Here is a 56,777-nt window from a genome sequence, read left to right as displayed (position 1 = left end):
CGAGCATTAAACCGAGACCTGTGCCGTTCTTTCCTTTTGTTGAATAATAGGGCATTCCTAAACGAATAATTTGGTCTTGTACCATCCCTACACCTGTATCGCTTATTTTTACCTCGACCAATGAGTCATTTACCTGATTTGCTTGAAAAGTTAGCTTTCCGCCATCGGGCATCGCTTCTACAGCATTCTTGGTTAAATTGACAATACATTGTTGAAATTTTTCTTGATTGGCATTTAATTGAAATGGAATCAAGTCTGTTTCTATTTCAATACAATTCATGTTTGAACGGCTGAATGACATTAATAGCTCTTTCAATTTCTAAATGGCCATCAAAGATTTGTGCTGCCTGGACTGTAGGCTTGGCATAGGTCAAATAATCCGAAATGATCTTTTCAGCACGATTAAGTTCATCTAATGAGATTGTTATGAATTGATTTTTTTTATCAGCAGATAAATCAGGAGTTTCCTTTAACATTTGCAGCATCCCTTTTATGGTTGTCATTGGGTTCCTTACTTCATGACTTATAGAGGCGGCCAATTGAGAAACAACCTCCATTTTTTCTGAGCGGATAAACTGCTCACGCAAAAAAGAAAATTCCTGGAGGCTCTCAATTAAGTAAACTAAAATAAATAATGATAGTATCATAGTAAACCCAAACCCTATCCAATAGTCCGGCTGGAGTGTAAAACCAAATAGGATATTTGGCGTTTGAAATACGACAATAGTTGAGAGGACGCCTAGGCCCACAACTAGTTTTAACTTTTCTTTTGCTGCCAATAAGTTAAATCTTTTATATATAGCTAGAATTAATATGAAATGTAAAAGAGTTATAATGATCGTGGTAATACTCCCGTCGCCCCCGAATAAAAGTCGGAATCCAACGGCAATAAGACTATAAATCAACAATGGAACTGGCCCACCATATAACCCCCCAATGAAAATCGGAACACCTCGTAAATCAAAAACAAAATTATCATTTAAATGAATAGGGAAGGAAATACATAAAATTATAGCAATACAAAAGAATAAGATGGTAAGCCACTTCTTGACAGTAATCCCTTTCTGTTCTAAAAACATCGGTAAAAAAGAACAAAAACCAATAATGAATAGTAGATTTAATAGTAAGTCCTTAACCACCTGGATCAATTATGATTCCTCCCACATAAGATAGTACTATCATACTGTATTTAACTTTAATTTTATAGGTTTAATTTAGTAGGTAAGCCAGTTATTAACAGGTAAATAGAGGAAAAGTAATCCGACAAATAGAAGTAGTTATGATAAAAAGAGGGTGGGATTTCTTTGGAGGATTTTCAAATGGTAAAGCCTGATATAAAGTTCCTTCAAGGAAAGGGTAGTTAATGACTCAGGAGTAGGAAAAAGTGCTTGGATACATAAACAAAAATAAGTGGCTAAATAAAAAAAACAAAGAAGAAGTTGAAGCACATATGAACCTTTTCATCTTGTCGGTTGTATAAGCTAGTAGATGGATGAAAAGGAGTGGAGGATATATGGAATTAGGTTGGTTAGTTAGCACGATTGCGGGAGTAATTATAGGTACGACATTTGCCGTGCTAATTTCTACAATGAACAAAAAAGTTGTCAGGGATAAAATGGGGAATATTGACTTCAGCAAGTCTGATATTTATTTCCAGTGGACACGGTGGGATTATACCATCATAGCAGCAGCTGTTTACACATTTCTATGTATTATTGGTCTTTTTGTATTCCTTCTTCGAGGAGATAACATTGAAAGCCCATTGATACAGTTTTTTTTCCATCAGACTTTTTTGTTTTCATTGCTGACTTTTATTTGGTTTATTACCAGGATTGCATATGTATTTAAAGGCATCAAAGAGCGGTGGCCCAATGAGTTTAAATAATAAAGAAATAACCTCTTCTGCTGGTGAAAATCAGGAGCAGTTGTCAATTGAAGATCTATTTGTTACTTATAAAACGCCTATTTATCAGTTCGTGTATCGGTACTGTCAGGATGTACAGCTGAGCATGGATATCGTTCAGGATACATTTGTTCGTTTTCATAAGTATCAAGTTCAGTTTGATGAGAATAAATCCAGTCTGAAAACCTATTTATTCCGAATGGCTTACCAGATAATGGCCAATCGGTTAAAAAGGCGCAATTCCATGAAAAAGCTGTTTCCTTTCTTATATCAACAAAATCATCAGCTGGAATTATCGCTTGAAGATAAACTCAGCATTCAAGCAGCCATCCAACAACTGCCTGATGAGCAGCGTGCCGTTATTCTGTTAACTTATTATCATGATCTCCCGCAAAAAGAAATATCTAAAATACTGGAGATCCCGATAGGTACAGTCAAATCCCGGCTTCATGCTTCCTTAAAAAAATTAAAGGTTTTATTGGAGGTGCCTGAATGAGTAAAAAAGAGATCCAAAATGAGCTTAAGAGTAGACTAGATGAATTTCATGTAGAGATACCAGAAATTCCAGCTAAAAGTAGTAAGCTAGACCGAATTGCAAACTGGATTCATACCCCAGCGAAGAATCCACTTGAGGTACTTTCCATCCGTGAGAATTCCATCACGCAACTTGTATTTTACCCACTCATTTTTTTACTATTTTTATTCTTTACTCCAATTTTTCTTATTTGAATTCTGGAAGCGCGGGGATGTTACGTACCCTGTGCTTCTTTTTATATAAACAAAGGGAAAAGTTCTAATTGCATTCAAGCTACTTTGTCAATTTATCTAGTTATGCCAAGACCCATATCCCCAAATTGGTAATAAATATAGAATACGAACAAAATCAGATTAACTATGAAAAACAAACGGAACCAAGACTTATGAATTATTATTTTCCACATTAAAAATAAAACAAAGAAATTCATCATCATAGGAACAAATGTGTATGTCATTCTTTCATCAATAAGAGAAAGAGCATTTGGACTCAGCCAATTAATGAATTTGTCTGATACCTGCGCTATTACGGAGAAAATGATCATACCCCAAAATAACATCACCAAAATAACTTTTTTCATATGGCCTCCGGCGAACTAATCTATTTTTCTCCTATTTTACAATATGGATGGAACTTACGGCATACTTTAAAGGAAAATCTTCCCGTAGCAACTCATTGTGTTACTATAAGAATATACGTTCGGTTAATGGGGGGTTGTATGTTTGAAAAGCAAAAATGATGTAATACACTTAATTCAAAGTGACGATATAATGATGGAGATTATCCAAGCTGCCAGCACACTGAGTTTGCCTGACTGGTGGATTTGTGCAGGGTTTGTCCGATCGAAAATCTGGGATGAACTTCACGAATTTAAAGAGCGAACGCTGACCCAGGATGTGGATGTTATTTATTTTGATCCAACTAACATTGATGAGAATGTAGAAAAGCTCTTAGAAAAAAAGTTGAGAAGGATCTTGCCTGATGTACCCTGGTCTGTTAAAAATCAAGCAAGGATGCATGTTGTCAATCAGATTCCGCCCTACACTTCCTGTGAAGATGCAATCTCAAAGTTTCCGGAAAGAGCTACGGCTCTCGGTGTAAAATTGGACAGTGATAATAACTTGGTCCTGACCGCTCCTTGTGGGATCGAAGATGTCCTTAATCTTGAAGTGAAACCGACTCCTTTTTTTACAGAAACAAAAGAACGTGCTGCGATTTACGAGGAGCGGATTGTTAAAAAGAACTGGAAAGCGATTTGGCATAAGATCAATGTCCATCATGTTAAAGTGTTAAAACCCCATTTCAAATAGCTCCACAAAGTATAGTTCCTGGAATTTCTTGTTCAGGATGCCGGTATAGTAGGCAAGCGGATTTTTAACTGTCACCTTGGTCTTCATTTTTCTAATTAGCTGCTTAAAAGAATCCAGGGAGATGGACAGAATGGTTTCTGTCTCGGTTTCCTGGGTATTTTTATAAGCAGCGATCGTTGTCATTTTCCAGAATTCCTCGATGTCCTTTGCGCTTGGAAAGAAGTATTTTGCCAGATCGACAAATGGTTTTTGAATTCTGTCACTGACAAATAGATGATCTTCTGGTGCCTGCTGAAATGCTGTTTCTTCACGTTTATTATTCTTTATAGTTTTAGTTTCAGAAAGATTAATAGTTTTATTTTGGTGGTTCATTTTTTCCTTTTTCGGTGGTTCATTGTTAGGAAAACGATTGAATACATATAGATTGCTGGATTGTGAACCGTTTTTCCGTTCTGTTTCGTGTACGGTGAAGATACCAAGAGTGCTTGCCTTGATGATCATCCTTTTAAAAGTGGAACGGGAAATGCCGAGTTCGTTGTATTCCTCATGGATAGCTTTCAACACCGTTCCGATTTTAGCGTTGCTGACACCTGGAATTTTAGCAGCAAAACGGGCCAGCCTCTTCAAACCAACCAATTCTCCCTTCGAAAAATCATGCTTATGTACAGCCAGCCACATTTCCAAATGACGATTGAACTCCTCCAGCGAAACGAACTGTGAATACCCTTCAAATCCTTCAATGACCCCTGATTTAATTGTCATTATTTTGCACCGCCCTTTCACTGTCTATATACAGCGAGGCAATAAAAAGGGACAGGTAGGGAAGATGATTTTTGTGACGGATTTGTGACAGTTAAAAAGACTGCGGGAAGCCGCATACTTAAATTTGAAAGAACAAATAAAATCTGATACGATTAAATCGTACACGATATAAATATTCTCTGAGGAGGAACAATAGATGAAAACTGTTTATGATTTTACAGTGAAGAAGACAAATGGCCAGGAACAATCCTTGAGGGATTATGAGGGAAAACCTCTGTTGATTGTCAATACTGCTAGTAAGTGCGGCTTGACACCGCAATTTAAAGGCCTTCAGGAATTGTATGATCAATATCAGGAAAAGGGCTTGGAGATTCTGGGATTTCCTTGCGGCCAGTTCAATGATCAGGAGTTCAATGATATTGACGAAACGAGGCAGTTTTGTCAGATGAACTATGGGGTTTCCTTCCCGATGTTTGCGAAGATTGATGTGAATGGTGCACAAGCAGATCCTCTGTTTGCATTTTTAAAGGAACAAAAAGGCGGAGTCCTAACAAAGGATATAAAGTGGAATTTCACTAAATTCCTTGTGGATGGGAACGGGCAAGTGATCAAGCGCTATGCGCCGACAACAGAACCTAGTAAAATTGAGAAGGATCTTGAGAATCTATTATAAAGTTTGTGAAGGATGATACACTTGGATGATTTTTTAACGCTGGAAAATCAGCTGTGTTTTGCAGTCTATGAAGCCGGCAGCCAGTTCAATAAGCTATACTCCAAAGCACTTGAATCATTCGGGATTACCTACCCGCAGTATCTAGTTTTGCTGGCATTGTGGGAACAGGATGGGTTAAGCGCCAAAGAGCTCGGAGAAAAATTGAACCTCGGCACAGGGACATTAACCCCGATGATCAAAAGGATGGAAACGAGCGGCTGGGTGAATAGGGAGCGGTCGACGGCAGACGAAAGGAAAGTCTGCATCTCACTTCAACCAAAGGCTCTGGAAGAAAAAGATGCTATCGTCCAAAAAATCGCCACCGAACTGAAGCTGTGCAATATCAAGTACGAAGAGTACGAGCAGCTGATGAAGCAGTTGAGAGTGCTGCGAGGGAAGTTGAAAGAGTATAACCGGCTATAAGCGAAGCGCAGGGGCTTGGAACCCTGTGCTTTTTCCAGATCGTTTAGTCTCTTTCATTCATCTGAACAACTCGAAAGATATTTATAATCATACCCCTCGTTCTTCGAATGCATGAATTTGTTTGTTATGACCCAACACGATGAGTATATCATTTGGGCAGATGACTTCTTCAACTGAAGGGGAAATAATGAATTTTTCTCCTCGCTGAATTCCGATGATATTACAGCCGTAATTGGCCGAGACATTCAGTTCATTTAATGTTTTGTCTGTTACCTTTTTAGTGGAAATTATTTCTGCGATGCTGTGGTCCTTGGAAAGCTCAATAAAATCAATAATCTTATCGGAAGTAACATGGTGGGCGATTCTCTTGGCCATTTCCCTTTCAGGGTGAATGACACGATCGGCTCCGATTTTCTCTAATACTTTTTGGTGATTTTCACTTAATGCTTTCACCCAAACTTGTTTGACTCCCAAATCCTTCAGCAGCAATGTTGTGAGAATACTCGCCTCAATATTGCCTCCGAAGGATACAATGGCAATGTCTACATTTTTCAGGCCCAATCCTTTTAGATTATTTTCGTTCATGGCATTGGCCACCACTGCATGTGTTGCAAACTGGCTATACCGGTTCACTCTTTCCTCATCCTTATCCACAGCCAGAACCTCGAAACCAAGATGATGAAATTCTTCAACAAGACTTCCGCCAAAACGGCCAAGTCCAATCACGGCAAATAACTTTTTCATTATGTCATTCCTCCTGATTTTAAAAGAAGCTTCTATTAAACGCGGGCATAATTAGTATGCCAATTCCTGATATTTATTTTTAATAAAATGAAAGAAAATGATTAACAGGATGGCTGCTGCTGGGTAAACGGGGATGGAATATAAGAGCTTCCATCCAGTATAAATCAGCGCGTTATTTTTCACACAGATCCATTCATAGAATACTGAAAAGGCTGTCCATCCTAAAATATAAAAAGCTGTTTTTTTACCATATATTTCGAACTTGTCGTAAAAATAAAGAAATACTAAAGAAGCACAAGGATACATGAATAAATGAAATAGTGCACCAGAAAGTTCGTATGTAGGATTATCACCAAAATAGTAGGCCTCAAAAGGGGTTGCGATTAAAAAGTAGTCAATGGTTGAAACGAGAAAAATATTATACATCCAGATCAGAAGGACGATTACTGGCCGGAAGTATTTTCGGATGGGCCAAAATGATAGTAATGCTGCAACGGAAGAAATCAGGAAGAACCATTCATTCCAATCGTATTTTACATTCATTTGTATGATCCTCCTTTAAAAAGTAAAATGCGGTATCCCTTCATAAAGCCAATCAGCAATATGAGAGCCCCAAACCAAACGGAAGGTGACCACCAAAACTGCCAATTCACATGAACCAATACACCTAAAAAGTGGCTCAGCCATTCTACGATTGTTAATATAGCTACAAATAAAATCAATAAAAAGCCCTTATTATACCATTTATCTGTGACCAGATAATAATCCAAAAATAGAACCATGATCACTGGATAGAGGTTGATTCGACTAATAAAATGAGACATTTCAAGCGGTAAATGTTCAGGGATATGCAGAGTTTTAAAATTCATGTAACTAAGAGCAGAGAAATTCTGAGCACTATAGGAAGCAAGGAACCAATAAGCCGTTAGCTCAAGGATGTGGAGATTTTTCTTTTTTTTAAGAAAAAAAAGTAAAGCGATTCCGTTCAATAAGAAATAAATGAATAAGATCATATAATAATCTCCTTATTAGCCTTTTCCCTGATCAATGGGCTAAAAGCCCTTCTGGTGAGGGAATTTCCGGTAGAAAAACGATAAATGCCATAATGCCTTATTATCACCAAAAATAAACGAAATATGTTTCCCTCTAACAATGACCAATGTTGAGAATGAGACGAAATTTACCTATTGATAAATTTCAGCTGTTCGATTTGGCAATTCACTTATGCCAATGACTGTTAATCGTATAGGAGGAGCAAATAATCCGGTTTGGAAAATGGAGTTTTTTATAAACTGAAACCAAAGATCATCCTAACCGTAAAATAAGTTAAGAAACTAACTCGGGGGTTGTTATCTAATGGGTTATTTTGAGAGAGTCAAAGAAATACAGCAGCTTCAATGGGAGTTATTTATAGACTATTGGTATATACATAGTGCACTTGTTTTAGCTGGCTTAGCTCTGGCCGTATTTTGGGTGATAAGGAAGTAGAATGAGATTTAGAAAGTAATTGTTTGATTCGAAACTTTTTTATAGTCTGTTCAGGCGTGAGGATTCCCCTGGTATTTGTAAACTCCTGCACAGCAGTCTTTGCTTATCACCAAAAGAATGACACTTTTTTACTCTAAAATTACAGTTGTTTAACAATTCTCTAGAAAAGTCAGGATTTCTAAGTCGTTGTCGAATTTTATAGGTATAGAGAAAAATAGGGGGCAATTCTGAAGTTAATTAGGGGGACTGTAAATGCTAGAATTTGAAAACAACATCGATCAATTTGCCACTATAAAAGTTATTGGGGTTGGCGGCGGCGGAAATAATGCTGTGAACCGGATGATTGAGGACGGCGTGCAGGGAGTGGAATTCATTGCCGTGAATACAGATGCACAGGCTCTTAACATGTCTAAAGCGGAGGTCACGATGCAAATCGGCGGTTCGCTGACGAGGGGACTTGGAGCCGGTGCCAAACCTGAAATCGGCAGAAAGGCTGTCGAGGAAAGCAGGCAGCAGATCAAGGGTGCCCTGCAAGGTGCGGACATGGTGTTCGTAACGGCCGGAATGGGCGGCGGAACCGGGACCGGAGCTGCGCCAGAAATTGCCCATATCGCACGCGAACTTGGTGCACTTACGATTGGAGTGGTGACTCGTCCGTTCACTTTTGAAGGCCGCAAGCGGGCACAAAATGCGGCAGCCGGAATTGAAGAGATGAAGAAAGCCGTTAATACATTAATCATCATTCCAAACGAGCGATTGCTGGAAATCGTCGACAGGAAAACACCAATGATTGAAGCCTTCCGGGAGGCGGACAATGTTCTCAGGCAGGGTGTCCAGGGCATTTCCGACTTGATCGCCGTGCCAGGCATGATTAACCTCGACTTTGCTGACGTGAAAACGATCATGTCCAACAAAGGAACGGCGCTTATGGGAATCGGTGTAGCTTCAGGCGATGACCGTGCCGTCGAAGCTGCCAAAAAGGCGATCTCCTCGCCATTGCTTGAAACAAGCATCAATGGCGCGAAAGGTGTCCTGATGAACATCACAGGCGGCATGAACCTCAGTTTATATGAAGTCCAGGAAGCGGCAGACATTGTGGCGGCTGCAACAGATGACCAGCTTAACATGATTTTTGGATCGGTCATCAATGAAAATCTGGATAAAGAAATCATGGTGACCGTGATTGCGACCGGCTTCGATTCAGATGATGAGGACGCTCCACTGTCAAACACATCTCGCCGACCTGGAGACATGATTGCCAATTCCCGTGAGCAATACCAATCTCAATCGAGACAGCGAGAGCCTGTTGCCCATGCAGAATCGGGGGATTACGGCCGAGGGCAGTCCGGGAGCTATGGCCAATACGGAGATTACAGCCAGTCTGGCGGATCTGGTCAATACGGAGAATATAACCAGTCTGGCAGCAATGGCCAATACGATAACTATAAGCAATACGGCAATTACAGCCAGCCGCCTGCCTATGAAGAGTCTAAGAAATATGACAGGGGTACCCAGCCTCAAGACGACTCGCTTGAAATCCCAGCGTTCTTACGGAAGCGAAGCAGAAGGCGGTAATACAAGATCCGAAAGGCCAAATCACTTGCGATTTGGCCTTTTTGGATAGGGTAGAATGGAAGCGCAGGGACGTGCTTTGTGCTTCGAAGTAGCCCTGGGCCTGGGCAGGAATTTTGGTTCTGCAGCTAATTTGTAAGAAGAAGCTTTGAGTTCGGACAGGATTTCGATGTTTGGAGCCAAAGCTGTCCGAAGTAGCTTCAAGTTCGGACAGGTATAGAGGTAAAGCAGAAAAGGCTGTCCGAAGTAGCTCCAAGTTCGGACAGGTTTAGAGGTAAAGCAGGAAAAGCTGTCCGAAGTAGCTTCAAGTTCAGACAGGTTTAGGGGTAAAGCAGGAAAAGCTGTCCGAAGTAGCTTCAAGTTCAGACAGGTTTAGGGGTAAAGCAGGAAAAGCTGTCTGAAGTGGCTTCAAGTTCAGACAGGTTTAGGGGTAAAGCAGGAAAAGCTGTCTGAAGTAGCTCCAAGTTCGGACAGGTTTAGAGGTAAAGCAGGAAAAGCTGTCTGAAGTAGCTCCAAGTTCGGACAGGTTTAGAGGTAAAGGAGCAAAAGCTGTCAGAAGTAGCTCCAAGTTCGGACAGGTTTAGGGGTAAAGCAGGAAAAGCTGTCTGAAGTAGCTCCAAGTTCGGACAGGTTTAGAGGGAAAGCAGGAAAAGCTGTCTGAAGTAGCCTGAAGTTCGGACAGGTTTAGCGGTAAAACAGAAAAAGCTGTCAGAAGTAGCTCCAAGTTCAGACAGGTTTAGAGGGAAAGCAGGAAAAGCTGTCTGAAGTAGTTACAAGTTCGGACAGGTTTAGGGGTAAAGCAGGAAAAGCTGTCTGAAGTGGCTTCAAGTTCAGACAGGTTTAGAGGGAAAGCAGGAAAAGCTGTCTGAAGTAGCTACAAGTTCGGACAGGTTTAGAGGGAAAGCAGGAAAAGCTGTCTGAAGTAGCTACAAGTTCGGACAGGTTTAGAGGTAAAGCAGGAAAAGCTGTCTGAAGTAGGTCAAAGTTCGGACAGGTTTCGAGGGAAAGCAGGAAAAGCTGTCTGAAGTAGTCTGAAGTTCGGACAGGTTTAGCGGTAAAACAGAAAAAGCTGTCTGAAGTAGCTCCAAGTTCAGACAGGTTTAGAGGGAAAGCAGGAAAAGCTGTCTGAAGTAGCTACAAGTTCGGACAGGTTTAGATTGGGAGGATATTTTCCGCTATTTCCAGACCATCAGGACCAGTACCGCTGATTACATAGCGTACATAAACAGTGAGCAGACTGATCAGCGGATGCAGACGGAGGCGTTCCTTGTCTATAAAAATCAATTCACTACCTACTTGCGTGACTTTATTGTTTCTTTACAAAATACTGCGTTACAGATTAGAGAACGGCTTGATGAACTTTCACCTGATAGGATGGCATTATTTTTCGAAAAGCTTGTTGAACATCGGCAGTCGATCCCGAGACTTGAAGATGTCAGTTCGTCTGTCGAGGAGTGGCGGACTGAATACCTTGAGTATTGGGGTTCATTGAGGCAGTGGTTCTTGGGCTCTAATCTACAGCAGAGTGAGCTAGATATACTGCAGTGGCAAACAAATGAAATGATCAGGCGGATGACTCGATATGTTCAGCGTATAGGGGAAAGACAGCAGCATTTCCGCAGCCGTAAAAATGATTATTTGCACCTGGCAAAATGGTTTGTCGATACAGATACACTTGAGGAGGCCCACAAACTTTCTTCTGTAGTGTTTGGGACGATGACAATCAAACATCTTCAGCTTGATGAGGTGAGCACAGATAATTTGCATACCGAAACCTGGGAAGAGAATCCGGTTATGATTCCGCTCAAGCCGCGGACGAACCGATATCGTGAAAAGACGAAGCCAGGTTCAATGGTCTCGAATGAGGAGAAAAAACGTCTTCAACGTGAGCAATATCTGGCTGAACGAAAACAGGAACAAGTATTGATTGAAAAATATATAGACGAAGGTGTCATTAAGCTATCTGCTGTTTCAAAAGTTGAACCATTTGTCAGAAAGGTTTTGCTTGGGTGGATTGGAAAATCGATGGCCAGCAAGAATGGCAAAGTCAAGACAGATTACGGGATGGTTGTGAAGGTGTCAATTGACCGTGAGAAAACGGTTCTTCTTGATGCGGAGGATGGGACTTTGAAAATGCCAGATGCGCTGTTCACCTTTGAAGGAGAGGGGGAATCCAAATGATCAAGCTGGAACAAATAGTAGAATTCGATGAAAAGGCGATTCTTGGAATGGACCTATTATTTAATCACTACTGGATTCTCCGCAGTGAGCAGCCAGAGTGGTATCAGCTAATCCGTGAACGGGAGAAGGTACTGAGGCGCTATATTAACGAAAAGTTTGGATTGCGCCTGATTGTCCATCAGCATTTTATCAAGCTTGAGAAAATTCCGGTTGTTCCGGAGCGATGGATGGGTATCCAGGAATTCCAGGATTCCATGGATTATGCCGTTTTTTGCTGTGCGCTTTCCTTTTTGGAGGGTAAGTCTGTCGATGAGCAATTCCTTTTATCGGAATTGAGCCAGGAAATCCAGGCGGATTTTCCAGGTGACCTTCCGCTTGATTGGACACTTTATACTCATCGGAAATCGCTGATCCGTGCAATCAACGTCCTGATTGACTTTAAGCTGATCAGGATCATTGATGGAGATATCAGCCGCTATGACCATAACGAGGAACAAGAGGTGCTGTATGAGGCAACGGTCTACAGCCGGTATTTTATGCGCACCTTCCCGGATGATTTTACAAGCTATAAGCACTGGGAAGAACTCTTAAATGAAGATTGGAAGCTGAACCAGGAGGATGAAAGAAGGAAACGGGTTTATCGCAAGCTGTTCTTTTCCCCCGGCCTTCACCGCATTGATATGCAGGATCCAGACTTTATATATATTCGGAATTTCCGTAATCGGCTGTCGGACGATATCGAAAGCCATAGTGACTATAAATTGCATGTCTACAAAAACACTGCTTTTTTGTCTACCGATGAATCAAGGCAATATCAGCAGTTATTTCCTGATACAAAAGCATCCACAGATTTAATTCTGCAATTTTCAAAGCATTTGCATGACTATCCCGAAAAATACACTCCGAAAGAAAATGGAGAGATTGTTTTGACGGAGGGGGAAATGGATGCAATTATCCTTGAACTCCGCACACAATTTGAGCGGGGCTGGTCGAAATATTTCCGTGAAAAAGGAAACAGTGCCATCCGGAACGAAATCCTTGGTGCAATGAAGGACTGGATGATGGCCGAAATTGAAAAAGAAAGTTCATTGATTAAAATAAAACCGCTATTGGGTGTGCTTGCCGGAGCATTCCCTGCTGATTTTGAAGGGAGCGAGGAGTAATGGTGGGTACAAGATGGGTGATGAACCGTGCCGGTTTGCTGAATTTCTGGTATTACGATGAAGAGATTTTCCACTTTGAGAACGGCAAGCTTTTGCTGCGTGGTTCGAACGGTTCAGGAAAATCAGTAACAATGCAAAGTTTCCTGCCAGTATTGCTGGATGGCAAAAAGTCTCCTGACCGACTTGATCCTTTTGGTTCGAAGGCTAGAAGGATGGAGGATTATCTTCTTGGTGAAAAGGAAGTTGTCGATCGTGATGAGCGAACAGGATATTTGTTCATCGAATACAAAAAGCAGGGTTCGGAGCAGTATATCACGACGGGTATCGGGATGCAGGCGAAGCGAAATAAAGGAATCAAGTCATGGTATTTCCTGCTGACTGATAACCGCAGGATAGGTGATGATTTCCAGCTTGCCCAGCAGCATACGGGTGAAAAAGTCCCGCTTTCAGCGAAGGAATTGGAGAACCGGATTGGCCAGGGCGGTTATGTAGTCCATTCTCAGCGGGAGTACATGAATCTTGTGAATAAGTATGTCTTTGGATTCCAGTCTATCGATGCTTATGAGGATTTAATTAAGTTACTGATCCAGCTTAGAAGTCCGAAGCTATCGAAGGATTTCAAGCCAACGGTGATCTATGAGATTCTTGAATCGGCGCTGCCTCCTTTGACTGATGATGAACTGCGCACTCTTTCTGACACAATTGAAAGCATGGACCAGACGCAGCAGCAACTTGAACAGCTTCATCGAGAATCTGAATCGATTAACAGACTGGCAACGGCATATGATACGTACAACAAATATATTTTAGCAGAACGGGCCGAGCAATGGCAGAAGGCACTCTTAAAAAGCGATACTGCCGAGTCGAAAGTGAACGAGTATAAAGCCGAGCAACAACACCTTGAGCAGGAAATTGTCAGGCTGAGGGTTGAACTTGAAAGATTTCAGCAGCAAAAACATGTTGCCGCCCAGGAAAGCAATTCACTCAAGCATCATGAGGTTTGGTCTCTTGAAGAGAAGAGGAAAGACAAGCTTGAGGAATCAACAGAAATCGTGAATGAAATCGCAGGGCTGCAAAAGCGGTGGGATGAGAACAATAAAAAACTTCGTGATGAATATCGAAAAAAACAATCTTCTGAAGATGATCTTTATCAATTTGAAGAAAAAGAAAGAGAGCTTTTGGCCGAGCTTACACTTGATGCAGATGCAGCAGCTTTTCACCAGCACGAGGTGAATGTCTTAGATTATGGACGGACAAAGGAAAGTGGTTTTGATTTTACCGTCTGGCAAAAAGAAGCGAAAGACCATCTGGCCTTGCTTGTGCAGCTGGAAAAACTCGCTGTTGAAGCTGTGAGGCTTGGAGAAGACCAGAATCGGCTTCAGCGCCATTCATCCGAGAAGAAAAAAGAAATAGACGAGTTGCAGAAGGACTTGGACCATTACCAAACGTGGTTCGATGAAGAGCATCAAAAGCTTGAAAGCAATGTATTTCTATGGATGGAAGAACATTAAAAGTTAAACTACTCTAATGAACTTCGCCAGGGAATCGCCCGTTCATTACAGGGACTGTATGAACGTAATCGATATGATGAAGTCCGTTCTCAGCTGTTTGTGGCAATTCACAATTATGAAGCTGAAGTGAAGAGAGATGAGGCTTTGACGAAGAGCCGGATAGAGCAAAAACAGGATGAAATCAGTATAGCAGAGGCAGAATTGCTGCGAATCAAAACTCAGAAGATGCTTGAGCCGGAACGCTCGCCAGCAACGGAAAAACAACGGGTCCAGCTCATGCAAGATGGCACTGCCTTTTTGCCATTTTATGCTGCAGTTGAATTCCAGGAGCATGTGACCGAGGAACAGCGGGAAAGGCTGGAAGCGGCTCTTACGAAAACTGGAATTCTTGATAGCCTGATCACTGACAAACCGGTCTCCCCTTTGGAGGATGCTGTTTTAGTTGCTGATCCTCGCCTGCTTGGCTATACGCTTGCTGACTATCTGATGCCTGACATGGATGATGACAGTTCTTTGTCGGAAGAATTGGTTGACCAGGTGTTGCGGTCTATTCCGCTTGAAAGCGATGGTACTGGATTCCATATCGATCAAGACGGGTCATATTCGATAGGCTGTATGACAGGACATGCACCAATAGAAGGCCCATCAAAATATATCGGCAGGTCGTCAAGAAAACGGCACCAGCGTGAGCAAATTCAAATTTGGACAGAAAAGATTCATGAATTAAATCAGGAGCTTGCTGAATTAAAGGTTATATTTGAACACTTTGTAGCAGAGCTGGAATTGATACATTCATGGAAAAAAGAAATTCCAGAAGACAAGGTGCTTTTGGATATTAATGAACAAATTTTGTCCAAGCGTCATGAGCTCAAAAATGAGAGAGACCTGCTCAGCCGTATTGATGCAGACTGGAAAATTGTTTATGACAAATATACGGAAGTCAAGCGGCTTTTACGGGACAAAGGCGTACAGTTGAATATTCCTTTGACAGTTGATGACCTTGGAAATGCATTGGCATCTGGGCAAAGCTACATTGATTTTTTACATGATTTGAAAAATAATGACGTGAATGTTTCATCTGTCAAAAAGCTATTACAGTCCTCTTTACAGCGAATTGAAGAGCTTGAAGGGGAGCTGGATGAGTTGAAGGGTGAACAAGGCAGGAAAGAAAGCCAGCTTGGAAAAATCGAGGCCATGATTGTGTCGTTTGATCAGCAGCTGAAGCTGAAAGGGATTGATGAAGTCAGGAGCAGAATTCAGGAAGTCCAACGCCAGCTTAATGAGGCTGAGAGTGCAATCGACAGAATTAAGAGTGAACTGCCAATAGCACAATCAGAACAGAACCGCACTCAGGAAAAGCTAGATGACGCTGAAACTGATTTGTCTTTTTGGAAGAAAATGGGTGAATTATGGGCAGGAATGGTCGATGCCGAGAAGAAACGCAGCTACTTTGTGATTGAAGGTGAACAGCCTGGTGAGATATTTTCACAGTTTGAACCTATTTATACAAAGAATGAGCGATCGAAATTATCAGAACTGCTGACGAAAGCCTTTTTAAACGAACAAGCTCATCTAACGGAATACCGAATGTTTGAATATCCTGAGGACACCGAGGTTCCATCCTGGTTCAAAAAAGATTTCCCGGAGAAATATGAGCCATTTTTGAATGAGTGGAACCAGCTGAAGGGAAGGCGCTTGATCCAGTTGGAATACAGGGGCCAGCGTGTAACTCCATATTATGTATCGACTGAGTTGAAGAAGGAACTAGAGGAACAGCAAGGATGGCTTGATGAGCAGGACCGCAGGCTGTATGAGGATATCATTTTAAATAGTGTAGGAATCATCCTGCGAAATCGTATCCAGCGTGCCCAGCAATGGGTAAAAGAGATGGATAAAATCATGGCCGATCGAGATAATTCTTCAGGGTTAATTTTCTCAATTGCCTGGAAGCCGCTGACTGCGGAATCGGAGCAGGAGATGGATACGAGAGATCTGGTCCAACTTTTACAGCGAAACAGCAAGTTTTTGAATGAAGAAGATTTACAGCGGATTACTAAGCACTTCCAGTCAAGGATTGCCAAGGCGAAGGAGCTAATTCAGCTGCGTAATGAGGGATCCACGCTCCACCAGGTCTTGAAGGAAGTACTGGATTACCGCAAATGGTTCACATTTGTACTCTCGTTCAGCCGGGTGAATGAGCCGAAGCGCGAGCTGACAAACAACGCTTTCTTCAAGTTCAGTGGCGGTGAAAAAGCGATGGCGATGTATATTCCTTTATTCACGGCTGCTTATTCCCGATACAAAGAAGCCGGGGAGATGGCTCCGTTTATCATCTCTCTTGATGAGGCTTTTGCGGGTGTCGACGAGAATAATATCCGTGATATGTTCGAGGTTGTCGAGCAGCTCGGCTTCAACTACATCATGAATTCTCAAGCCTTATGGGGAGATTATGACACGATTTCTAGTCTTTCCATAAGTGAGCTGGTCCGTCCGAAGAATGCTGATTATGTCACGGTCATCCGCTACCAATGGGATGGTAAGCAGAAGTCGCTCGTAATCGATGAGGCACCTGAATTGGAGGAACTGGTGACAAATGAATAATAGTTTGCAAGTGTTCCGCGACGAACCTGGTTTCATGAAGCTTTTCGGCTTGTTCCGAGACAAGTTTCGCTCTCTTGGCAGAGTCGGAGGTTTTGTCAGTCTGAAAGGGTTCAAGGACGCAGAGGTCGAATCAATTGCCGGCTTCCTTGGCCTATCTTCGAATGAGCTGATAGAAAAAGGACGTGTTGGACTTCTACAATTTGAGCGAGAACTTGCCAATACGGGTTTTTCTAACCTTACCTTCGTGGAGCTGTTGGAAGAAATCTTTCAGGAACCACTACTATCAAAAAAGCAAGAAGCCGAGAATAACCTAAGGCTTGAAAATGAGTTTATAACTTTATTAAACTTGGAAATCCCTGAAGCTGGTTGGTGGCTAGAGTGGATTAGTGAGAGAGGCCCGGATACTAGGTGGATTTGGTCACTTTATCGGCAGGATGAACTTTTGCTGTCAAGAATGATTAGGAAGGTCTCTAATGCTTTTTTATCGCTGCCGAAAAAGGGAGACTTTGAAAGGCTCCCTTTCTTCGCTCAGCGGACGACAGGAAATCCTCATTTTTTTGATATATCGGAGTTGGGCGGAAGATTATTGCTCCATTTTCTAGCGGTAAATAAGAAAACTCTTGGAGAACCTGAATTTCCTTTTCCAAAAAACACGGAGGAAATTAATGATTTACTGGCGGAATTCGGCTTGTTAAGGGATGATTTGTGGAATTTCGTGACCGTACAAGGATTGATTGCTTTCTCCCAGGGTGAAACTCACCCTGTCTGGAATGCAGCTGTTCAAACCAGAACCGTACTGAATGTCCCTATGAAGGAATTAGCCAGACTTGAAAGTATCAGGCCTGCCTCTGGCCGAATGGTTTGGATAGTTGAGAATTCGAGTGTGGCTTCTACCATAATGGATGCAGTCCCTGATGCAGCCGTAGTCTGCACACATGGGCAGCTGCGAGCAGCAAGTTGGAGACTCCTGGATCAATTGGCCGAGGGAGAGTGCACATTCTTATATTCTGGTGACCTGGATCCAGAAGGAGTCCTGATTGCGGACCGATTGAAGAAAAGGTATCGAGACAAGTTGGTACTGTGGAGGATGGATCCAGTGGCATATGAGATTAGTATCTCAAACGAGGACATTGCCGGAAGGATTGCGAAGCTTGATGGAGTATCTTCACAAGAATGGGAAGAAGTCGTTAGGATGATGTGTGAGAAGAAAAAGGCTGGGTATCAGGAAGCGTTGTTAGATTTACTTATAGAAGATATTAAACAGGCTCAATAACATTATAGATATTTCATCATATGTGTTACTTGCTCTGAAAAAATTCATTCGTAACCATGGTATACTTTAGTTTGATCGGGGGGCAAACCGAATGAAAGAAACCTTGAACTTAATCTTGGATGAATTAAAAGAACTGAAAGTGGGCCAGCAAGAGCTGAATGTTGGTTTTCAAGAATTACATGTAGAACAGAAAGAATTGAAAGATGAAATTAAGGTACTGAAAAGAGGACAGCAAGAAATCAAGGAAGGGTACCAAGACCTTAAGTTTGGACAGAAAGTAATACAAAAAGATGTTTCTAGTATTAAAGATAATCTAATAAATGGGCTTGGTCCATATTTTGAACAAATAGAGAAACATATTGATACAAGGACAGATGAACTGAAAGATGTATTGGGAGACCAACAAAGAGTTATTGATACGCTATCTGCTCGTTCTATTAAGCACGAAGGCGAAATGTAAGATTTTAAACACATACTAAAAAACCAGTAAGGAGCGATTTTTGCTCCTTTTTTTTTGCCCTAAAAGTCCTTTTCCTGCTGACCTTAGGTTGCATCAGAGAAAATGCTGCGAGTGGACTGTGCTTCTTTTTAGTTCTTCCGAGCATACATATATTATAGTGACGGAATGATTTTAATCGATTTTATATCCGTGAAGTTTCGCACTTATATTATGGTGTTTGAAAATAGTTTCCGTCAGGGGAATAAGACAGATTCGGGACACTAAAAGTGTAATATTTTAGTAGAAAATAAATTATATATTGAGTAGAGAGTAAATATATGTGACAATTTAATGGAAATATTTTACTAGTAAAGGGAGCTGTCTTTATGAAGAGTCCTAGAAAAAAATGGATCAAAAAAAGGTATCCAATCCTTACAACATTACTCATAACCATATGGATTTGGTATGGTTCCTATCACCTCGGATTTAATATAGGGGAGTTCTTCGCGAATATAAAAAACTAATTCTAGGATTAATTATTGAGTGAATTCTGATATCCTACGAGGAAGTTAGTATGATAGTTTGCAGCTTAAACTTTAAATATGAATTAGAAGGTGATAAGGATGAGGAAAAGAGAAGTATTCACGTTATCAGCATTCGCGTTTTCAATGGGCATTGTTTTAGGATTTTTAATTTCACCTGCGAAAAATGGTTTTGGTAATAATTCTGGTAATAACATTAAGAATTACTATTATAGCAAGCCTCCAGTTGATGAATCATGATTTTCTAAATGTTTAATTTAGAAAAAAATAGGATTGGAGAGAGATTTCCAGTTAGAGATTTGTGAATTACATGAATTTTGGAAATTTTATCAGGGAGAACTTTACATGAACAGTAAGTTAATTGAACAGATACAAAGTAAACATCCTGATCTGATCATTAATGATTTTTATGTTAATGAATTGGGACAGAATAATGAGGTCATGATTGTCAATGAATCTCTGGTTTTCAGGTTTCCTAAATATAAAAAAGAGATCATGCAATTACGAAGAGAAACTGAGATTTTAAAATACATAAGAGATATCGTAACATTGCCTATTCCGCTTCCTATATATGAAGCTTTTGATGAGGTAGAACCTGGGAAGGTCTATACTGGCTATAGATTAATTGAAGGCAATCCTTTCTGGAGGAAAAGTTTCTTTGAAATCAAGAGTGATGAGCAGATTGGAGGGGTGGCGTCACAACTGGTTTCTTTTCTTGAAGCCATGCATTCTATTTCTGGAGATTTAGCAAGTCGGGAATTACAATTGGTGGCCAACCATCCTAGAGACGAAATGAGTTCTCTTTATGAAAAAATTCAACATAAATTGTTTCCTTTTATGAGCAGGGAATCTCAAATCAGTGTAAGTGAATCGTTCGAGGATTTTCTAATTGGAGAGGCACTTTTAAATGTAGATCTTGTCTTGATTCATGGGGATTTCGGTGCTTCGAATATATTATGGAATTCAGTGACTGGTGAAATTTCCGGTATCATCGATTTTGGTGGATCTGGCATAGGGGACCCGGCGTATGACTTTGCGGGACTCCTCTCCAGTTATGGTGAAGATTTTTTTAATAGGTGTATTGATCAATATCCGAACGGGAAAGAAATAGCTAAACGTGTTCACTTTTATAAAAGTACCTTCGCCCTGCAGGAAGCACTGCATGGAATAGAGAATGACGATCGGCAGGCTTTTGAAGCAGGTATTCAGAATTATAGATAGTTGTGATGGTGAGAAGATTATGGCTTTCCTATTTCTGCTGGGTGGAGAAATGACGCCGACAACGCGGCATTCCTCACCTAATAAAATTATTGATTAACCGCAGGAGCATCTTTCCAAATGATATAATTATGTTATTCATACCCTGATAAAAAATGGAAAGAGTGAAGAGTATTCCATTCATTATGTTATTGTGACAGGTTTCAGTTGGAAGTGTTCATGTTCAAAGCTGTCAAGAAAAAGCCGTTATTGTGATAGCTTTCAGGTGGAAGAGGCCAAAGCTGTCAAGAAAACACCGTTATTGTGACAGCTTTCAGGTGGAAGAGGCCAAAGCTGTCAAGAAAAAGCCGTTATTATGACAGGTTTCAGTTGGAAGTGTTCAAAGCTGTCAAGAAAAAGCCGTTATTGTGACAGCTTTCAGGTGAAAGGGCTCAAAGCTTTCAAGAAAACACCGTTATTGTGACAGCTTTCAGGTGGAAGAGGCCAAAGCTGTCAAGAAAAAGCTGTTATTGTGACAGCTTTCAGGTGAAACAGGCCAAAGCTGTCAAGAAAAAGCTGTTATTGTGACAGCTTTCAGGTGGAAGAGGCCAAAGCTGTCAAGAAAGCTGTGTTATTGTGACAGGTTTCAGGTGAAAGAGCTCAAAGCTGTCAAGATTCCGCCGTTTTTGTGACAGCTTTTAGGTGGAAGAGGTCAAAGCTGTCAAGAAAACACCGTTATTGTGACAGGTTTCAGGTGCAAGCGGCCAAAGCTGTCAAGAAAACACCGTTATTGTGACAGGTTTCAGGTGAAAGAGCTCAAAGCTGTCAAGAAAAAGCTGTTATTGTGACAGGTTTCAGGTGCAAGAGGCCAAAGCTGTCAAGAAAGCTGTGTTATTGTGACAGGTTTCAGGTGGAAGAGGTCAAAGCTGTCAAGAAAACACTGTTATTATGACAGGTTTCAGGTGAAAGAGGTCAAAGCTGTCAAGTATCGCCATGGCAATGCCGAGGTTCATAAAAAAACCGCTTAACTGCATTCGGGCAGAAGTAATAGAGAATCAACGAATTGTTGAACGGGAGGAGGGGGATAGATTGATCCAGAGGCTTGGAAACGCTCCTTATTTACTTCTGGTTGGTGCTGCATTATTTTGGGGCGGCAATGCGGTTGCTGGAAAGTTTCTTGCTGGTTCGCTGCCGCCAGTGACGATTTCGTTCACTCGTCTGGGGATTGGCGTTCTCATCATGTCTCCGGTTATCATCAGGCTGTTCAGACATGAAAGGGCAGCCTTAAGAGAGCACTTCAAGCTGCTGTTTTTCCTGGCGGTGACCGGGGTAGTTGGATTTAATCTGCTGATTTATTGGGCGGTCAATTACACGACGGCGATCAATGCAACTTTATTGAATAGTACTAGTCCTCTGTTCATTTTCCTGCTTTCAGCTCTTCTGATCGGAGAAAAAATGGAGTTGAAGTACTGGGTGTCGATGGCGATTTCAATGGTCGGTGTGTTGATTGTCATCACGCATGGGTCAATTGAGAGAATGCTAGCTATGCAGTTTAATATTGGTGATTTAATTATGGTGCTGGCTGTAATTTCGTGGTCTTTATATTCTATTTATATTAAAAAGATTTCCGGGAAGCTGCCATCGCTTGCAATTTTCGGCTTTACGCTGGCGCTTGGTTTTATGGTGATGATTCCTGCGGTGGCTATTGAATTGGCATTCTTTCCGGTTGGTGACGTGAAACTTGCGGAGTGGAGTGCTTTATTTTACATAGGGATTTTTCCTTCCATCTGTTCCTTTTTATTATGGAATCGTGCCGTTGCAATGATTGGGCCATCGAAAGCATCGATTTCTTTGAATCTAATTCCGGTATTCGGTACAGTCGCGGCGTTTTTTATCCTGGGCGAGGTGATTGCCATTCCGCAAATCATTGGCGGATGCCTGGTTTTTATTGGGGTATTCATTACTTCTTTTACGAAAAAGAAAGCAGTGCAGTTGGTTGAAGAGGGATAGATTTGAGTGGACAGCGCAAAAATATATATAAACTTTGAAACAGCGATTTGTTCGCTGTTTTTTGTTGTTCCAGTTTTATTTTTTCTATGACATTTTTAATAGAAGAAGGGTCTAAAGGCTTATTCAAGTGCTTGTCTCATATTGTCAAAACATTCATACTTTTTACACTATTAAAATGTTGCTAAATTAATATATCATTTATTTAGCGTCCCGAAATGTATGAAAAGGAGGGGTGGAAATCTGGGGCGACGACTTTTTGAAAAGGGGATACATAAAATGGTTAAAAGATTAATGAAAGTTGTAACGGCTGCCTTGATCCTTGTGCTTGCGTTCAGCTCAGCTGCATATGCAGCGCTACAGCCAGGGGGGCCATCCACGAATGGTAATACTAACATTAACAGTACCCTCTCTTACAATGAAGTTATCAAAATCCTTGAAGACATCGAGAGAAGCAGCAAGGGAAAGGTAGAAGTATCGAAGCTTGATCAGTATGGAAAGTCAGAACAGGGCAGAAGTATTTATGTTGCAAAAGTGGGAACAGGCCCTCAAAAAATATGGATTCAGGCACAAATCCATGGTAACGAGAAATTGGTTACCGAAGCAGCACTTCAGCTTTTAAAGACGTATGCGAAAAGCGGAGACAAGGAAGTTGAAAAGGTGCTTGAAGAGGCAACTCTTTATTTCATCCCAATGTATAATCCGGATGGAGCAGAAATGAACATCCGCCATACTAAATTGACTGACAGCGGAAAATTAATCGACTTGAACCGTGATTGGACTCTTGAGGGTTTTGAAGCAGCAGAATCAGAAGTAGTCTATGCCTATTGGGCAGACGTTAAGCCAGATTTCGCCATCGATCTTCATCACCAAGGATTCAAGCAAGTCTATGGAACAAACGAATCTACATCGTTCTCCCTTGGCATCTCACTTGCTCCGGATGGTCCAACACTTCCAGGTACAGGATATAATGACATCACTAAGCAGATGATGGCCTATGTCTATGATGAGATGAAAGATTATGGTTACACACATATTGACAGATACCAAGTCGCCATCAATAGAGAAGCAGAAACAGCCTACGATATCGATATCAAGGGCGGCGTTGTGTCAGCGATGATGATGGGGCTGAACTATAAGAATTTGAATCCAGAGGGGCATAGCCATCCAGCAGTATTCTTTGAAACAAAAGGAAATTCTACTGATGGAAGTCTTGGCCAAAGATCAAATGGCTACCTGACAAAGCAGAATTACCTGGCATTGAAATCGCTGGTACACGGTTATGTAACAGGAGAAGTTGAAAAAGTGAATCCAGAAGACTGGTATAACATCCCGTATTACCCTCTTGCAGGGTACATGACGGATTATGCTGGGAATATACCTGTCGGCTCTGGCAGCGGCTACTAATAGTTTTGTAGGGAGTGTCTCAATTCGATGATTGGGACACTTTCTTTTTGATTGCTTTTAAGCATCTAGTGAAAGGAAATTAGCTAAATTAGTCGAATTTATTAGGTGTTGGATATGTTTTTTAAAAGGAGGCCGTATGGAGTCTTTAAAGCCTATTAAGAGAAGTCCTTTGAGGATTTATTTTGGAAAAAAATATTATCGTTCCAAAAGATATTTGAATTGGATTTTTGGGGACAAGAAATTCTCTGTGAAAAAAGATGATCGTGAGCTGAAACACCAGGTATTCACCCATCAAACTTTACTGCTTCGAGAACTGAAGGATGTTGATATGTGGTTACAGCATAATAAGGTGAAGAATCTTAAAATCGCAACGAAAAAGTTGAATAAGGTAGTCATCCGTCCCGGGGAAACTTTTTCATATTGGCGGTTACTTGGAAATACAACGAAGAGTAAAGGCTATGTTGATGGAATGATCCTTCATTATGGCAAGGTTACGACAGGTATTGGCGGAGGGCTATGCCAATTATCAAACCTGATCTATTGGATGACTTTGCACACTCCATTAACCGTTACTGAAAGATATCGGCATAGCTATGATGTTTTTCCGGATTCCAAAAGAAGTCAGCCTTTTGGCAGTGGAGCTACATGTGCTTATAATTATCTTGATTTGTAAATTAAAAATGAGACGAATAACACCTATCAATTAGTTGTTTATTTGAATGACAATCATTTAGTTGGTGAGTGGAGGTCAGAATCCCGACCGATCCAAACGTACGAAGTGTATGAACGGGAGCATTTAATCACTCGGGAATACTGGGGAGGATATGTTAGACATAATACCATTCACCGCAAGGTATTTAACAAAGAAAAAATTCAAATTGATGATGAGTTTGTTACTGAAAATCACGCTATAATGATGTATGAACCTTTGCTAGAGCAGCAAACTGAGAAAGTTAATTGAGAATACATTAGGTTTTTACAAAAAGACAAGCTCTAGTAAATGTATAGGAGATTAATAGAGTTTTAATTAGGAGGATTACATATGTACAAAGAAGGTTTTGTAGAGGTTACCGGCGGTAGAGTCTGGTATGAAATTTATAATAAGGATGCGGAAGGGACACCGGTTGTTATTTTACATGGTGGGCCAGGGTCTTCGACATATTCTTTAAAAGGGTTGAAGGCGCTGGGCAAGGATCGCCCTGTTGTCATGTATGACCAGCTTGGCTGCGGGAAGTCGGATCGTCCGGATGATCTGTCGCTTTGGAATATTGACCGGTTTGTTGAGGAGCTCGGTCAGGTTCGTGAGGCGCTGAATCTTGATGAAGTTCATATTCTTGGTCACTCATGGGGGACGACTTTGGCGGCGGCATATGTGCTGACCAAGCCAAGTGGGGTGAAGAGCGTGATTTTTTCAAGCCCATGCCTGAGTGCGCCTTTGTGGGAAGAAGATCAGAAGCGGAATATTGCCAAGCTTCCGACTGAGGTACAAGAAACCATTTTGCGGTGTGAAGAAAGCGGTGAGACTGACTCAGAAGAATTCAAGGCAGCAATCAAGGTGTTTAACAAGGAATTCGTATTCCGCGGTGAACCGGATTTGGAATGGCTGAAAGCTGGAGCTGGCATGAGGAACCCTGTCGTGTATGAAACGATGTGGGGGCCATCTGAATTTACAGTGAAGGGGAATCTGAAGACTTTCGATTGCACACCGCAGCTGGGTGAGATAGCGTGTGCGACACTTTATACTTGCGGCCGATTTGATGAGGCGACACCTGAATCAACGGAGTATTATGCAAAGTTGACGCCAGAGTCTGAATTCCATGTTTTTGAAAAAAGCGCCCACATGCCATATTTCGAGGAGCCGGAGGAGTATCTGCAGGTGATTGGTGAGTTTTTGACAAAAATTGATCGTCAGGTGTGACTTTTCTTATACTGATTCACAAACCCTTTATGCTATGTTAACAGTGTTAATTAAGTCATAAAGGAGTTTTTCTCATGAGCTGTGGATGTTCTAGATTAGAAGATGGCAAAGCAATTGTTGATCATGTGAAGAGTAAAGGCAAGGAAAAGATAAAACCACGTGTCGCGCACCAAATCGCTTGTGAATGCGGTGATATGTTCACGATGGAAACCGTTATCACGAACTGTCCAAGCTGTGGCATGACATACGGCGTCACACCTTGCAGTTCCGGAGATATCGATAAGGTAAAAGCAGCAGGAATTCAATATGCATAAAGAAAAAATCTCTCGAGTTGTCGAGAGATTTTTTTGTTGGGTATAGGACGGGGATTATGGTAAATTGGATGAAGTTGTATGAATTATACGCTGTAAACTGCTACTTGTGGTTAATTCCCTATCATCAATATGTCTTTAGATCGCTGATTCCGATTCAGCAATTGGTACAAAGTGAGTCTTAAAAACGCTATGCTTTTTACCAAATTTGTTGGTTACTATATAAGTTGTGTCAAATTCTCTTTCAACTTCATAAATATCGCCTACGGTAAATTCCATCTCAAGACCTTCATTATTCTTGCATACGACTTTACGCATAATAGCCTCCTGGGAATTAAATCATTACTATATATTTCGTAAGGTGTTTAGTTTTTATGTCCGGTTTGGCGAATTGAGTCGGCTGCTCAATCACTGATTGCTGATCAGTTTGTTATTTTTTAAAAAAACGAGTTGGAAAAATGGTAAAAATAGCACTTTTTTTCCAATTCGCCAATAAAGTTGTGAAAATCGCCAATATAATTATTTTTTCGCTAATAAAATGAAATTATCGCCAATAAAATTTGAAAATCGCCAATAAGTTTCTGGTTTTCGCCAATAAAAATTTCAGGCACTCAGAAGGATGCCTTCCAATTTCCGGATTAAGCCAAAAAGAGTCTAATAATGTGATAAAATCGTAGAAGAATACAATCGGGGGATCACTTTATGAATGAAAATACATATTTTTATCAATTTTTAGAGCCGATTTCAAAGGAATTGGCCTTGCTTGCTAAAGAATTAGAAAATAGTATCTTTTCCAGCCCGAGAACGATGCTGACTCATTCGCGCGTGTTTATTGAAAATATCTTGCAGCAGGTGACAAAAGCTGAGGGAATGCCAGAGGACGCACGGACTGGTTTGAAGGAACGGTTGGATCTGCTCAATGATCAGGGTTATTTGATTCCTGACATTCGCGATGCGCTGCATTTGGTACGTAGAATGGGAAACCAGGCGGCACATGATGCTCGGATGTTCCGTTTCTCAGAGGCGCTTTTATCATGGGAAGCTTTGTATAGCATTGTGAAATGGTATGTTGAAGTATACGGCCCGGTTGATGTGATTGTACCGGAATATCAGGATCCATCTCCCCAGGCAGAAAAAACGTTTGAAATGTCTGAGCTTGAGGTCAGGTTAAAGGGTTTGGAGGATCTGTTAAAAAATCCTCCTCCGCAACAAGCTGAAACTCCGGGGAGTGAAGAAGTAGCAGCGGCTGTTGCTGCTCCTGCTGTTGAAGTTCAGGAAACGCCTGGGTTTACGCCGATCCGGACGATCACTTACAAGGTCCGGACACTTGATATCCCTTATTTCCTGCGGGATGCTTTTCTTTTGCCGCAGCGTTTTGATAAGTCGGAAACTTTCTTGATTCGTCTTGGTGCAGAACAAGAAGCGAGGATCATGAGCGAGCTGCCAGGTGATCTCGAGGGTTTGCACAAGAATGTGAAGCGTTACAACGAGAAGAATGATGAGCAATTTTTCGAAGAGCTTGGAACCTTCATTGAAGAGGAGAAAGTTCGCAGAAACCTGACATTGAAGCGTCAGGGAGAATTGTTCTTCTTTTACAAAGCGAGTCATATTGTGGTGACGGAAGAATTGAAAAAAGTTCAGCTAACTGCTGAGGAATTCACGGGCATCCCAAGTTTATTAAGGCAGTTGAATGAGGATCAAATCTACACAGTCGGCCAGCTGCCAATGGAGCTTGTAATTTTAGCGAAGTATGACAATGTTGGAGTAGGGACGGTTGAAAAATTGTTCGACCAGCTGAAGGCTAAGGTTCCGGACAAGTCCCTGCATGCTGATGACGACACTTCAACAGAGCGGAAAAGCTTCAAGAAGTGGGAATCTTTATATATAAAAGTAAAGCTGAATGGAGATCAAACAGTTATTGAGGGTTCTAGCGTTCCGACGATTTGGAAGGAAGCGTTGAAGTGGATTGAGGCAAATCGTCTGCCACTGCATGACCTGGTTAAAGCAGGGGTCATCCTTGGGTCTACCGATAATGGGAAGCGTTATGCCATTGCGCTCCAGCCGATCCATCCCGATCAAAGACCATTTACGCAGCTTCATACCTATCAGTCACAAATTGAAGGTGAAGTATATTATCTAGAGACAAAGATCAATCCGAAGTCCGGACTTGAGACACTGGGTAAGGTCTTGACTCGACTAGGTGTTGAAGTGGAAATTCCCTTACTAAAGGGTGAATAGAATTGATAGACTGCCGTGGTGACGCCACGGCAGTTTTTTGAGCATTGTATTACTTCCTCTTTTGGGCTTTCAATTTGTTCATTTCCAGTTCAGCAGCATATTCCTCTTGCGATTTGCCTTGCTTGAAGCTTTCAGATTGGATTTTTTTGAACTTGTTGTCATTTTGATTTGGCATATGTACACCTCCTTTTGAACATACGTATTTTGTTCAAAGTACAGATGATTATTCTGAATCTGTTCCAAAAAACATTGGTTAAATTTCTCATAATTCAATATTATTTTGCTATTCCGGATTTAATGAAAGCGCTTTACATGTGAAACTATTCACAAGTATAATAAGAGTGTAAATAAAACATTATTCATTTCCTGGAGGAATCGCAATGTTAGCTGACCTTATCTATGAATTCAAGAGCTGGTGGATGGGAGATTTACCAAGGGTCGGAAATGAGGAATTTGAAAGAATCGAATCTAAGCATACGAGAGTCCATCACGATGAAGATATATATGAAATCATTCGAGTGCATTAAAAGCACAGCAATCTGCAGTCCGATTCCAAAGTGAGTTGGACTGTTTTTATTTTATAGTAGAAAATAATTTCTGACTGGTATATGATTAGACTTCCTTAATGTTTGTTTTTTCCTATGCGAAAATGGATAAAACTAAACAATGAACGTACAAGAATATGGAGTTGATTTTTTGAGTAAAGCGAAGGGCAAGAGCGGAACAGGAAGAGGTACTGGCAAGAAAGGCTGGAATCGCTGGCAAGCTAGTGCAAATAAAGCTAAGAGTTTCAAGCCGTACAAAAGTAAAGGTGTAAAACATGGGGATGCTTCTAAGGATGGAGCCTCTGAAAAATAGTGACAAATCATGATGCGTTAATCCCAAAATGGATTGACGCTATTTTTTTGTGCTGGTTCACCATTTTCAATAATAATGAATGAGGTGTGGTATTTGCGGCAGTTCTCCAGCACCTGTTAAAAGAAGCCATCGATTACAAACATGAGAACGGCTTAATAGTCTGAGGGGGTTAATGGACATTTCGGATGCTTGTGGTGTTTGAAATGTCTTATAAAAGAGGTTTAATGGACATTTCCGAAGCTTGTGGAGCTTGAAATGTCTAATAAAAGAGGTTTAATGGACATTTCAAAAGCTTGTGGAGCTTGAAATGTCTAATAAAAGAGGTTTAATGGACATTTCAAAAGCTTGTGGAGCTTGAAATGTCTAATAAAAGAGGTTTAATGGACATTTCAGAAGTTTGTGGTGTTTGAAATGTCTAATAACGGGGGTTTAATGGACATTTCAAAAGCTTGTGGTGTTTGAAATGTCCAATAAATGATTTTTTATTAACTGGATATTAAATAAAGTTTTATAAATGTCATCTTTCAAGTCTTTGATCTAATAACGAAGGGAATATATTGACAACATCTCATATAACCGCTAAACTATTTTAAAATTCCAAATAATAAAAGCGTTGAAGAGAAGAGTAATTAAGTTAGGGTATTTCCAGAGAGCTCCTGAATGCTGAAAGGGAGTAATATCGAGCTTAATGAATAAAGTCTTGGAGCATCTTACTAATCTGACGAAAATTCAGGGATCGTAAGGCGGGTTCTTCCGATAAAGAGATAGGGTATGTAAGTACCTGAAGAGGTTGGTTTGGCGACAAACCAACAAACTGAGGTGGTACCGCGAAGTCAAACTCTCGTCCTCAAGATTCATTTCTTGGGTGATGAGAGTTTTTTTGTTGTTATTTTTTTACAGAAATTCGATAGATCGGAGAGGAGAATTAAGATGAAAGAACCTATATTATTAGATATTCCAACCAAGTTAGAAACAGAAAGATTAATACTTCGTGCTCCAAATGTAACTGGTGGCGGAAGTATCGTTAACCAGGCAATAAGAGATTCTTTTAATGAGTTAAAAGCGTGGCTTCCATTTGCCCAAAAGCTGCCTGCCGTTGAGGAAACAGAAATTAACCTGAGGAAAGCTCATATTAACTTTTTAAAAAGAGAAAGCTTTCGTTTTCTTATTTTTGATAGAAAGTCGGAGGATTTCATTGGAACTGCCAGCCTGCAAGGGATCGACTGGGAAATTCCTAAATGTGAAATAGGATATTGGATCAATACGAAGTTTAGCGGCAGTGGATATATGACTGAGGCGGTAAAGGCAATAACCGAATTCGGTCTAAATCAAATTAAATTCAAGAGAATTGAAATTAGATGTGAATCTACCAACCTGAAAAGTCGTGCCATTCCTGAAAAACTCGGGTTTGAACTAGAAGGTATTTTACGGAATGATGATTTATCAGCAGATGGCAGCAGACTGACCGACACCTGTTTCTATTCGGTCATTTCATAACTCACAACTCACGGTGCATGGATCCAGGAAGGATTCATGCACCTTTTTGTTGAATGTCTTACTGACAGAACTCATTCAGTGTTACGAGGGAAAGGTGGAGATTATCATAAGAAAACCACATATATTAATTTTCTTCGCAGCTCTCATTTTCCTTGCTGGTTGCAGTGCCGATGGTGGGAAGGTAACAGCAAGAGATGTTCTCAAAAGGAATGAGGACGCGGATGTCTTAAAATACAATGGTTTTATGTACAATAATGTCACCGATCTTGAATGGTTTGAGGAAATGAAGAGTAATCTTCAAAAAGGAAAGGAAATTGGTAAAATCAAAAAAGTAACAACTTCCAGCCTGTTTTTTACTAACCTTTCTGCTACGAAGTTACCTAAAGGAACGATTTTGTATGATACGGATGATGGCAAAACAGGAGTTATTATAGTAGAAACCGAGGATGAAGAAATTTTATATTATTTGCAATTGCTTGAAGGCTAGGAGTCACAGGACCACCGGATGACCTCCTACTAAGCGAAATTATTGGCAGTGCTTTTAAATCATAATCTGAAAATTGAAACCTTTTTCTGGCGCATTCGTAAAACTTTATATAAAAAACATTAAGGAGTGCTTGGAAAATGGGGTGGAGCCTAGCAAGGAATACAGATTTCAGTGGTCATCAAATCGAAATTGCTGTTATTTTATCATTGTTCATCATAGTCGGAGTTTGGGTGTATTATGATTCAGACAGATACTTTGTCGGGATAAAGAGACATATATTTTGGCTATTAACGATCATAACTGGTCCATTAGGTCTTATCGTTTATTTAATTCAGCGGAAAAAAGAAGGATTGGTTTGATGTTGTTACTGAGGTAAAGCAGCGGCAGGGTACACTCTATTCTTCAATATTTGTCGGGCTCCTTTATGCGCCCTAAATAAAACCATGCTAACAGGTTTATACTGTAGCATGGTTTTATTTAGTTTAAGCAATGCTATTTACAAGGATAATGTCCGAATGTTACTATTCAACTAATTGGTTGAATAGTTGTTTTTTGCTTGGAGGTAATTATTATCGAAGCTCGGGAATTTAAGGATTTCATTTACGGCGAATTTGCGCGGATTGGAAAAGCCATCTCCAGTCCCAAGAGGATTGAACTATTAGATTTATTGACTCAAGGTCCTAAAGCGGTTGAAGCCCTGGCGGCTGATACAAAAATGAGCATAGCCAATACCTCAAAGCATCTTCAGGCATTACTTGACTCAAAGCTTGTCGCATACTCAAGGGACAAAAACTATGTGATTTATCGGTTGGCTAGTGAACAAGTATTAATGTTTGTGCTGGCGTTGAGAGGAACAGCTGAGGAGCGGATCTCAGATGTGAAGCTTATAAGGGAAGGTCACATTCTGAGAGAAAACTCACTAAGTCCTATTTCGTTGGAAGAGTTAGGTGAAAAGTTGAATAAGGGTGCTGTCACTTTATTAGACGTAAGGCCATTTGAAGAATATAAGCACGACCATTTACCGAATGCCTTATCAGTACCCATTTCGGAACTTGAAGACCACCTGGAAGCATTGCCGAAAGATAAAGAGATTGTTGCATACTGCCGGGGGCCATACTGTGTCTATGCTACGGAAGCAGTAGAGCTTTTAAAATCCAGGGGATACCGAGCTACATTGCTTGATGCAGGAATAAATGAATGGAAACAAATACAACACTAAAATTATTTCACTTTTAACTTCTTTACATGCTGTTACGATAAAAACAATTTTACAAGCTTGAAGCCTTTCCGGGCTTTCTATTTGGAGGTGATAATTTTGCAACCTAAAATCGGAATCAAAGAAAACATCGTGCAATTCATTCTATTGGTCGTGACGAATCTGTTCGTCGGTTCAATGGTCGGGATTGAGCGTACCGTTCTTCCGTTGCTTGGGGAAGAGCAGTTCGGTCTGGCATCTGCAAGTGCTGCGTTATCATTCATTATCAGTTTTGGATTTTCTAAAGCAATTGTAAACTATTTCGCAGGACAAATTGCAGATCGTCTTGGACGTAAAAAAGTATTATTGCTCGGCTGGTTTGTTGGTCTTTTCGTACCAATCCTCATCATATTTGCACACGCATGGTGGGTCATCATTGTCGCGAATATCCTGCTAGGGATTAACCAGGGATTGGCATGGTCGATGACGGTGAATATGAAAATTGACATTTCAAAAGCGAACCAGCGCGGTATGGCAGTTGGCTTGAATGAGTTTGCAGGCTATTCAGGAGTAGCGATCATGGCGGCTGTCTCTGGTTATATTGCCTCATCCTATTCATTGAGACCCGAGCCATTTTACATTGGAATAGGTATAGTTATAGTCGGATTAATCCTATCGTTAATCGTTAAGGATACTGGAGAGCATTTGAAGCTTCAAATTAAGAATAGTGGAACCGTGAGTTCCGGAATAACTCGATCGGCAAAAGAAGTATTTGCGTTGACAACCTGGAAAAACAAGAATCTATCGACCATTAGTTTTGCGGGTTTATCAACGAATCTTAAGGATGGAATGGCCTGGGGTCTTTTCCCCATATACTTCGCAACTGCCGGATTATCCGTAGGGCAAATCGGAACAATTGTAGCGGTATATCCAGCTGCCTGGGGAATTTTTCAGCTGTTCACGGGAACCTTAAGCGACAAGATTGGAAGGAAGGTTCTAATCACTTACGGGATGTGGACACAAGCCGCTGCACTGTGGTTCATACTCGCTGCAAATCAATATACGCTATGGATTTTAGGGGCTCTTTTGTTGGGTCTCGGAACAGCAATGGTTTATCCAACCTTGCAAGCGGCGATCAGTGATGTAGCCGAACCAGACTGGAGAGCTTCCTCAATGGGAGTATACCGATTCTGGCGTGACAGCGGTTATGCATTCGGTGCATTAATGGCAGGAATCATTGCCGATCTACTAGGTGTCAACTGGGCCATCGGTTTAGTTGCGTTACTTCCATTTATAGCAGGAGTACTTTCAAAAGTGCGGTTGAAAGAAACGATAAAAAATTGATTGGATCGGTGCATCACCTTATATGGGGTGGTGCATTTTTTTATTGAGTCAATTAACAAGGAATTTCTACCAATATTGTAGAACTATTGTTATATAAGATCTTTTAGAAATTATGTTAATAGTATATAGCAAATGAAGTTTTTTCAAACAGGTCATATCAGTAGTAATGTGGTTATTTTAAGTTAGGAGATGAACAAAGGATGAAATGGAAATTAAGAATACCTATGATGCTTTTTATTTTTGGATTGGTTTCGGGTATTTATCAGTATTACCCCAATATAATAATCTTCCAAGAAAATTACCTTCTAAACAGTCTCCAGTTCTTGACTTCAGTAGCAATACCTATTTATTTTCTTGAAAAGACACTAATTAATGAGAAGCAAGTAAACTTCTTGTTTGGTATTTTGTTAATATTTTCAGGGGTTCTAATTGATTACTTAATGATTTAATTTGAAATGATGCTGGAGGTATGTAAATGCCACAAGAATTAATAAGAATTATAGTGATCGGTGCTCTCATTGGATATTTTATAGGAATGTTTTCTGAACAACCCGGTATAGGTGCTTTATTAGGAGCAATTTTGGCTGTACTAATAGCAATCTATAATCAGATAAATAATAAGAAAAATTAACTCAGCATTGGTCAATCAAATAGGGCCATAATTCAAAATGTTATTGGATAAAATTCCAGAACGAAAAAAGTTATCTCATGACTCCTTTTATTCTCCTGATAAGGATATATTTGAAAGTTGGAAAATAGTTACAGGTGCGTTGATTCAAGGAGGATTAACGCTTTTTTTATTGAATTAATTAAACAAAAGAATTATTGGAAAAAACAAACATTTCAACTAATATTAAGGAGATGGTTATAGTGTGTGGGATTATTAATTAAACATTTAGAACGTGATTTATCTTTGCCCAAACATCGGGATATTCTTTTGGAGAATGCATGGAATGATTTAACACCAGATTCTAATGTTTTGGCTATTTATCAGGCAGGATCTTTAGCTAGAGGTAACTTTGACAATTATTCTGATATTGATTTGCACATTATTGTCACTCCTGAAAAGAAAGCAGAGTTTATTAAAGGCAAGCGTAACAGAGCAGCTAAATGGGGTAGTGTTTTATTTTATGAGGATTTTAATCCTTCATCACCCGTTGTTGTTACCCATTATGATTCCTTTGTGAAAATAGATAGCTGGTATCATTCACCTGAGGAAGTTGTATCATCTATTTGGCTAAAAGGTTATAAGGTGCTATACGACCCAAATAATCTTATTAGTTATGTTATAAATGAATCTTCAAATATAGTTTATAAAACTTCTGCGGATGAAGTGGAGTTTTGGCGAGGAAAACTTATGGCTTTCATACACGAAACTTATCGTGCCGTTATGAGGGGAGAAATTTATTATGCTCTATCAAATTTAGATAGAGTCCGCTAGTTAATCGTTTCTGGTTGGTATATGGAAATGGAACAACACCTAGATAGTCCTTACGGTGTTTGGTCAAAGATTGAGGGAGCTAGGAGCAAGCTGGATAAAGGGCAATTATCACTTTTAAAAAGTTGGGAAAGCGGCCGGGATTCTGATCAAATTATGAAAACAATCAAAGGGATAGTCCCGGAAATTCTAAAGCTGAATAAACACCTGAGCAATCAAGTAAATATTGAAGAAAATGATGCCCTTATTAAGAGGATTATAAATATGGTGATCTAATATAAACCTGATTAATGAGAAAACGGGTCAGATATAACAATTACCAACCATTCAAATACAACACACAGGTTTCCTATTGCAGAGGAAAAAACATTATATTTTCAGCTGCCTTTAAGGTGGCTTTTTGTATCTTTTAATTAACAAAATTGAATGATTTAAAAAATAGAGAGAGAACAATTAATAAAAAAATGGGGAATTTTAATGTTACATCGAGTGATTAAGCAATTTGGATTGGAGATAGATTCACTAACAGAGGTAGAAGATTCACATAGTTCTACCGTCTATAAATGTACTTTGAGGAAAGGTCAAAATGTATTTTTGAAAATCCCTTATACAAAATTAAAGTTTCAGCGTGAGTTGGAAGCCTATGAAATATTAAAAGGTAGAGTTTCCATTCCTGAAATGTTGGATTATTGGTCTGGTGATGATGAGTGTCCGGGCGCTTTTTTATTATCTGAATTAAAAGGAAAACCGTTAACAACTGAGGTTTCGCCAACCGTTGCGTTTCAAGTGGGGGTTTTACAAGCACAGATGCATACAATTCTACCGCCTCGAGGACAAAAATTAACTGGCATAAATAATGAATTTGCGAACTGGTCTAATTTTGTTGAACAGCAATTTTATAGTTTTGCTAAGGACGTAAAGAATGTTTTGGATCCACAATTATATATTCAAGCGATTGAAAAATACGAGCACATGAAGCACAAGCTGCCATCTCCAGATGGACCAAGTTTTGTACATATGGATTTTCGCCCAGCCAATATAATTGTTGACGGTGATCAAGTTTCTGGAATGATTGATTTTGAGAGTGTGCGCTTTGGTTCGACAGAAATTGATTTCACCAAACTATATCGTGATTTTTTATCTTTTGATACTAACCTCTATAAAGCCTTTAGAGAAGGTTATAACAGTATCAGGCCATTGATCGATTTAGATACTGTTCTGCCTTTTTATCAATTCATAGATGCTTTTAACAGTATTGGTTGGTGTAAACGTCGGGGCATTGAGAAAAATGCAGTATTTCTGGAAGAAAATTTAGCGAGATTAAAAGAATTCATGGAACAACAGAACTGAATAAAGCATTTAGCCGGGGAGAAGAGAAATGAATACAACTCAATTGCCAAAGGTTCATTTAAGAGAATTGACTATAGATGATGCAGAGGACAGATACCAATGGTGTCTTGATCAAGAAGTAACGAAACATTTAAATATGCCAGCTAAATATCCTCCCTTCAGTAGAGAGGAGACTCAGGCCTGGATTAAGATGTGTATAGATAAGACAAATGGATATGAACAAAAAGCGATCATCACAGAAGAAGGTAAACACATTGGTTGGATCGATTTTAAAAATATCGATAAGTTAAACAAGCACGCGGAATTAGGAATAGCAATTGGAGATAAAAGCGACTGGGGTAAAGGATACGGATTATCCGCGATGAACGAAATGCTTATTTGGGGATTTACACAACTAGAGCTTAACAAGGTTTGGCTAAGAGTAGAGATTGATAATGAAAATGCGATTAAATCATATAAGAATATAGGATACGTAGAAGAAGGCATATTACGACAAGACAGATTAAGAAACGGTGAATTTGTTGATCGATTAAGGATGAGTATTCTAAAAGACGAGTTTTACAAATAATTGGTCCAAATTCAGATCGAACAGCTAACAAGCAGCTAAATGCAGCAATGGATTGAACAAACGAAGCAGGGTAATTAAAAAGGTACTATAAGTCTAGTGCGACAAGATAGCGACAGGAGGTAAACAAATGTCAGATCCAAGGATAATGCCTGAGCCTCATAGATATGCAGTTTGTGCACGCGAGGATGTTCCGATTAAGGAATTTTATAAGGGTGTTTTTGAGGAAGTCTTCGTTTTGTACCACCCGTTTATTAAGCCAAAAGCAAAGGATTATGACTATTGTAAGGCTGGCCCACTAGGGAAAAATGAGATATTGGCACGTTGTGAACCTATTTCCTGGGCAGATTTCTTAGTATTATCTTACATTGAAAACTATAAGAAGCTGGATATTGGGCTACGGACAATTATAGGTGGCTTGAAAAAGCAATTTGCCGACGAAGCAACAGCTCAAATTATCCAGGATGTATGCAAAAATAATAGATTAATCATCCCATCTGAAGGATTTTTTTCAGAGTTTATTATTAATAACATTCTATCCGCAATTAAAAAGGAAGGCCACGATTGGATTTGGTGTGGGGATGAATTTGGTTCAGAACGGAAATTGGAATACCTAGATGATTTAATTCATGACGATGATCCTTTCGGGCATCAGAGAATCAATCTATTTTCACATGATAGCAGCATCCTGCTGACTACCCACTGGGATAGCCATTTTTCATTACTTTGCTCAGAAAAGGATACAGTTAATAGAATAGTAAAACTATGTAACCTAGAGGGCTTTTATTGCACTGATCAGACCCAAATATATTGGAGTATTTTTAACTAAGGGGGCAGTAAGATTAGAGGGTTAAAACTTGAAATTAATAAAAGGGGTAGTCATAACCATCGCAATAGTGATTGTATCCTGGTTTGCTATTGATTTAATTAGATTTGGAGATTATGACGAAAAGAAACAAATAAATGAAGTTAATGGAGATACATTACTGCTGGTTGAACTTAAAATTTTGCCAGATGCTTCATATATGCCCTTAGAAGTGAAAATTACAGATGAAACACTAATAACAGGTGTAGGTCCTCAATCCCTCCTTCTGGATAACATTGATGATCTAAACCAGGGTCAAAAAGTAAGAGTATGGTATAACACAAACGCTGACAATGAACATATAGCTGAAAAAGTAGTAGTTTATAACTTGTTTTGATTTCGATGAACATTAACATGGCAGTTGAATGATATCAACTCATTTAAGGGGTGGGAGAATGAGGTTGTGGTCTAGGGCTATTGTCTGGTGGTTGATTCTGAGTATTGTATTCATTTATTTAGTAGATTTATTTACATTTAAGCCTAATGTAATATCAGGTAATGGTAACTTAGGTCTCTTATTTGTTGTGCCGGCACTGGCGTTTTTTATTTTGTTTGCAAGAAGTTTATGGGAATTTTTAGGCGCACTCAAATTAAAATCTAACACTTGGATGAAGATCGGTTGGGGTGCATTTGCTATTTTGCTATTGCTATCGATATTAGAATATAAGCTTGCTATAGATCTCGTCAACGATCTAGGAGGCAGCCCTAAAATAGAATCTTCAAAAATATATCGTTATCCTTGGTTAAATTAATATACTAATACAATGTTCATTAACCTTTACACCCTGGGTATTATGGCAACCGGGACCACTATTTTAAGAACTTTTATTAGAAGAAATGCAAAAGAAAAGTAGGTAAGAATTTTTAACAAACGGAGGCTGTAAAATGACAAAGAAATTCCCTTTAATTTTCTTAGGATTCCTGGGATTCGTTGCATTACTCTCTACTTTTTTATTTTTTAAAACAATATTATCAAATTTAATTCCTGAACTTATGATAGCTAAAGCTATTCCTTTAGCAATTTTTTCAGGTTTATCATTTATTGCACTTTCAATAACTCTTAGGACAAATAAACAGACATTCTCTGGGGGATTTAGATATGGGAATACCAATGATCGTCCAAAAAGTTTTAAAGGATTATATTAACCTATTTAATGAACATTTACCTGACACCATTGAAGGCTTATACATACACGGCTCCATTGCCCTGAATGCATACGTTGATGATTCAAGTGACATCGATTTTATCGCTTTGACGAATCGTCGGTTAACAGAGGAAGATTCAGAAGCACTATCTTATATACATAAAACAATAGCGAACAAATATAAAAAGCCAGATATGGATGGAGTATATGCTGTTCGCGAGGATATGGGGAAACTCAACAATGCCGGTAAATATCCGTACTACAACGATGGTGAACTATTGTTCGGTGATTACTTCAACTTTAACCCGATAACCTGGTGGATTTTAAAGAGTAAAGGAATAAAGTTTTTCGGGCCAGAGATACAGGACTTTAGGATCGATATTAAGCCTCATCAGTTATCTTCTTATGTACTTGGTAATATGAATACGTACTGGGCAAATAGGATTCAAATGGCTGAAACTTCAATTGACCATTTAGTTAAGATGCCGACCGTCGAAATTGATTTTGAAATAGAATGGACCGTACTCGGATTACTACGTCAGTTCTATACTATAAAGGAATATGATATTGTTTCCAAGTTGGAAGCTGGTGAATATGGACTAACTCAACTACCGGTTGAATGGCACGACATTATAAAAGAAGCTATGAATTTACGCGAAGGTGTAAAGGGAGGGATTTACAGCTCTGAGATGGAGAGATTGGAACGTACTTTACGATTCTCAAAATTCCTTATTGATCATTGTAATAACAGCGTAGAGAACGGTATTGAATTTGTTGAACATAGATAGCTAATATTTTTTTAAAATTGGGAGAGGCTTATGTCAACTAAAAGTATGTTCTACCGAATTATAATTAGTGAATTAATATTCTTAGCAGCTTGTATTTTTATATTCGTTGCTCACCTTGCATTTTGGCTAGATGAAATTGGGCTAGCTGAGAGAGTTTTTGACATTAATATTACTCCTTCATTAATACCTATATATATTCTTGGGATGATCTACCTTCTGGCTATTATAATTTTTACAATTGTTCTGTTTAAACTAGTAAAAAAGTTACAAATAATCAATTTTATTAATTCTCAAAGAGCTTATCTGCTTTCACTCGCATGTCATTTATTAGCATTCAGCGGCTCAGCGCTTTTAAGGGTTACTCAAGATTCAGATCCAATGAAAACTGTTGTCCCAAGTCTAATGGCTCTTTATTTTGCAATTATTATTATCATTCTGTTGATGCTACATTTCGTTCTTTTTATGAGAAGAAATAAAAATAAAATTGATCTCGATTGATTGAAAAATTTGAATCTTCAATGTATTGAAAAACGTATTACTTTGAAAGGGGGCATTATAATGTCTAATATTAAGCAAAAAACAAATTCCACAATTTATATAAGCTTCATGTTGATCCTGTCAGTTTTTTTAATAGCTGCTTGTTCAAGCGTTAATGCAGAAGAGTCCAATAAAGAAGCTATTAAAAAAGTTCTTGAGCATGAGTTTACTGGTCCGGATGAGAAGTTTATGGATATAATGTGGAATCCTGAATATAGGACTGTTGTAAACAATAAAGAAAAAAATAAAGAACTTGATAAGTTATTAGAAGAGAAATACGGACCATACTTTACGGATTCTGGACTTCATTCATTCATAACTGCATTTGGCGGAACTCAATACCAAACTTTTGCTTACAATGCGGATTACAATATTAACTTAAAGGATATTACAATTGAGCAAAATCAGGAAAATCCAAGTCTTTATACCTTTATTGCGAAGGTCGGTTATAAGAAAAGTGGAGAGGAAGAGCAAACTGCGAATGTAGAAGGAAAAGTTTCTTTCTCTGCAAAAGAAAAAGGGAAAATCGGGAAGTTTGAATACGGAAACGACGACGGTTTGTCTGATAAATTAAGAGAATAAGAATCTTAACTCTCTTCAAGCCATTTATATATAAATTTTCTAAGAAAGAATCGGAGGAGAAAAAGTGGAGAAACAAAATACTATAGCCAGAGTGCTCCGTGTCATAGGAATTGCAATTATGATTGTCGGCTTTTTCCTTGCAGTGAGCATGGGTTCCAGAGCCTCAGAGGTCGGCCTAAACATGGGAATCGCCTTGCCTGCCCTGTTTTCCAGTTTTGTCACAGGCATGCTATTCATTGGGTTCTCTGAAGTCATTACTTTGCTTCAAAAAATTCTTCTTCAACTCCATCAGGATGGGTCCAAGGCCACAATTTCATCAAACATCGAGCCTGATGAGGTACAGCCGATAGAGAGAATAGAGTGGCAGCCGTCGCCACAAGATGTGGAAGAAATCCAGGAACTCTTCCATGACCAAAAGATCACAAAAATTGAAGCATCTCCATATGAAGACTATTGCGTCGTGCAGATTGATGGGGAAGACCACATCGAAGTGGTGGAGCTGGGAGGGTTCAAGCCGAAGAAAGTTTCTGCTGGTTCCAAACCTGAGCTTGTAAACAAAATTCAAAAATGGTTTAACAATCTACCACCATCTTAAAAAATAGCTATTCTCATACCCTCTAATACCCATTGGATGGGACGGTTGGAATGGATTTTGCGCTCACCCTTGACGATTAAGAAAACTGGTGAGAACTGAGGGAGAATGAAGGACAATGAGGGTGTGTTGATCCAGGAAGGATTAACCGCCTTTTTTGTTGAATTCTAGTGGTGGATTGAAAACCTTATATAGCAAGTTGTAATTAATAGAGGTGTTTTGGTGGAGAGTAAATTTATTAGAGGAACTTTCTATTTAACGGCAGCAAGCCTAATTTCTAAAGTGTTGGGCTTCATTTATATTATACCATTCACGGCTCTAGTAGGAACACAGGGGTACGTCTTGTATAAATATGCTTATGGTCCGTATACAATTCTGTTAAGCATTTCAACAATTGGTCTTCCACTTGCCGTTTCTAAATTTGTTTCAAAATATAATGAATTAGGTAACTATAGAGTCGGATTAACTCTCTTAAGATATGGAATGTATCTGATGGGCATAAGTGGTATTATCTCATTTACTGCTCTGTATTTAGCCGCACCTTTCTTAGCAGGAATATTAATCGACCCGAATGATCAAACAGGTAATTCTTTAGAGGATGTTCAGTTTGTCATTCGTCTCGTCAGCTTTGCTTTGTTGATTATTCCAGCAATGAGTATTTTCAGAGGGTACTTCCAAGGGAGCCAATCTATGGGTCCTTCGGCGTTAAGTACAGTGATAGAGCAGGTAGTCAGGATTGTCTTTATCTTGGCAGGTGCCTATGTAACCATTCACATATTTAACAGTTCCCTAACAAACGCAGTAGGAATTGCCACCTTTGCCGCCTTTATAGGTGGAGTAGCAGGATTTATCGTTTTATTATTCGTTTTTTTTAAACGAAAAGAATTAATAAAGAATCAAAGAGATATAAGTCCGAATAACGAAGATATAAAAGTTATATCAATGATCAAAGAATTGATTGGCTATGCTATTCCTTTTGTTATTACAGGACTAGCAATACCGATTTATCAGAACATCGATACCTTTACGATTAATAAATTGTTTCAGTCTATAGGCTATAAGTTAGATGAAGCAGAGACAATTAATTCAGTTATTGGATTAGCTCAAATTCTCGTAATGGTTCCTGTGTCATTGGCTACAGCATTCGGTATGTCTTTAATACCAGGTATAACTTCAGATTTTACAAGTGGAAGAATGCTAGAAGTCCGAAGTAAGATTTCTAAAACCATCCAGATTCTTTTGTTCTTTACACTTCCGGCTGCTATGGGTTTATGTATTCTTGGAGAACCGATTTATATAATGGTTTTTGGCTTAGAAAATAGTCCTGAAATAGGTGGGTTTATTTTACAATGGTACTCTTTAGCCGCAGTATTCTTTGCTTTGTTTACGGTAACTGCTGCAATTATGCAAGGAATAAACGAGCATAAAAAATTAATCATTGGAATCATGTTGGGGATCTTTTTAAAGATTGTCTTAAACTTCATACTCGTATCATATTTAAAGGAAGCAGGGCCTATTTTAGCTACCTACTTTGGTTTTAGCGTCTCAATTCTATATAACATGTATATCATTAAAAAAACCCTGCAATTCAAGTTGTCACCCTTACTTCAGAGTTTAAAGGAAGTTTTCTTGTTAGTATTGGCCATGTCGATGGCTGTTTGGTGTGTTGAATTTTTAACAGAGCTATGGCTGCCAGAAGTTGTAAGCTTATATTATCGTGCCTTAGTTACATCAATCACCTCCATTTCTGTGGGGTTATTAGTTTATTTAGGTATAGGTTCCAGACTGAATTTAGTAAAGAAATTATTGAGCAATAAAAGAAAGAATAAATCAAACAGCCAGTGAGTACATGTAACCCTTTTATTTATTTTACAAATGAGAATAGGCTTTTAGCTAAAGAGAAGTATTATTTAAATAATATCACTGGGTAAATATGGTATTATTTGTTTTAGGTAGGTTCTGATAAGAGGGGGAATTGAATTGAAAAATAAGTTGAAAAGTCTTCAACAGATAAGTCAATAAGTGGTGTTTGTGGAGGCATAGCTGAATATTTCGGAATATCTTCTTTAGCGGTAAGACTAATATTTATTTTGTTACCTGGTGCTAATATACTAATATATTTAATTCTTGCTAATACGATGGCGGAGAGTCCTCCGTCATTATATTAAACGACGGGTGCGTTGACCTGGGAAGGATTGATGTGTTTATGGACTGCAAAAATTTGAAGATCATCGTGAGTGGAATAAAGAAAATATCCCATGGGAGTTTATTTTTGCTGCGGGTAAAATGGAATGGGACTTATAGTTGATCCATGAAGGATTAACGACTTTTCTAGTGTATAAAGAAATTGTTATTAAAATGGAGGGATATATATTGGATCCGACTCCAAAACATATAATTGCAGTTTCTGCAAATGTTACAAACGATAATGGAGAAACTCTATTAGTCAAGACACACTGGCGATCTGATACTTGGGAAACTCCAGGAGGTCAGGTGGAAGAAGGAGAACCACTTGATACAGCTGTATGTAGAGAAATATTAGAGGAAACAGTAATAGAGATCTTACCTATTGGCATAACAGGAGTGTATTATAATGCCACGAAACATCTATTATCCGTAGTATTTAGGGCGAAATATGTTAGTGGAGACATTAAAATTCAACCGGAAGAAATTAAAGAGGCAAAATTCATCCAACTAACCGAGGAAAATATAGATCATTACATAACCCGGCCACATATGAAGTCTCGTACAATTGATTGTATGAAAGCAAAGAACTTTGTGCCATATGAAACTTGGGATGTAGATCCATATAATTTATTGGGTAGGTTATTCTAATTCCATTGACCAAGTTTAGTAGAAGAAAATTATTAAAACTTACTCAGAGTCAAATGCCCTAAGCAAGTTTTATCTCATTTTAGAAAGGAAAGAAAAAGGTGTTTTCGAATACTTTAATCCGCTTTTATCCCTGATTGCATTTCATAATTCCTTATTAGCATTCCATTTGCTTTTATCATCCCCAGCTTTTCGTAGTAGGGGACGAGGTCATCGTCACAACAAAGATCGATCATATATATATCGGCAAGTTCTTTCATCATTGAATTGACCAATTCTTTGCCGATTCCGCTATTCTTATACTCTGGCAGCACTTCCAGGAAGGGGATATAGGCGGATAGGACTCCATCGCTGATTGCTGTAATGAATCCAACGACTTGATCACCATCTTCATTGAGTGCTAGAACTACTTTGCTGCTGTTTTTTAATAGTTTGAAATGAGTCTCTGGGCTCGGTGGGGTAGGCCACCCCTCAAAGAAGCCTTCCAACATTTTAGGTGTAATACCATCAATTGAATTTTTGAATAACATACTCTATCAACTCCTCAATTTTAATACTTAGGCAGTTGATAAAAATCAAAAGTAAAATAACAAATCGGTGACCCTCCAGATATTTTTCTCTGTTTTAATATTCAATTTTACGAGGGGAAATCCTGCTAAAAGGGGTAAATTATTTCTCGGGAAAGCGCAGGATTTGACTTTATTTTCAGACTTTGTCGGTTTTTTGGACATTGTGGCAGTTTGTGTTAATTGTGCAGGTTGGATAAGAAACGTGTCGAAACTGTTTTTTTGTTCTGGCTGGACATTTAGCCCTAGTTCTGGTTAAGTTTTCAGTATAGATAGAAAATTTCAAAAGAATTGGGGTTGGGGAAAATGATTAAATTTAAAAAGCCTGATATCGAAAATTTTTATCGTACCTTTAATATTCAAAGTTTTACGGTGAGTCCAGATGAGAAGCAATTGGTCTTCAGCACCAATCTTACAGGGAAGTACAATTTGTGGGCAATGGATCTGCCAAATCAGTATCCATATCCGCTAACTTTTATTGATCAGACATGCCAGGCATTGAGCTACTCGCATGATGGAAGTTTTATGGTGGTGGGATTCGATAATGATGGCGATGAAAACGGACAGTTATACGCACTTCCTCCTGCGGGTGGAGAGATGGTGCCGCTTCGTACGGCAGAAGGACACCGTCATATGCTGCCGTTCTTATCAAAGGACGATCAACGTCTTTATTACACTTCTACCAAGGACAACGAGACCTATCTGAATATTTACCGTTATGATATCGAATCAGGTGAGGAGAGCGTGGTCGTTGAGGGAGAAGGAGCGGCATGTTTTTTAGTAGCTGTTGACGAAGAAGAAAATAATTTTGCCTATCTAAAACAATATGCCAATACATACGCGCCTGGATTTATTTTTCAGGATGGGAAATCGTACTCGCTGACTCCTGAAACAGATGAGCAATTCACTGTCGGTGAGGGAGTGTTTGTAGGTGATGAGTATTACTTTGTTACCACATATGGCGAAGATTTTGATTATCTGGCAAAGTTCAATCTCAAGACTCATGAGTTTACCAAGGTTCTTTCAATTGAAAAAGAAGAGTTTGGCCCTATCCGATATGATAAGAGTACAAACAGCCTTTATTTTGTTACCTCAAAAGGCGTGAATGATTATTTATATCAATATGATTTGGCTGAAGGAACATATAAAAACAGTTCTTTGCCAGCTTCGATCATCCAGGGTGGCACAGTCACTAAAAGCGGCAATGTGTACATTCTTGCCGGTTCAGCGACGAAGCCTAATAACATTTTCAAGAAGGAAGCGGGCAGTGAAGAGTGGAAACAGCTGACGAACCTGGCTGTTCCGGGTGTAAAAGAAGAGGATCTTGTGAATCCTGAAGTCCTGACATACCCATCATTTGACGGCATGATGATGGAAGCTTTATTTTTCAAAGCGAAGGAGGATGTCAGCAATGGCCATGTTATCCTTTGGCCTCATGGAGGACCGCAGGCTGCAGAACGCAAATTCTTCCGTGCGATGTTCCAGTTCTTAGTGAACAGAGGGTACAGCATTTTCGCTCCGAATTTCCGGGGATCAACGGGTTATGGACTAGCGTTCACGAAAATGGTCGAGGGAGATTGGGGTGAAGGACCTCGCCTTGATAACATTGCTGGTCTTGAATACCTTTATGAAAACGGAATGGCTGACAGGGAAAAAACTTTATTGATGGGCGGAAGCTTTGGCGGATACATGGCTCTGTTATTGCACGGACGCCATCCGGAATACTTCAAGGCAGTCGTCGATATTTTCGGTCCATCGAATCTATTCTCATTCATTGAATCCGTTCCTGAGCATTGGAAACCAATCATGAATCAGTGGGTCGGCGATCCGGTCAAGGACTTCGATAAGCTGACAGAGTATTCACCAATCACTTACCTGGATACTATGACAAAGCCGATGCTGATCATCCAGGGTGCAAATGACCCGCGCGTCGTGAAGCAGGAATCAGACCAGATTGTCAAAGCCTTACAAGAAAAAGGACGCGACGTGAAATATCTTGTGCTGGAAGACGAAGGGCACGGATTCTCGAAAAAAGAAAACGAGATTCTTGTGAACCGAACGATTCTTGAATTTTTTGATCAGTTTGTTGAAGCGAAGGTCTTAGCGGAGTAATTTAAAACCGTATTGATCTCCACTAGTAATCTATCTAGCATAAAGAAACACAAAACCGCTTGGCGTCCCAAGCGGTTTTTCATCATGAAATATTAGACATTTTACTCATGTATAGAAGTTGCTCTAAATCATGACCCATCGTGAAAATGGAGCTTTGTTTCAGCGTTTTCACAAACAGTTCTTTTAACTTTTCAGATGAAGCTCTTATGTTTTCAGCTGTTACTTCTTTTGGATACGTTGAAAGGTATGCTTCTATAAAAGATGGTGTTAATGTTTCGTACGCTTTAAACTGATGCAGTTTTTTGTCCTCATTCAATGCTTGTACGATTAAGGTATAGTCTCTCATATCCTCTAGCTTCTTTAGGGCATAAATGAAGTTATTTCGCTTCATTTCTTTCTCCAATGCCAAAGCGCAATAAACGAACTCAAATGCCACGTCCATGCCTACATTATACTTGATCGGTTTGTTTTCGAATTTCTCGTTTTCAGCTTCCATCTTCTCGGTTACTAATCCGGTTTTATCGACAACCACTTTCCATAGAGGCGATTTTACTGATAAAAATTCTCTTGGGACAATTGAAATATTGAATTCCAGTCCATTTTGAAAAATTGCAATCACGAGGAAAATGTCTTTGCTGAATTGTTTTTCTTTAATGTAACTTTTGCCGAAGTCACTTAGGATTTCACGGACAAAATCTCTTGTCTCTTCTGCCTCTTCAATTTTTGAGGTAGCCACCATCAAATCAATATCTGAGTAACCATCCTTATATCCTATTACCCCAGAACCTAATTGAACGATTCCTTCAACTAAATCGTAAGCCCCGATTTCTCTTATGGCTTTTTCAAAATAAGCGTTTCTTTCCTCAGTACTATACATGTTCCACCTCTGCTTGTTAATTTTTAATCATTTTAACATAAAATTACAATAATATTATTTTTTTAGTGGCAAAAGGAGGAAGTGGATTTTATGAGTAAGCCGGGATGAATTAGGGAAAATACACTTTGTTAACACAAAGGAGGAATTTTAAATGGCAAAAGTTTTAGCTGTATTATCAAGTGGACATAAGGACGAGGAAAACAATTATGAAACTGGCTGGTGGGGAGAGGAATTATTTGCCCCGATGCAGCTTCTTGAAGAAGCGGGACATCAAGTTGATCTTGCATCGCCGCTTGGAGGCAAGCCGGTTATCGATAAAATGAGCATCAGTGAAGAATACGATCCGAAAGGTACCTATAAAGAGCTTTATGAGTCCGGAAAAGCGGATGATACGATGAAGCTCTCAGATGTTAAAGCTGAAGACTATGATGTCGTGCTGGTTGTAGGAGGTCATGGTGCAATGTATGACCTGGCGAAGAACGACGATTTGCATAAGATCATGAACAAAATTTACGATGTAGGCGGCATTGTCGCTGCGGAATGCCATGGGCCTGCACCGCTTGTTTTTGCCAAGCGTCCGAACGGTGAAAGCTTTATCGCAGGTAAAAAAGTGACAGGTTATCCGGATGAAATGGAGCCAGAAGGTCTGTTGGATATCTTGCCATTTAGCCTGGAGCAGGAAATGAGAAAGGTTAGTCAATATGATCAGGGAGATCTCGAGAAAACAGGTCATGCTGTATGGGCGGACGAGCACCTCGTAACAAGCCGCGATCCATTTTCTTCTGAGTTGATGGGAGAAGAACTTGTCAAGGCGTTGGATAAAAAGAGGAAATAAATTTCACCCTTAACAGAGAAGTCATCGGATCGATGGCAGGTTTACCAATAGGAAATAACAGTGAAGCCGGGGAGAGGGAGAAACTTTCCCCGGCTATTTATTTATTTTAAAGGCTGTTTTCGTAAAGATTGTTGTTAAAATCCTAAAGCCGATTTTAACGTGAAAAAAGCTATTTTGTTGTTCGGTATTAAGTGTGCAAGCTCTTTTCTCCTAATAATCTTTAATTTTGTGTAGAAACATAGGTCATTTAATCCTATTTTGTAGTCACTAGCAACAAAGTATGAGAAAAGAGCCATTTTAAAAAATAAACCCCACATGAGGTGGAGTTTTAGCTACCATTGATAAACACCTTCGCAAGTATTGGCAATTGGTTCGTAATAACAATGTTGTTTATACTGTCCCGCGAATGGCTGATTGTACCATGTAGGTGGACAAGGAGCATACGGATTGAAATACCAAAGAGCAAACTTGGATGGTTGCTGTCTCCAATAATCCAATGTTTGTTTAGCCAATCTCTTTTCTACACTTCTGGCTCTGTTATAAAAAACATTCCCCTTTTGGACTGCTTCAAATGAATAATTTCCTCCTTGAATTTGAAAAATCACGTCTCGTACTGACCTTAAATCTTTAAAATCTAAACAATTTGATTTAAGTCGATTTACAACTACATTACCAACCATAAGCATTCCCAGCGAACCTTCACCTTCAGCTTCAGCCCTCATCATCCTGGCAATCAGTGCAACATCACTGTCGACATATTTTACCCTTGGCATTTTTATCACCTCTATAAGAATTGTATTAAAAACAGCTTGTAATAATGTTAAGAGGTTATGGAGAGCGGTAGGTAAACAATCGTGAAATTGTTAAAGTTGGAGAGGAAAAAATCCTCTTTATCCAGATAAAATAAGCCCGTTTAATTCAAAAGATTACATGTGCCGGTGAAAAAGCAAATTCAAGAATGACCAACGCGTGACCGTAAAAAAGGAGAATCACCTATGAGAGTCAAGTACTTAGAGACGAAGTGGAATCATTCAATTCCTTCATCTTTAAATAACGCCGGGTTTGCTGATGTATTCAAGCTTTGTGTTGACGCCCACAGGTTCCCAAGGAATCTTGGCATCATCTGCTGGGAAGGTAAGACGCCGTATCTAGAGAAATAGAGAAAGAGTTTCAAATAGTTACGCGCGTTGCCTGGCAGATGAATTTCTTTTGCATAAAACTCATTTTCTGTAACAGTCGCAAAGGACCTTGTCTCAAACCCTGCAATAAAACGCGTTTTCTCACCCTTGTACTCATTCTCGATGAAATGAATTTTCTTGATGATTGTTGGGTCGTCGCTGCCATCGTAATTGGCGAGCCGCGCCTGGTTGAAAGCGGAAACTGAATCCAGCTTAGGTACAAGTGAAAGCACATGACCGTAAGCTTTGTCATGTCCTTCATAATATGGCTTAATGTCCAACTTATCCATTAGATCAACCAGTTTGAACTTCTCGTCTTTTAAATAAGGAGGCCGAAAAATCTGTCTTGAAAGCTTCAATTCATCAAGCGTGTAGCACTCAAGTGACGTGAAAAAGTACCACTGGCCATTATCATCAAGGCTAATATCATACAATTGTCCGTCCTTCTCCAATATATAATCCTTAAATCGATCCTCCTTATCAAAAGTGAAATCTCGTTCCGATTCTATGCCTGGCATGAAGCCAAAAGGAGATTCGATTGGCACAGCAATTTCTGAATAAAGCTTGTTTTCCATTAAAAAAGACACCCTTCCCAAATCATAATACATACAGATTACCCATTCCTAAACGGTGGCACACATGAAAAATATAATGTGAAATCGAGGAAAAACATGGTAATATTTTACTAGGGGAATGGGAGGTTTAATGATGGAACTTAAGACGCAAGAAACTGCTGCCACAAAAGTGGGTTTTACAAAAAGAGAGAACATTGAGTTATACATTATTATCGTGCTAATGATTTTATCAGTGCTTTTCGTTCCAGTATTGAAAGGAATCATGGCAATAGCGCCAATCGTTTATTTTTTTGTTGAAAGAAAAGTGAGGAAAAGGACGTTAGAGGAGGTCGGGTTTGACACTTCCCAATTTAAAGGCAAGGTCATGGAAACATGGAAGCTCATTTTGTTCGTCGGGATTGCCATGCAATTAATATACTTATTTTCTTATAAAAATTTTTTCCCGCAAGTATTAGAGCATGTCCTTGGCAGGATACCGCTGGATTTCAGTGACTTGAATCCACTATTGTTCCTGAGTATTGCCTTGCTCGCCTTTGGAGAAGAGATTGTCTTTAGAGGCTTAATCCAGGCGCGATTGAGCAAACTGATGCCAGTATGGGTTGCCATCCTTTTTACATCCCTGCTATTTGCCGCCATGCATATCGCGACCGGTGAAGCCACTATTGTCATGGTTGATTTAATGAGTGTCTTTATCGACAGTGTTCTGTTTGGAATCATTTTTGCTAAAACAAGAAGTATTTATATTGCGACGCTCGCTCATATTTTGGCCAATACCATGGCTTTGTTATCAATTTATGTATTTGTTATATAGATAATTGAATACGTAAAAAATGCAGGAGGAGTATCGCTGCTATTTAGAGAAACTATCTAAGTAACAATCAACTTTTACTTGGAAAGGAGTGATATAAACGATGATTAGTACAATCGGACAGATCATGTTGTACGTAAATGATCAGGATGTTGCAGTAAAGTTTTGGACTGAAAAAATGGGATTTGTAGTGAAGGCCGAAGAGGATAATGGGGCAGGATTCAGATGGATTGAAATCGCACCAAGTTTAGATTCTGAAACAAGTATCGTACTACATAATAAAGAGTTTGTTGCAAAAATGTCACCTGGACTTAATCTTGGTACTCCTTCATTAATGCTTTATTCAGAGGATTTTGAGAATTTCCGCAACGACTTATCAAATAAAAACGTCACTGTCGGTGAAATTGTAACCATGCCTTCAGGCAGAGTGTTTAACTTTGCTGATGATGAGGAAAATTACTTTGCTGTTATGGAAAAATAGTACCTTGAAGCCGCTTTGAAGTAGGAGCGGCTTTTTTGTTTTGTCTATTTTTTACAAACGAAAGATAAATATATATTGGGAAAAGAAGGGATATGTCATTTTATATCGAATCTTTTCACCGAATGGTTTTGGATGATTTTCAAATGAGTATGGAAGGAGAATGAATCCATACTCATTTGAAAACCATTATAGAAAGTATTCCTTGTACATAAAAAATGTCGCAATTACAGATCCAATTAAATAGAGAATAGAAGCATAGAATGCATATGATGGTGAAAACTTTTCCGGAGATTGGTTCATTTTAATTCCTGTTTCACCTTGAACTTGCATATCAATGCTTCGGCTTGTAAAACCGCCTGATGAACTAAAGAAGTAAATGAAGAATGTGCAGGCAAGAGCTACGAAAACTGATACCTCTATAAAGCTAAAATCCATTATTACCGTTGCTCCGAAGTTAACTAATCCGATGATGACCAAAGTAGCTATAAAACTTATAGTTTTACCGATGATGATGACCCCCTTTTAAGTTGTTACGCTTGGTAACAGAAAAAGTTTCATTTTTATGTAAATTTAGGGAGTTAGCCCCTAAATCTTTGTTAGGGCGGATAGAATGGGAAAAACCTAAGTACAGACGAAAAGTCCGCATAGTAGAAAACTAGAAATGAATTTAGATATTATCAGATGACGAAGGGAGAGTTTTTACTGAAAAGGCTAGTGGTAATGACGGTAGGCAAAACACACAGCGGTAAAACCACATTCGCACGTGCTTTGGAGAAAGAGTTGCAGCGTTCTATGGTAATTGATCAAGATAACCACGCAGAATTCATCAATACTTTTTATAAAAACTTGCAACCATTGGACGGTCCTAATACCCTCAAACACGCTATATCAAAGCTGATCGTCAATTATGCGATAGAGCAGGCCGATTACCACCTTATCATTTGCAACTCGAATCGAAGTCTAATAGACCGGTCTTATCTTTTTAAAGAGCTGTTTCCTAAAGATGACTTTATACAGATTATTGTTCATTTTGATATTCCTTACGATGTCCTTCATAGCCGAGTTACTGAAAGTCAGCGCAGTACGAATATCTTCAGGGGATCCTATTCCAATTTCGCAGAGGTGTTGAAGAAACAGCAGACTGACTCCTTAAAAGAAGATGTAAGGGATCCAGTGGAGGGTGAAGCAGATCACTTATTTGTGATAAAAGACAACGCACACGGAGATGCTGTTATTCAGGAAATTTTACGTATAGCAAGACAATAAATCATTGGAGATTAAAATAATTGGAGGTCTGTTTTGGAAAAGCATTTTGTATATTTAATTTTAACAATGATGTTTTTTGTGGGTTATGTATTCGTTTTTGATTATATCTTTAGATATATTGAAATGATGTTTGCGTCTTATGGACTTCTGATATTCATTTTACAAATCGGTTTTTCCATTGTGATTCTTTTTCCTGCTTCGATCATTACCACCAAGAAGATATTTGAGATCTTGGGCCATTTTCAAAATTAATCTAGTGAATGAAGTTTAAAATAGAAGACTAATTGTAAATTGAACATAAGAAAAGCTACTACGATAGTATTCGTAATAGCTTTTCACTATTTATAGCGTTATTTCCCGTCATATCCAAAATTCATATGCTGATAGCGGCCTTTAATAATTTGATAGATGCCGTATAATATTAGTCCGGCTGCTACAATAGCTAATAAAAATTGTCCGAATGGCTGGCTTGCCAATTCTGTTAATGCACCGCCGAGCCCTTTTGATTCATTTGGATTATGTGTGTAAGCTGTCCGAATGAAGAAAAATCCCACCATACTAAGGACAATTCCTCGTGAAATCAGGCCGATCTTACCTGAAAGGCGAGCGATTTTGCGCTCTTTGTCATTCATTTCATATGTTTTGAATTTGGTCATGAATTTCTCTTTAGCTCCACTATATAGTTCGTAAACTCCATATCCAATAATGACTGCTCCAACCAATCCAACCAACCATACGCCAAATGGCTGCTCCATTAACTTGGCAGAAATCGTTTTCTCTGAATTGTCACCGCCAGCAGATCCGGTGTTACTAGCTAATTTAATTGCACCGAAAGCCAGATTACTATATATAAGCCCGCTGATGAAATAACCTGTCCTTTTAATCAATCCTTTTGCATCTTTTCCTTCATTTTCAGGATCCTTAATCGCTTTAATAAAATCCCATAAGATATATCCAATCAATCCAAACCCGATGATCCATAAGGCGACTTCGCCTAAAGGCATTTCCGAGATTGATTGAAGAGCACCAGATGTCCCAGTCGTCTCGCCTTTGGGTCCGAATGCAGCTAAGGCGGCGAGCACTCCAACCATTCCAAATACAATACCTTTGGCAATATAGCCAAAGCGGGCAAACCGGCGCATCCACGGTTTAACTTCTTTTAATTTATTTCTGACCTCTATAGTTGATGGTGAACTCATGTTTTGAACACTTCCTCTATTTTTCTCTCATTTTAGTAAATGTTCCCCCTTTTTCTAAAAAGGAAACCAGCCGGGTTACTTGCTTCCACTTCGCCAGCATTATGTCTATTGTTTTATTTTTAGCAGTGCGGGAAAAATAAAGAATAAATTCTCTTTTTAGGAGGTATGGAAAATGCCATATAATTCTTTAAACGACCTGCCAGATGCAGTAAAAGATAATCTGCCACATCATGCCCAGGAAATTTTCAAGGAAGCCTTCAATTCAGCTTCAGAGCAATACGATGAAGAAGAAACAGCCTTTAAGGTGGCTTGGAGTGCTGTTAAAAATGAGTATGAAAAGAATGATGATGATGAATGGGTTAAAAAAGAAGAAGATTAAGCGTTTTGGCACTAGTGATTCGGGCAAATAGCCGCTTTCCTTAAACGAAGGCGGCTATTTTTTAAATAAGGATGTTTTTAATCACTGGTAAAATTTATAATAGTGTCATAGAGTTTTAAGGGAGATCTACATATGTATAAAATAATGCTGATTGAAGACGATACGCAGCTGTGTGAACTGATCCAGGAAAATTTGGAGCGGTATGGGTATGGAGTGGTACTGCCCGTTCATTTTTCGAAAATAGAGGAAGAGTTTGGCCAAATCAATCCAGATCTGGTTTTGCTTGATATTAACCTGCCTTATTATGATGGCTATTATTTGTGCCGGAGTTTTCGCCAGAAGTCTAACGTGCCGATTCTGATGATTTCTGCGCGAAGCCAGGAGATGGAACAAATCATGGCGATTGAGCTGGGGGCGGATGATTTTATCACGAAGCCGTTTACGTTCGACATGCTGCACACGAAGATAAAGGCGACATTGAGAAGGGTTTATGGAGAATATTCCGCAAAAGAAGAGAACAAAAATTGTGCTGGGGCTCTTTGTCTTGATGAGAAGACATTGATGCTGGAGTATGAGAGTACGAGGGCCGAGCTTTCGAAAAATGAGTATAAATTGATGAAGAAGCTGATGGAGAACCAGGATACTTTTGTTTCGAGGGAAGAGTTGATTGAAGAAGTTTGGGATGCGGTCACTTTCGTGGATGATAATACCCTGACGGTGAATATGACGAGGATCAAGCAAACTCTTGCAAAACTTGGATTGAGCCAAGTCATCAAAAGTAAACGTGGAGTAGGCTATAGGCTAGAGATTCCTGCGAGGAATGAACATGTTTAAAAATCTTTTCCTCCGATTTTTAAAAGATCGCTTACTCCTTATTATGTTTTACTTACTCAATATCGTCTGTGTTGTGGTGTTTTTTCATCTTAGTGAACCAGCGAACAAGGAATATTTTTATCCTTTAACAATCGGGCTATTTTTCTTAAGTGTCTATTTGCTTATCGATTGGTTTCGCTTTTATCCAGCCAACAGTACCATGGAACTGCTCAGGAGTGGGCAGAATGTTGAATTGGCAGCTAATACTGAGGAGCAGAAGGTATTTCAGCAACTTTTACATAAAGCAGTGAGTGAATACACGAAGGAAAACAATGAGTTAAAAGAGCAAAGCAAAGAGAGAATCAGTTTGATGTCACATTGGATGCATCATTTGAAAACGCCCGTTTCAGTGGTTGAGTTGATTTTGGATAATGAGGAGAAAACAGAGGCCTTGGAAAAAATCCAGCAGGAAAATAAGCGACTCCACACCTCCATCGAGCAAGGGCTGACGATGATCAGGATGGATCAGTTTGAAAATGACTTTGAGGTGGAGACTGTTGACCTGATTGCTTCGTTACGGAAACTGATTAATGCGCGGAAAAAGGAATGGATCTATGGATCGCTCTATCCTGCCATTGAATCTAGTGAAGAGGATGCTTCCATTATTACGGACCCAAAGTGGAATGAGATTCTGATTGACCAAATCATCTCCAATGCCATTAAGTACTCCAGCTTGAAGGAAGGAAACAAAAAGCTAGTTTTTAAGGTTGAGAGGGTGGGGAATCATATCCATTTATTGATAATTGACGAAGGTGTCGGCATTCCGGCATACGATATTGAACGGATATTTCAGCCGTTTTTTACAGGAGAAAATGGAAGGAAGCTTCGCAATTCTACAGGTATAGGCCTTTACCTCAGTAAGAAAATCGCCGACAAACTCGGGGCTAAGATCACCATCCAATCTGTGCACGGAGAAGGAACAACGGTTATACTTCGTTGGTTAGCCGGACCAAAGCCAGGAAGTGATTCATGATACCTTACAAAACTGTAAGGTATTTTTTAGCGTTATCGATGGTTGCTATTTGATTGGCAGCTTAGTATGGAGTTAGAAGTGAGGGCGATACCTAATAGTAGCCAGCGACCGAGTGGACTTTTCTACGGAACCAAAGTATGGAGGATTGTTACAAGATGTCCGAACCCGATGCTGCTTCGGACAAAACAAGAGGAAAGAGCGGTTGAAATGTCCGAACCTGGGGGTGCTTCGGACAAAACCACCAGGAAGAGCGGTTGAAATGTCCAAACCCGGTCCTACTTCGGACAAAATTTGAAGAAATATCGGCTGAAATGTACAAACCTGGATGTAGACTAGAAAGCGG

The 56,777-nt window shown here is 39.5% G+C and carries 63 protein-coding genes, 2 pseudogenes and 1 other annotated feature (1 of these 66 running past the window's edge); of the genes and pseudogenes, 51 read left to right on the top strand and 14 right to left on the bottom strand.

The annotated features are described in order from the left end of the window. Both J7E32_RS01860 and J7E32_RS01855 read right to left on the bottom strand, forming a co-directional pair. Positions 1-280, bottom strand: the 5' portion of a protein-coding gene (locus tag J7E32_RS01860) for an ATP-binding protein (protein WP_214902763.1). It extends 134 nt beyond the left edge of the window; the window shows 280 of its 414 coding nt (coding positions 1-280); the start codon lies at positions 278-280; the stop codon falls past the left edge of the window. Then, positions 267-1,139 carry a histidine kinase dimerization/phospho-acceptor domain-containing protein gene (locus J7E32_RS01855; protein WP_353654005.1) on the bottom strand — a complete coding sequence of 291 codons (873 nt, stop codon included), beginning with the start codon at positions 1,137-1,139 and terminating at the stop codon, positions 267-269. The genes J7E32_RS01860 and J7E32_RS01855 overlap by 14 nt, the downstream gene beginning before the upstream one ends. Before the next feature lie 374 nt (positions 1,140-1,513). On the opposite strand from J7E32_RS01855, the gene J7E32_RS01850 reads away from it, so the two are divergent. The 4 genes from J7E32_RS01850 (at position 1,514) to J7E32_RS01835 (ending at position 3,748) form a co-directional block, all read left to right on the top strand. Then, positions 1,514-1,885, top strand: a complete 372-nt coding sequence (locus tag J7E32_RS01850) for a hypothetical protein (RefSeq protein WP_214902759.1) — start codon at positions 1,514-1,516, stop codon at positions 1,883-1,885. After that, positions 1,872-2,399 carry an RNA polymerase sigma factor gene (locus J7E32_RS01845; protein WP_214902757.1) on the top strand — a complete coding sequence of 176 codons (528 nt, stop codon included), beginning with the start codon at positions 1,872-1,874 and terminating at the stop codon, positions 2,397-2,399. The genes J7E32_RS01850 and J7E32_RS01845 overlap by 14 nt, the downstream gene beginning before the upstream one ends. Next, positions 2,396-2,632 (top strand): hypothetical protein, encoded by a 237-nt coding sequence (locus J7E32_RS01840; RefSeq protein ID WP_214902754.1) that lies wholly within the window; start codon positions 2,396-2,398, stop codon positions 2,630-2,632. The genes J7E32_RS01845 and J7E32_RS01840 overlap by 4 nt, the downstream gene beginning before the upstream one ends. A gap of 576 nt (positions 2,633-3,208) precedes the next feature. Beyond that, positions 3,209-3,748, top strand: coding sequence for a nucleotidyltransferase family protein (locus J7E32_RS01835; protein WP_214902900.1), 540 nt, complete (start codon positions 3,209-3,211; stop codon positions 3,746-3,748). Here the strand turns inward: J7E32_RS01835 and J7E32_RS01830 are convergent. After that, the gene (locus J7E32_RS01830; protein WP_214902752.1) at positions 3,728-4,510 is read right to left on the bottom strand and encodes a hypothetical protein; all 783 of its coding nucleotides are present in this window, start codon (positions 4,508-4,510) and stop codon (positions 3,728-3,730) included. The two genes, J7E32_RS01835 and J7E32_RS01830, sit on opposite strands and share 21 nt — an antisense overlap. 196 nt (positions 4,511-4,706) lie before the next feature. Between J7E32_RS01830 and J7E32_RS01825 the strand changes: the two genes are divergently transcribed. Next, positions 4,707-5,183 carry a glutathione peroxidase gene (locus J7E32_RS01825; RefSeq protein WP_214902749.1) on the top strand — a complete coding sequence of 159 codons (477 nt, stop codon included), beginning with the start codon at positions 4,707-4,709 and terminating at the stop codon, positions 5,181-5,183. A 21-nt stretch (positions 5,184-5,204) separates the two neighbouring features. Then, on the top strand, positions 5,205-5,645 hold the full coding sequence (locus J7E32_RS01820) for a MarR family winged helix-turn-helix transcriptional regulator (protein ID WP_214902747.1): 441 nt from the start codon (positions 5,205-5,207) through the stop codon (positions 5,643-5,645). Between the two features lie 87 nt (positions 5,646-5,732). On the opposite strand, the gene J7E32_RS01815 is transcribed toward J7E32_RS01820, so the two are convergent. Genes J7E32_RS01815 through J7E32_RS01805 form a run of 3 tightly spaced genes read right to left on the bottom strand, consistent with a single transcriptional unit; the run spans position 5,733 to position 7,402 of the window. Then, on the bottom strand, positions 5,733-6,389 hold the full coding sequence (locus J7E32_RS01815; RefSeq protein WP_214902744.1) for a potassium channel family protein: 657 nt from the start codon (positions 6,387-6,389) through the stop codon (positions 5,733-5,735). 51 nt (positions 6,390-6,440) lie between these two features. Continuing rightward, entirely contained in the window at positions 6,441-6,932 is a 492-nt protein-coding gene (locus J7E32_RS01810) for a hypothetical protein (RefSeq protein ID WP_214902742.1), read from the bottom strand. Continuing rightward, complete coding sequence (locus tag J7E32_RS01805) at positions 6,929-7,402, bottom strand: hypothetical protein (RefSeq protein WP_214902739.1); 474 nt, start codon at positions 7,400-7,402, stop codon at positions 6,929-6,931. The genes J7E32_RS01810 and J7E32_RS01805 overlap by 4 nt, the downstream gene beginning before the upstream one ends. Before the next feature lie 727 nt (positions 7,403-8,129). Here J7E32_RS01805 and ftsZ point away from each other — a divergent pair. From ftsZ to J7E32_RS01740, 13 genes and pseudogenes are all read left to right on the top strand, one after another. Beyond that, positions 8,130-9,452 carry a cell division protein FtsZ gene (ftsZ, locus tag J7E32_RS01800; protein WP_483297591.1) on the top strand — a complete coding sequence of 441 codons (1,323 nt, stop codon included), beginning with the start codon at positions 8,130-8,132 and terminating at the stop codon, positions 9,450-9,452. Between the two features lie 1,164 nt (positions 9,453-10,616). After that, positions 10,617-11,630: a TIGR02677 family protein gene (locus J7E32_RS01795; protein WP_214902898.1), complete on the top strand. Its 1,014-nt coding sequence runs from the start codon at positions 10,617-10,619 to the stop codon at positions 11,628-11,630. Further along, positions 11,627-12,793, top strand: coding sequence for a TIGR02678 family protein (locus J7E32_RS01790; RefSeq protein ID WP_483297590.1), 1,167 nt, complete (start codon positions 11,627-11,629; stop codon positions 12,791-12,793). Before J7E32_RS01795 ends, J7E32_RS01790 begins: the two co-directional genes overlap by 4 nt. Continuing rightward, positions 12,793-16,905 (top strand): annotated as a pseudogene (locus J7E32_RS23285) (TIGR02680 family protein). Before J7E32_RS01790 ends, J7E32_RS23285 begins: the two are co-directional and overlap by 1 nt. Then, on the top strand, positions 16,898-18,178 hold the full coding sequence (locus tag J7E32_RS01780) for a TIGR02679 family protein (RefSeq protein WP_214902737.1): 1,281 nt from the start codon (positions 16,898-16,900) through the stop codon (positions 18,176-18,178). Before J7E32_RS23285 ends, J7E32_RS01780 begins: the two are co-directional and overlap by 8 nt. Positions 18,179-18,269: 91 nt before the next feature. Further along, a complete protein-coding gene (locus tag J7E32_RS01775; protein WP_214902735.1) occupies positions 18,270-18,638 on the top strand; it encodes a hypothetical protein in 369 nt (122 codons plus the stop codon). Between the two features lie 602 nt (positions 18,639-19,240). Next, positions 19,241-19,399 carry a hypothetical protein gene (locus tag J7E32_RS01770; protein WP_214902732.1) on the top strand — a complete coding sequence of 53 codons (159 nt, stop codon included), beginning with the start codon at positions 19,241-19,243 and terminating at the stop codon, positions 19,397-19,399. A gap of 105 nt (positions 19,400-19,504) precedes the next feature. After that, on the top strand, positions 19,505-20,380 hold the full coding sequence (locus tag J7E32_RS01765) for a phosphotransferase family protein (protein WP_214902729.1): 876 nt from the start codon (positions 19,505-19,507) through the stop codon (positions 20,378-20,380). 1,065 nt (positions 20,381-21,445) lie between these two features. Further along, positions 21,446-22,366, top strand: a complete 921-nt coding sequence (locus J7E32_RS01760) for a DMT family transporter (RefSeq protein ID WP_214902726.1) — start codon at positions 21,446-21,448, stop codon at positions 22,364-22,366. Between the two features lie 276 nt (positions 22,367-22,642). Beyond that, complete coding sequence (locus J7E32_RS01755) at positions 22,643-23,770, top strand: M14 family zinc carboxypeptidase (protein WP_214902723.1); 1,128 nt, start codon at positions 22,643-22,645, stop codon at positions 23,768-23,770. A 136-nt stretch (positions 23,771-23,906) separates the two neighbouring features. Beyond that, positions 23,907-24,731, top strand: a pseudogene (locus tag J7E32_RS01750) (VanW family protein). An 81-nt stretch (positions 24,732-24,812) separates the two neighbouring features. Next, a complete protein-coding gene (locus J7E32_RS01745) occupies positions 24,813-25,688 on the top strand; it encodes a proline iminopeptidase-family hydrolase (protein WP_214902720.1) in 876 nt (291 codons plus the stop codon). A gap of 74 nt (positions 25,689-25,762) precedes the next feature. Next, positions 25,763-26,002: a hypothetical protein gene (locus tag J7E32_RS01740; protein ID WP_214902717.1), complete on the top strand. Its 240-nt coding sequence runs from the start codon at positions 25,763-25,765 to the stop codon at positions 26,000-26,002. Positions 26,003-26,137: 135 nt separating this feature from the next. On the opposite strand, the gene J7E32_RS01735 is transcribed toward J7E32_RS01740, so the two are convergent. Then, a complete protein-coding gene (locus tag J7E32_RS01735) occupies positions 26,138-26,317 on the bottom strand; it encodes a hypothetical protein (RefSeq protein ID WP_214902714.1) in 180 nt (59 codons plus the stop codon). Between the two features lie 384 nt (positions 26,318-26,701). Here J7E32_RS01735 and J7E32_RS01730 point away from each other — a divergent pair, with 384 nt between their 5' ends. Further along, the gene (locus J7E32_RS01730; RefSeq protein ID WP_286182585.1) at positions 26,702-28,237 is read left to right on the top strand and encodes a DUF4145 domain-containing protein; all 1,536 of its coding nucleotides are present in this window, start codon (positions 26,702-26,704) and stop codon (positions 28,235-28,237) included. Positions 28,238-28,286: 49 nt separating this feature from the next. Here the strand turns inward: J7E32_RS01730 and J7E32_RS22715 are convergent, their stop codons facing one another. Further along, positions 28,287-28,412, bottom strand: a complete 126-nt coding sequence (locus J7E32_RS22715) for a hypothetical protein (protein WP_264188227.1) — start codon at positions 28,410-28,412, stop codon at positions 28,287-28,289. Positions 28,413-28,617: 205 nt separating this feature from the next. Here J7E32_RS22715 and J7E32_RS01725 point away from each other — a divergent pair, with 205 nt between their 5' ends. The 23 genes from J7E32_RS01725 to J7E32_RS01620 all read left to right on the top strand — a co-directional run bounded on the left by J7E32_RS01725 (position 28,618) and on the right by J7E32_RS01620 (position 44,315). Continuing rightward, positions 28,618-28,764 carry a hypothetical protein gene (locus J7E32_RS01725; RefSeq protein ID WP_214902709.1) on the top strand — a complete coding sequence of 49 codons (147 nt, stop codon included), beginning with the start codon at positions 28,618-28,620 and terminating at the stop codon, positions 28,762-28,764. A 169-nt stretch (positions 28,765-28,933) separates the two neighbouring features. After that, on the top strand, positions 28,934-29,095 hold the full coding sequence (locus tag J7E32_RS01720) for a DUF3934 domain-containing protein (protein WP_214736237.1): 162 nt from the start codon (positions 28,934-28,936) through the stop codon (positions 29,093-29,095). Positions 29,096-29,699: 604 nt separating this feature from the next. Beyond that, positions 29,700-29,947, top strand: a binding site (T-box leader). A gap of 78 nt (positions 29,948-30,025) precedes the next feature. Then, complete coding sequence (locus J7E32_RS01715) at positions 30,026-30,592, top strand: GNAT family N-acetyltransferase (RefSeq protein ID WP_214902706.1); 567 nt, start codon at positions 30,026-30,028, stop codon at positions 30,590-30,592. A gap of 94 nt (positions 30,593-30,686) precedes the next feature. Further along, positions 30,687-31,079, top strand: coding sequence for a hypothetical protein (locus tag J7E32_RS01710; protein ID WP_214902703.1), 393 nt, complete (start codon positions 30,687-30,689; stop codon positions 31,077-31,079). Positions 31,080-31,216: 137 nt separating this feature from the next. After that, on the top strand, positions 31,217-31,438 hold the full coding sequence (locus J7E32_RS01705) for a hypothetical protein (RefSeq protein WP_214902700.1): 222 nt from the start codon (positions 31,217-31,219) through the stop codon (positions 31,436-31,438). 197 nt (positions 31,439-31,635) lie between these two features. After that, the gene (locus J7E32_RS01700; RefSeq protein ID WP_286182584.1) at positions 31,636-32,298 is read left to right on the top strand and encodes an ArsR/SmtB family transcription factor; all 663 of its coding nucleotides are present in this window, start codon (positions 31,636-31,638) and stop codon (positions 32,296-32,298) included. Positions 32,299-32,394: 96 nt separating this feature from the next. Further along, positions 32,395-33,618: an MFS transporter gene (locus tag J7E32_RS01695; RefSeq protein ID WP_286182583.1), complete on the top strand. Its 1,224-nt coding sequence runs from the start codon at positions 32,395-32,397 to the stop codon at positions 33,616-33,618. A gap of 475 nt (positions 33,619-34,093) precedes the next feature. Continuing rightward, positions 34,094-34,249: a hypothetical protein gene (locus tag J7E32_RS01690; RefSeq protein WP_214902697.1), complete on the top strand. Its 156-nt coding sequence runs from the start codon at positions 34,094-34,096 to the stop codon at positions 34,247-34,249. Between the two features lie 243 nt (positions 34,250-34,492). Continuing rightward, positions 34,493-35,059 (top strand): nucleotidyltransferase domain-containing protein, encoded by a 567-nt coding sequence (locus J7E32_RS22710; RefSeq protein WP_353654003.1) that lies wholly within the window; start codon positions 34,493-34,495, stop codon positions 35,057-35,059. A gap of 21 nt (positions 35,060-35,080) precedes the next feature. After that, positions 35,081-35,332: a hypothetical protein gene (locus J7E32_RS22705; RefSeq protein WP_286182582.1), complete on the top strand. Its 252-nt coding sequence runs from the start codon at positions 35,081-35,083 to the stop codon at positions 35,330-35,332. A 213-nt stretch (positions 35,333-35,545) separates the two neighbouring features. Next, on the top strand, positions 35,546-36,406 hold the full coding sequence (locus J7E32_RS01680) for a phosphotransferase family protein (protein WP_353654002.1): 861 nt from the start codon (positions 35,546-35,548) through the stop codon (positions 36,404-36,406). 28 nt (positions 36,407-36,434) lie between these two features. Next, positions 36,435-36,974 carry a GNAT family N-acetyltransferase gene (locus J7E32_RS01675; RefSeq protein ID WP_214902691.1) on the top strand — a complete coding sequence of 180 codons (540 nt, stop codon included), beginning with the start codon at positions 36,435-36,437 and terminating at the stop codon, positions 36,972-36,974. Positions 36,975-37,101: 127 nt separating this feature from the next. Further along, positions 37,102-37,800, top strand: a complete 699-nt coding sequence (locus J7E32_RS01670; protein WP_214902688.1) for a DUF2711 family protein — start codon at positions 37,102-37,104, stop codon at positions 37,798-37,800. A 28-nt stretch (positions 37,801-37,828) separates the two neighbouring features. After that, positions 37,829-38,173, top strand: a complete 345-nt coding sequence (locus J7E32_RS01665; RefSeq protein ID WP_214902685.1) for a hypothetical protein — start codon at positions 37,829-37,831, stop codon at positions 38,171-38,173. Between the two features lie 64 nt (positions 38,174-38,237). Next, positions 38,238-38,588, top strand: coding sequence for a hypothetical protein (locus J7E32_RS01660; protein ID WP_214902682.1), 351 nt, complete (start codon positions 38,238-38,240; stop codon positions 38,586-38,588). A 133-nt stretch (positions 38,589-38,721) separates the two neighbouring features. After that, complete coding sequence (locus J7E32_RS01655; protein ID WP_214902679.1) at positions 38,722-38,982, top strand: hypothetical protein; 261 nt, start codon at positions 38,722-38,724, stop codon at positions 38,980-38,982. Beyond that, positions 38,936-39,769, top strand: coding sequence for an aminoglycoside adenylyltransferase domain-containing protein (locus tag J7E32_RS01650; RefSeq protein ID WP_214902676.1), 834 nt, complete (start codon positions 38,936-38,938; stop codon positions 39,767-39,769). Before J7E32_RS01655 ends, J7E32_RS01650 begins: the two co-directional genes overlap by 47 nt. Positions 39,770-39,799: 30 nt before the next feature. Beyond that, a complete protein-coding gene (locus J7E32_RS01645; RefSeq protein WP_214902675.1) occupies positions 39,800-40,267 on the top strand; it encodes a hypothetical protein in 468 nt (155 codons plus the stop codon). 60 nt (positions 40,268-40,327) lie between these two features. After that, positions 40,328-40,888: a hypothetical protein gene (locus J7E32_RS01640; protein WP_214902673.1), complete on the top strand. Its 561-nt coding sequence runs from the start codon at positions 40,328-40,330 to the stop codon at positions 40,886-40,888. Positions 40,889-40,952: 64 nt separating this feature from the next. After that, positions 40,953-41,483 carry a hypothetical protein gene (locus J7E32_RS01635; protein WP_214902671.1) on the top strand — a complete coding sequence of 177 codons (531 nt, stop codon included), beginning with the start codon at positions 40,953-40,955 and terminating at the stop codon, positions 41,481-41,483. Positions 41,484-41,699: 216 nt separating this feature from the next. Further along, on the top strand, positions 41,700-43,325 hold the full coding sequence (locus J7E32_RS01630) for a putative polysaccharide biosynthesis protein (RefSeq protein WP_214902669.1): 1,626 nt from the start codon (positions 41,700-41,702) through the stop codon (positions 43,323-43,325). A 173-nt stretch (positions 43,326-43,498) separates the two neighbouring features. Continuing rightward, positions 43,499-43,648: a PspC domain-containing protein gene (locus J7E32_RS01625; RefSeq protein WP_483297592.1), complete on the top strand. Its 150-nt coding sequence runs from the start codon at positions 43,499-43,501 to the stop codon at positions 43,646-43,648. Positions 43,649-43,838: 190 nt separating this feature from the next. Next, positions 43,839-44,315 carry an NUDIX domain-containing protein gene (locus J7E32_RS01620; protein WP_214902877.1) on the top strand — a complete coding sequence of 159 codons (477 nt, stop codon included), beginning with the start codon at positions 43,839-43,841 and terminating at the stop codon, positions 44,313-44,315. A gap of 113 nt (positions 44,316-44,428) precedes the next feature. Here the strand turns inward: J7E32_RS01620 and J7E32_RS01615 are convergent, their stop codons facing one another. Further along, complete coding sequence (locus J7E32_RS01615; protein ID WP_214902667.1) at positions 44,429-44,842, bottom strand: GNAT family N-acetyltransferase; 414 nt, start codon at positions 44,840-44,842, stop codon at positions 44,429-44,431. 342 nt (positions 44,843-45,184) lie between these two features. Here J7E32_RS01615 and J7E32_RS01610 point away from each other — a divergent pair, with 342 nt between their 5' ends. Continuing rightward, a complete protein-coding gene (locus J7E32_RS01610) occupies positions 45,185-46,990 on the top strand; it encodes a S9 family peptidase (protein ID WP_214902665.1) in 1,806 nt (601 codons plus the stop codon). Between the two features lie 82 nt (positions 46,991-47,072). Here the strand turns inward: J7E32_RS01610 and J7E32_RS01605 are convergent, their stop codons facing one another. Then, positions 47,073-47,867: an aminoglycoside 6-adenylyltransferase gene (locus J7E32_RS01605; RefSeq protein WP_214902653.1), complete on the bottom strand. Its 795-nt coding sequence runs from the start codon at positions 47,865-47,867 to the stop codon at positions 47,073-47,075. A 151-nt stretch (positions 47,868-48,018) separates the two neighbouring features. Between J7E32_RS01605 and J7E32_RS01600 the strand changes: the two genes are divergently transcribed. Further along, positions 48,019-48,702, top strand: a complete 684-nt coding sequence (locus J7E32_RS01600) for a type 1 glutamine amidotransferase domain-containing protein (RefSeq protein ID WP_214902651.1) — start codon at positions 48,019-48,021, stop codon at positions 48,700-48,702. 332 nt (positions 48,703-49,034) lie between these two features. Here J7E32_RS01600 and J7E32_RS01595 read toward each other — a convergent pair whose 3' ends face one another. Together J7E32_RS01595 and J7E32_RS01590 are read right to left on the bottom strand one after the other, a co-directional pair. After that, positions 49,035-49,475, bottom strand: a complete 441-nt coding sequence (locus J7E32_RS01595) for a cell wall hydrolase (protein WP_214902649.1) — start codon at positions 49,473-49,475, stop codon at positions 49,035-49,037. A gap of 254 nt (positions 49,476-49,729) precedes the next feature. Further along, on the bottom strand, positions 49,730-50,455 hold the full coding sequence (locus J7E32_RS01590) for a hypothetical protein (protein WP_214902647.1): 726 nt from the start codon (positions 50,453-50,455) through the stop codon (positions 49,730-49,732). Positions 50,456-50,585: 130 nt separating this feature from the next. Between J7E32_RS01590 and J7E32_RS01585 the strand changes: the two genes are divergently transcribed. Both J7E32_RS01585 and J7E32_RS01580 read left to right on the top strand, forming a co-directional pair. After that, positions 50,586-51,266, top strand: coding sequence for a CPBP family intramembrane glutamic endopeptidase (locus J7E32_RS01585; protein WP_214902645.1), 681 nt, complete (start codon positions 50,586-50,588; stop codon positions 51,264-51,266). 100 nt (positions 51,267-51,366) lie between these two features. Beyond that, entirely contained in the window at positions 51,367-51,744 is a 378-nt protein-coding gene (locus J7E32_RS01580; protein ID WP_214902643.1) for a VOC family protein, read from the top strand. A gap of 186 nt (positions 51,745-51,930) precedes the next feature. Here the strand turns inward: J7E32_RS01580 and J7E32_RS01575 are convergent, their stop codons facing one another. Continuing rightward, positions 51,931-52,179 carry a hypothetical protein gene (locus tag J7E32_RS01575; RefSeq protein ID WP_214902641.1) on the bottom strand — a complete coding sequence of 83 codons (249 nt, stop codon included), beginning with the start codon at positions 52,177-52,179 and terminating at the stop codon, positions 51,931-51,933. Positions 52,180-52,446: 267 nt separating this feature from the next. On the opposite strand from J7E32_RS01575, the gene J7E32_RS01570 reads away from it, so the two are divergent. Next, a complete protein-coding gene (locus J7E32_RS01570; RefSeq protein WP_214902874.1) occupies positions 52,447-53,010 on the top strand; it encodes an ATP-binding protein in 564 nt (187 codons plus the stop codon). A 350-nt stretch (positions 53,011-53,360) separates the two neighbouring features. On the opposite strand, the gene J7E32_RS01565 is transcribed toward J7E32_RS01570, so the two are convergent. Next, a complete protein-coding gene (locus J7E32_RS01565) occupies positions 53,361-54,209 on the bottom strand; it encodes a DUF1206 domain-containing protein (protein WP_214902639.1) in 849 nt (282 codons plus the stop codon). A gap of 172 nt (positions 54,210-54,381) precedes the next feature. On the opposite strand from J7E32_RS01565, the gene J7E32_RS01560 reads away from it, so the two are divergent. The 3 genes from J7E32_RS01560 (at position 54,382) to J7E32_RS01550 (ending at position 56,434) form a co-directional block, all read left to right on the top strand. Beyond that, positions 54,382-54,588, top strand: coding sequence for a ChaB family protein (locus tag J7E32_RS01560; RefSeq protein WP_214902637.1), 207 nt, complete (start codon positions 54,382-54,384; stop codon positions 54,586-54,588). A gap of 132 nt (positions 54,589-54,720) precedes the next feature. Next, entirely contained in the window at positions 54,721-55,422 is a 702-nt protein-coding gene (locus J7E32_RS01555; protein ID WP_214902636.1) for a response regulator transcription factor, read from the top strand. A gap of 43 nt (positions 55,423-55,465) precedes the next feature. Continuing rightward, on the top strand, positions 55,466-56,434 hold the full coding sequence (locus tag J7E32_RS01550) for a sensor histidine kinase (protein WP_286182579.1): 969 nt from the start codon (positions 55,466-55,468) through the stop codon (positions 56,432-56,434). The last annotated feature ends 343 nt before the right edge of the window (positions 56,435-56,777 follow it).

The organism is Bacillus sp. ISL-55 (assembly GCF_018613155.1).
In the GTDB taxonomy this organism is placed as follows: Bacteria; Bacillota; Bacilli; order Bacillales; family Cytobacillaceae; genus Mesobacillus.
The sequence above is the reverse complement of the archived record's forward strand: the minus strand, read 5'-3'. Positions and strand labels throughout refer to the sequence as shown.

Excerpts from the sequence above, each read along its gene's own strand:
- J7E32_RS01850 (WP_214902759.1), top strand. The coding sequence starts at position 1,514 with ATGGAATTAGGTTGGTTAGTTAGCACGATTGCGGGAGTAATTATAGGT.
- J7E32_RS01845 (WP_214902757.1), top strand. The coding sequence starts at position 1,872 with ATGAGTTTAAATAATAAAGAAATAACCTCTTCTGCTGGTGAAAATCAG.
- J7E32_RS01840 (WP_214902754.1), top strand. The coding sequence starts at position 2,396 with ATGAGTAAAAAAGAGATCCAAAATGAGCTTAAGAGTAGACTAGATGAA.
- J7E32_RS01835 (WP_214902900.1), top strand. The coding sequence starts at position 3,209 with ATGATGGAGATTATCCAAGCTGCCAGCACACTGAGTTTGCCTGACTGG.
- J7E32_RS01830 (WP_214902752.1), bottom strand. The coding sequence starts at position 4,510 with ATGACAATTAAATCAGGGGTCATTGAAGGATTTGAAGGGTATTCACAG.
- J7E32_RS01825 (WP_214902749.1), top strand. The coding sequence starts at position 4,707 with ATGAAAACTGTTTATGATTTTACAGTGAAGAAGACAAATGGCCAGGAA.
- J7E32_RS01815 (WP_214902744.1), bottom strand. The coding sequence starts at position 6,389 with ATGAAAAAGTTATTTGCCGTGATTGGACTTGGCCGTTTTGGCGGAAGT.
- J7E32_RS01810 (WP_214902742.1), bottom strand. The coding sequence starts at position 6,932 with ATGAATGTAAAATACGATTGGAATGAATGGTTCTTCCTGATTTCTTCC.
- J7E32_RS01805 (WP_214902739.1), bottom strand. The coding sequence starts at position 7,402 with ATGATCTTATTCATTTATTTCTTATTGAACGGAATCGCTTTACTTTTT.
- ftsZ (WP_483297591.1), top strand. The coding sequence starts at position 8,130 with ATGCTAGAATTTGAAAACAACATCGATCAATTTGCCACTATAAAAGTT.
- J7E32_RS01790 (WP_483297590.1), top strand. The coding sequence starts at position 11,627 with ATGATCAAGCTGGAACAAATAGTAGAATTCGATGAAAAGGCGATTCTT.
- J7E32_RS01780 (WP_214902737.1), top strand. The coding sequence starts at position 16,898 with ATGAATAATAGTTTGCAAGTGTTCCGCGACGAACCTGGTTTCATGAAG.
- J7E32_RS01775 (WP_214902735.1), top strand. The coding sequence starts at position 18,270 with ATGAAAGAAACCTTGAACTTAATCTTGGATGAATTAAAAGAACTGAAA.
- J7E32_RS01770 (WP_214902732.1), top strand. The coding sequence starts at position 19,241 with ATGAGGAAAAGAGAAGTATTCACGTTATCAGCATTCGCGTTTTCAATG.
- J7E32_RS01765 (WP_214902729.1), top strand. The coding sequence starts at position 19,505 with ATGAACAGTAAGTTAATTGAACAGATACAAAGTAAACATCCTGATCTG.
- J7E32_RS01755 (WP_214902723.1), top strand. The coding sequence starts at position 22,643 with ATGGTTAAAAGATTAATGAAAGTTGTAACGGCTGCCTTGATCCTTGTG.
- J7E32_RS01745 (WP_214902720.1), top strand. The coding sequence starts at position 24,813 with ATGTACAAAGAAGGTTTTGTAGAGGTTACCGGCGGTAGAGTCTGGTAT.
- J7E32_RS01740 (WP_214902717.1), top strand. The coding sequence starts at position 25,763 with ATGAGCTGTGGATGTTCTAGATTAGAAGATGGCAAAGCAATTGTTGAT.
- J7E32_RS01735 (WP_214902714.1), bottom strand. The coding sequence starts at position 26,317 with ATGCGTAAAGTCGTATGCAAGAATAATGAAGGTCTTGAGATGGAATTT.
- J7E32_RS01730 (WP_286182585.1), top strand. The coding sequence starts at position 26,702 with ATGAATGAAAATACATATTTTTATCAATTTTTAGAGCCGATTTCAAAG.
- J7E32_RS22715 (WP_264188227.1), bottom strand. The coding sequence starts at position 28,412 with ATGCCAAATCAAAATGACAACAAGTTCAAAAAAATCCAATCTGAAAGC.
- J7E32_RS01725 (WP_214902709.1), top strand. The coding sequence starts at position 28,618 with ATGTTAGCTGACCTTATCTATGAATTCAAGAGCTGGTGGATGGGAGAT.
- J7E32_RS01715 (WP_214902706.1), top strand. The coding sequence starts at position 30,026 with ATGAAAGAACCTATATTATTAGATATTCCAACCAAGTTAGAAACAGAA.
- J7E32_RS01705 (WP_214902700.1), top strand. The coding sequence starts at position 31,217 with ATGGGGTGGAGCCTAGCAAGGAATACAGATTTCAGTGGTCATCAAATC.
- J7E32_RS01690 (WP_214902697.1), top strand. The coding sequence starts at position 34,094 with ATGCCACAAGAATTAATAAGAATTATAGTGATCGGTGCTCTCATTGGA.
- J7E32_RS22705 (WP_286182582.1), top strand. The coding sequence starts at position 35,081 with ATGGAAATGGAACAACACCTAGATAGTCCTTACGGTGTTTGGTCAAAG.
- J7E32_RS01675 (WP_214902691.1), top strand. The coding sequence starts at position 36,435 with ATGAATACAACTCAATTGCCAAAGGTTCATTTAAGAGAATTGACTATA.
- J7E32_RS01670 (WP_214902688.1), top strand. The coding sequence starts at position 37,102 with ATGTCAGATCCAAGGATAATGCCTGAGCCTCATAGATATGCAGTTTGT.
- J7E32_RS01655 (WP_214902679.1), top strand. The coding sequence starts at position 38,722 with ATGACAAAGAAATTCCCTTTAATTTTCTTAGGATTCCTGGGATTCGTT.
- J7E32_RS01650 (WP_214902676.1), top strand. The coding sequence starts at position 38,936 with ATGGGAATACCAATGATCGTCCAAAAAGTTTTAAAGGATTATATTAAC.
- J7E32_RS01645 (WP_214902675.1), top strand. The coding sequence starts at position 39,800 with ATGTCAACTAAAAGTATGTTCTACCGAATTATAATTAGTGAATTAATA.
- J7E32_RS01640 (WP_214902673.1), top strand. The coding sequence starts at position 40,328 with ATGTCTAATATTAAGCAAAAAACAAATTCCACAATTTATATAAGCTTC.
- J7E32_RS01620 (WP_214902877.1), top strand. The coding sequence starts at position 43,839 with ATGGAGGGATATATATTGGATCCGACTCCAAAACATATAATTGCAGTT.
- J7E32_RS01615 (WP_214902667.1), bottom strand. The coding sequence starts at position 44,842 with ATGTTATTCAAAAATTCAATTGATGGTATTACACCTAAAATGTTGGAA.
- J7E32_RS01610 (WP_214902665.1), top strand. The coding sequence starts at position 45,185 with ATGATTAAATTTAAAAAGCCTGATATCGAAAATTTTTATCGTACCTTT.
- J7E32_RS01605 (WP_214902653.1), bottom strand. The coding sequence starts at position 47,867 with ATGTATAGTACTGAGGAAAGAAACGCTTATTTTGAAAAAGCCATAAGA.
- J7E32_RS01600 (WP_214902651.1), top strand. The coding sequence starts at position 48,019 with ATGGCAAAAGTTTTAGCTGTATTATCAAGTGGACATAAGGACGAGGAA.
- J7E32_RS01595 (WP_214902649.1), bottom strand. The coding sequence starts at position 49,475 with ATGCCAAGGGTAAAATATGTCGACAGTGATGTTGCACTGATTGCCAGG.
- J7E32_RS01590 (WP_214902647.1), bottom strand. The coding sequence starts at position 50,455 with ATGGAAAACAAGCTTTATTCAGAAATTGCTGTGCCAATCGAATCTCCT.
- J7E32_RS01585 (WP_214902645.1), top strand. The coding sequence starts at position 50,586 with ATGATGGAACTTAAGACGCAAGAAACTGCTGCCACAAAAGTGGGTTTT.
- J7E32_RS01580 (WP_214902643.1), top strand. The coding sequence starts at position 51,367 with ATGATTAGTACAATCGGACAGATCATGTTGTACGTAAATGATCAGGAT.
- J7E32_RS01575 (WP_214902641.1), bottom strand. The coding sequence starts at position 52,179 with ATGGATTTTAGCTTTATAGAGGTATCAGTTTTCGTAGCTCTTGCCTGC.
- J7E32_RS01565 (WP_214902639.1), bottom strand. The coding sequence starts at position 54,209 with ATGAGTTCACCATCAACTATAGAGGTCAGAAATAAATTAAAAGAAGTT.
- J7E32_RS01560 (WP_214902637.1), top strand. The coding sequence starts at position 54,382 with ATGCCATATAATTCTTTAAACGACCTGCCAGATGCAGTAAAAGATAAT.
- J7E32_RS01555 (WP_214902636.1), top strand. The coding sequence starts at position 54,721 with ATGTATAAAATAATGCTGATTGAAGACGATACGCAGCTGTGTGAACTG.
- J7E32_RS01550 (WP_286182579.1), top strand. The coding sequence starts at position 55,466 with ATGTTTTACTTACTCAATATCGTCTGTGTTGTGGTGTTTTTTCATCTT.